Origin of the sequence: Achromobacter sp. Marseille-Q4954, from assembly GCF_943737025.1 — a bacterium.
In the GTDB taxonomy this organism is placed as follows: Bacteria; Pseudomonadota; Gammaproteobacteria; order Burkholderiales; family Burkholderiaceae_B; genus Achromobacter; species Achromobacter bronchisepticus_A.
The window spans coordinates 1-56503 of sequence record NZ_CALSFQ010000004.1 but is presented as its reverse complement, the minus strand read 5'-3'; the positions used below and the strand labels follow the sequence as shown (position 1 = coordinate 56503).

Here is a 56503-nt window from a genome sequence, read left to right as displayed (position 1 = left end):
TAGGCGCCATGCATTAATGGGGGTCGCTGCATCCTACCGTTGCGCCGTGGGGCCGGAAGTCGTGTTTTCCCGCGGTGCGGGATAAGCGCAACATGTTGCGCCGCCGCATAAGCGCCGGGCTTGCGGCGCGGCTGGTGTTGGGAAAGGTTCGCAATGGCGGGAATTTGTCGTCGATATTGCTCTGCACCATCAAACCGCGGGATGCCTGGAATTCTTTTGTAACAGTGGTCGAAATCGGGCCATCGGAGGTCGGTGGAACAAGCTCTCCGGGAAAACCCCCTAAACGGGTAAAATCACGTTTTGCTCTCCTTCTCTTTATACGGCGCCCGCATCGTGTCCCTAGTTCAGCATCTGCCTGGTTCCTCCGTCCTGTCCTCCTTCCGTCGCGATCGCCTCCTGGCGCAATTGAAGGAAGCCGGCCTGCCGGTGGCCGACATATCCGCCCGCTACGAGCACTTCGTCAGCACCGACGCGGCCCTGACGGCCGAACAGCAGCAACACCTGACCCAATTGCTGGACTACGGCACCCCCGCCACCGGCGACGCGCCGGCCAAGAGCCTGTCCCTGCTGGTGATCCCGCGCCTGGGCACGATTTCGCCCTGGGCCAGCAAGGCCACCGACATCGCCCACAACTGTGGCCTGGCGTCCGTGCACCGCATCGAGCGCGGCGTGCGCTACGTGATCACCCCCGAGCGCGGCCTGCTGGGTACCAAGTCCTTCGACGACGCCATGCTGGCGCGCGCGGCCGACTGCCTGCACGACCGCATGACCGAAACCGTGGTGGACGCCAGCTTCGACGGCCAGGCGCTGTTCCAGCCGCTGGCCGGCAAGCCCATGCGCACGGTCGACGTGCAGGCGCGCGGCGCCGAAGCCCTGGCCGAGGCCAACGTCTCGCTGGGCCTGGCGCTGTCGGACGATGAAATCGAGTACCTGGCCAAGTCCTTCAGCGACCTGGGCCGCGATCCCACCGACGTGGAACTGATGATGTTCGCCCAGGCCAACAGCGAACACTGCCGCCACAAGATCTTCAACGCCCAGTGGGTGATCGACGGCCAGGAACAGCCCAACACGCTGTTCGGCATGATCCGCGCCACCCACAAGGCGCAGCCCGAGGGCACCGTGGTCGCCTATTCGGACAACGCCGCCATCATGGAAGGCGGCCCCGCGCAGCGCTTCCAGGCCGGCGTGCCGGGCGTGACGGGCGAGGGCGTCGAAGGCGCCAAGTACATCCGCCGCAACACCACCGTGCACACGCTGATGAAGGTGGAAACCCACAACCACCCGACCGCGATCGCGCCGTTCCCCGGCGCCTCGACCGGCAACGGCGGCGAGATCCGCGACGAAGGCGCGACCGGCCGCGGCTCCAAGCCCAAGGCCGGCCTGACCGGCTTCACCGTGTCGCACCTGCGCTTTGACGATGCCTTGCAGCCCTGGGAAGCCGACCATCACGGCCTGCCGGAGCGCATCGCCTCGCCGCTGTCCATCATGATCGACGGCCCCATTGGCGGCGCGGCGTTCAATAACGAATTCGGCCGTCCCAACCTGCTGGGCTATTTCCGTTCGTTCGAACAGACCGCCGGCGGCACGCGCTGGGGCTACCACAAGCCCATCATGATCGCGGGCGGCCTGGGCAGCATCGATGCCGGCCTGACGCACAAGGACGTGATTCCTCCGGGCGCGCTGCTGATCCAGCTGGGCGGCCCGGGCTTCCGCATCGGCATGGGCGGCGGCGCCGCCTCCAGCATCAGCATGGGCAGCAACTCGGCCGAACTGGACTTCGATTCCGTCCAGCGCGGCAACCCTGAAATCGAGCGCCGCGCCCAGGAGGTCATCGACCGCTGCTGGCAGCAGGCAGAGAACAACCCCATCATCGCGATCCACGACGTGGGCGCGGGCGGCCTGTCCAATGCGTTCCCGGAACTGGTGAACGACGCCGGCCGCGGCGCCATCTTCGACCTCAAGCGCGTGCCGCTGGAAGAATCGGGCCTGTCGCCCGCCGAAATCTGGAGCAACGAATCCCAGGAACGCTACGTCCTGTCGATCCTGCCCAAGGACCTGGAACGCTTTGACGCCATCGCCCGCCGCGAACGCTGCCCGTACGCGGTGGTGGGCGTGGCCACCGAAGAGCGCCAACTGCGCGTGGTGGACGGCGAGGGCCTGCCGGGCCTGGACACCATCCGTCCGCAGGGCGAAGCCGAAGTGCGTCCGGTGGACGTGCCGATCGACGTCATCCTGGGCAAGCCGCCGCGCATGACCCGCGACGTCACGCGCCTGCCCGGCGTGTCCGCGCCGCTGGACCTGGCCGGCATCGACCTGACCGAAGCCGCCTACCGCGTGCTGCGCCACCCCACGGTGGCCAACAAGTCCTTCCTCATCACCATCGGCGACCGCACCGTGGGCGGGCTGTCCAGCCGCGACCAGATGGTCGGTCCGTGGCAGGTGCCGGTGGCTGACTGCGCCGTGACCCTGGCCGACTACGAAGGCTTCCGCGGCGAAGCCATGTCCATGGGCGAACGCACCCCGATCGCCATGCTGGACGCGCCGGCCTCCGGCCGCATGGCCGTGGCCGAGGCCCTGACCAACCTGGCCGCGGCCGACGTGGCGCGCCTGGAAGACATCAAGCTGTCGGCCAACTGGATGGCCGCCTGCGGCGTGGCCGGCCAGGACGCCGCGCTGTACGACACCGTGTCCGCCGTCAGCGAACTGTGCCAGGCCACCGGCCTGTCGATCCCGGTGGGCAAGGATTCCCTGTCCATGAAAACGTCCTGGGAACAGGACGGCGAACAGCGCCAGGTGGTGGCGCCGGTGTCGCTGATCGTCACGGCCTTCGCGCCCGTGGCCGACGTGCGCGCCAGCCTGACCCCGCAGCTGCGCACCGACGCCGGCGACAGCGTGCTGATCCTGATCGACCTGGGCCGCGGCCGCCACCGCATGGGCGGCTCGATCCTGGCGCAGGCCTACAACCAGGTCGGCGAAACCGTGCCGGACATCGACGCGCCGCAAGACCTGCGCGCGTTCTTCGTCACGATCCGCACCCTGGCCGAAGCCGGCACCATCCTGGCCTACCACGACCGTTCCGACGGCGGCCTGTTCGCGACCCTGACCGAAATGGCCTTCGCCGGCCGCACCGGCATCTCGGTCAACCTGGACATGCTGACCTTCGATCCGCAATCGGCGGATTGGGGCGATTACAAGATCCGTCCCGAGCAGGTGGCGGTGCAGCGCGAGGAACTGACGCTCAAGGCGCTGTTCTCCGAAGAAGCCGGCGCCGTCATCCAGGTGCCGGCCGCCCAGCGCGACGCCGTCATGCAGGTGCTGCGCGGCGCGGGCCTGTCGGCGCATTCGCATGTCATCGGCGGCCTGAATGGCGCCGACGAAGTCGAGTTCTACCGCGACGGCAAGAAGGTCTGGGGCCAGCCGCGCGCCGAACTCGGCCGCGCCTGGAGCGAAGTGTCCTACCGCATCATGTCGCGCCGCGATAACCCGGCCTGCGCCCAGGCCGAGCTCGACGTCTGGAACGACGTCACGGATCCGGGCATGAGCCCCAACGTGGACTTCGACCCCCAGGAAGACGTGGCCGCGCCCTTCATCAACACCGGCAAGCGTCCGCGCGTCGCGATCCTGCGCGAGCAGGGCTGCAACAGCCAGGTGGAAATGGGCTGGGCCTTCGACACCGCCGGCTTTGAAGCCATCGACGTGCACATGACCGACCTGTTGTCCGGCCGCGTGGATCTTGCGCAGGTGCAAGGCCTGGTGGCCGTGGGCGGCTTCAGCTACGGCGACGTGCTGGGCGCTGGCGAAGGCTGGGCGCGCACCATCCGCTTCAACAGCAAGCTGTCGGATCAGTTCGCCGCCTACTTCGCGCGTCCCGATACCTTCGCGCTGGGCGTGTGCAACGGCTGCCAGATGATGGCCGCGCTGGCGCCGATGATTCCGGGCGCAGAATTCTGGCCGCGCTTCACGCGCAACCTGTCGGAAAAATACGAAGCCCGCCTGGCGATGATCGAAGTGGCCAAGTCGCCGTCGATCTTCTTCGCCGGCATGGAAGGCGCGCGCATTCCGGTGGCCGTGGCGCACGGCGAAGGCTATGCGGACTTCTCGCAGCAGGGCGACGCCAGCCGCCTGCTGGCCGCCGCGCGCTACATCGACAACCGCGGCCAGGCCACGGAAGCCTATCCGTTCAACCCGAACGGCAGCCCGGGCGGCCTGACCTCGGTCACCACCGCCGACGGCCGCTTCACGGTCATGATGCCGCACCCGGAACGCGTGACGCGCAACGTCATGATGTCCTGGGCGCCCGAGAAGTGGGGCAAGGCGGATGCCGGCGGCGCGTTCAGCCCCTGGATGCGCATCTTCCGCAACGCGCGCGTCTGGCTGAAGTAAGCCAAACGCTGGCGCCGGGGCTTGCTTCCCGGCGCTTGCGCGAAACGCCCCGCTACTTGGCGGGGCGTTTTCATTGTGGCGCTCAGAACTGGTACTTCACCCGGCCGATGACGCTGCGGCGGCTGCCCGGATAGCAATCGCTCAGGTCGGAGCAGGTCGCCAGGTATTCCTTGTCGAACAGATTGGTGGCGTTGACCGACAGCGTCAGGTGCTTGTCCACCGCATAGGACACGCCCGCGTCCACCAGCGTGCGCCCGGCGATTTCCAGCGTGTTGGCGTTGTCGCCGTAGGTCGAGCCCACGTAGCGCAGGCCCGCGCCCAGGCTCAGTCCGGCCAGCGCGCTGTTGCGCACCGTGTAGTTCAGCCAGCCCGACGCGCTGTGCTCGGGCACCAGGGCAGGGCGGTTGCCTTCCGTGCCGTTGTTGGCGCGGGTGATGCGGGCGCGCACATAGGTATAGGAACCGGTGAAGTCCCAGCCGTCGCCCAGGCTGAACTTGCCTTCCAGTTCCACGCCGCGCGATTGCACCTCGCCCGAAGCGACCTGGAATCCGGGGTTTTGCAGGTCATTGGTCAGTACGTTGCTCTTCTTGATGTCGAAGACCGCCAGCGTGTAGAGCGCATTCGACCCGGGCGGCTGGAACTTGATGCCGCCTTCCCATTGGCGTCCGCGCGAGGGCGCGAACGGAGAACTGCCATTGGCCGGCGCCGAGGTTCCGGTATTGGGCAGGAAGGACTGGGCGAAGCTGACGTAGGGCGCGACGCCGTTGGGCATGACGTAGTTCAGGCCGGCGCGGCCGCTGAAGCGGCTGCCGCTTTGATCGGAGTCGTTGTTCAGGATCCGGTTTTCGGTCTTCTGGCTGTACCAGTCGTAGCGGCCGCCCAGGGTCAGCACCCAGCGCTCGTCGAAGCGGACCTGGTCCTGCAGATACAGGCCGGTCTGATGCGTGCGCTCCAGGTAGTTGGCCAGCGGTATGGTCGGCGTGGGCACGTCCACGCCATAGACTGGATCAAAGGGGTTCAGGCTGGGGGCGGGCCCCATGGTGCGCGACACGTCCGCGCTGCTGCGGTTGAAGTCCAGGCCCAGCAGCAGCGTATGGGCGAGCGGGCCGGTGCGCAGGTCGAACTGGGCTTGGTTGTCCAACGCCAGCGCGGTCATGCTTTCGTCGTAGCGGCGGGCAGTGCGGGCGATGCCGGTGGGCGTCAGGCCGGCCAGGAACATGTTGTCCAGGATCGAATCGACCCGCCCGTAGCGCAGGTTCTGCCGCACCTGCAGCGTGTCGTTGAAGCGGTGCTCGAACAGATAGCCGATGCTCTTCTGGTCCTGGTCGTAGCGATTGAAATTGGGATCGCCGTTGCGCAGATTGGTGGGTTTGCCGTTCACCGTGACCGTGCCGATGGTGCCGCCGGACCGGTCGCGCAGGTACTCCGTCAGCAGCGTGAAGCGGGTCGCGGCGGAAGGGGCCCAGGTCAGCGAAGGCGCCAGGAACAGGCGGTCGTCGGAAATGCGGTCGCCGTTGGGGTAGGTGAATTGCGTGTTGGCGTCGCGCGCCACGCCGATGAGGCGGTACATCAGCGTGCCGTCTTCGGTCGCGGGGCCGGTCAGATCGACCGCGGCCTGCTTGCGCTGGAAGCTGCCGTACTCCAGCTCGGCCTCGTAGTGCGGCGTGGCCGAGGGCAGCTTGCTCACGCGGTTGATGACCCCGCCCGCGTCGCCCTGGCCGTACAGCACGGAAGAGGGGCCGCGCAGCACTTCGATGCGATCGAGCGCGTACGGTTCGCTGCGGAACAGGGTGTAGCCGGACGTGGCCTGGCGCAGGCCGTCCTTGTAGTCGCTGGTGGCCTGGGCGTTGAAGCCGCGCAGCATGACCCAATCGAAGCCCTTGGGATCCACGCCATACGTTTCCACCGTCACGCCGGGCACGTAGCGCAGCACTTCGGTCACGCTTTGCGCGTTCTGCGCTTCCATCTGCGCCCGCGTCACCACCGAGATCGACTGCGGGACTTCCAGGATGGGCGTGTCGGTCTTGGTGCCGGCCCGGGTTTCATCGGCCACGTAGCTGTCGGGCGCCACGCTCGAGGCTCGCACGGTCACCGGCTCCAGCGTGGAAACGCCTGCCGCGCCGGGCGGCAGCGGACGCAGCACGTAGCCGCCGCCTTCCAGCCGCGCGGCCAGGCCGCTGCCGGCGAGGATCGCGGCATAGCCCGCGTTCAGGCCATAGGCGCCGTGCAGGCCGGGGCTGCGGCGGCCCGCGGTCAGGGCGCCGTCGATGGTGATGGTCACGCCCGCCTGCTGGGAGTAGGCGTTCAGCACCTGGTCCAATGGGCCGGCGGGAATGTCGTAGCTCCTGGCGGCCCGCTCCTGGGGCGAGGGGGAGCCTGGTCCCGCGGCCATGGCGGCGGGGGGCGCGGCCAGCGCCAGGGCGGTCAGGGCCAGCGCCAGCGTGCTGCGGGCGGGCTTGGGAGTGGAGCGGGCTTGCATGGAGTGGGTTCCTCGTTGCGGACGTGAATGCTGCGGATATGCAGGTATCCCGAACGAGAAATAAAAAGTGCTACGGTTTTCGCGAATTTTTTTGTAGAGGGCTATCTGGGTTCCACCACCACCCAATAAGCCGTGTAGCGCGACACGCGCAGCGGCAGGGCTCTTGCAAGCGAGGCCAGGATCCGGTCCGTGTCGTCCAGGGCGTACACGCCCGACACGATCAGGTCGGCCACGCGCGGGTCGCAGCGGATCACGCCGCGCCGGTGGCGCCCGACCTGGTCCAGGAAGTCCGCCAGGCGCAGCCGTTCGGCCACCAGCTGGCCGCGCAGCCAGGCCGGCGCCTGCTGCAGGGCGTCCGGCATCGGCTCGGCCGCCAGCGGCGTGAACGCGGCGGACTGGCCCGCGTCCAGGCGCAGGGGGCGGCCGCGGGAGGGCTGGACCTCCACCGCGCCTTCGTAGACGCCGACCCGTATCCGGTCGCGCTGCTGCTCCACGGTGAACCGCGTGCCCAGCGCCTGCACATCGCCATAGGCGGTGACGACGAAGAAGGGGCGGCCCGCGGCAGCCGGGCCGTGGCCGGTTTGCACGTAGATCTCGCCGCGCCGCAGGACCAGCCGGCGCGCCTCGGCGGTGTATTCCATGTCCACGGCGCTAGCGCCGTTGAGTATGAGCCGGGTGCCGTCGGCCAGCATGATTTCGCGCCGTTCGCCTGCCGCGCTGCGATAGTCCGCGGCGTAGGGCTGCCAAGGCAGGCGTTGGGCCGCCAGGCCCGCGGCGCCGGCGCCCAGCACCGCCCAGCCCATCAGGCGCAGGGCTTTGCGGCGTCCCGCCTGCCGGCCGGAGCGGGCCAGCGCCTGGGCAGAGGCCTCGGGCGAAACGTCCATCAGCCGCGTGTCGATCCGCTGCACCTGCTGCCAGGCGCGTTCATGGTCCGGATGGGCCGCGCGCCAGCGTTGCCAGGCGGCGCGTTCGTCGGCGCTGGCTTCGCCGGACCACAGGATGACCAGCCATTCCAGTCCTTGCGCCAGTATCGGTTCGGGGATGTCCCCGTGCCGGGCGCTCACAGCGCGGCCAGGCAGGCTTGGGCGGCGCGCAGCATGTGCTTGCGCACCAGCGCCACCGACACGCCCAGGCTTTGCGCGATGTCGGAATAGGTCCGGCCCTCGAAGCGGGACAGGATGAAGACCTGGCGGGCGCGGGCGGGCAGGGCGTCCAGCGCGGCGTCCACCGCCATCAGCGTTTCCAGCGCCAGCGCGCGCGCTTCGGCCGAAGGCATGTGCGCTTCGGGCAGGCTGGCCAAGGCGTCCAGATAGGCGCTTTCCAGGGCGCGGCGGCGGTACAGGTCCACCACCAGACCTTTGGCGATCTGGGTGAGGAAGGCGCGCGCCTGGCCGGCTTCGGGCAGGCGGCCCGAGTTCAGCAGCCGCTCGTACGTGTCGTGCGACAGGTCGGCCGCGTCATGGGCGCAACCCAGCCGCCGCCGCAGCCAGCCCGCCAGCCATCCATGATGGTCGCGGTAGAGCAGGTTCAAGGCATGTTGCGCCGTGGGCTGGGTGGCCGCCGTCACGATGGGTTTCCGTCAGGTCCAAAGATTGCAAATGATAATCGTTGTTAATTGTGTTGGACAAGGGCGACGCCGAGGGAAATGCGTCATGCAATCAAATGAGATGTTTAACTTTTCATTGCAACCTGTCGTAAAGCATAGGTAGCCGCTATACGCAACCCGGAGTGACCCCAATGTTCCAGAATCTCAGTATTCGCGCGGTCTTGACGACCGCTTTAGCCGTTTTCTTCGCGCTTTTCCTGCTAACCGGCATCGCCGTCCACCAGCAGCTGACGTCCAACCGCAATTCCATCGAAGTGCTGCTGGACACCAACCTGGTCCGCGCCAATGCCGTGAACGGCGCCGGCACCGAACTGCTGCGCGCCCGCCTGGTGCTGCTGGCCGCGCAGACCGCGCTGATGGAAGGCAAGAGCCTGGACAACCTGGCCAGCATGCAGCGCCTGGACGGCTATACCAAAAAGGCCGGCGAGCTGATCGACCTGGTGCGCAAGACCCCCGAAACCTCGGCCCAGGGCAAGCCCCTGCTGGACGCGGCCCTGGCGGCCTACGACGTCTATCACCGCGACGCCATCGTGCCCATGATTGCGGCCATCCGCGCCGGCAACGCCCAGGATTCCAATCGCCTCAACCTGGAAAAAGTCACGCCGCTGGGCCTGACCTTTACCGCCGCCATCCAGAAATACGTGGACTATGCCGACGAGGTCGGCCAGCGCGTGGCGCGTGACGCCTCCACCCGCATCAACGGCGCGATCGCCGTCCTGGTCGGCCTGCTGGTCGTGGTGGCCGCGCTGGTGGTGGGCCTGTACGCGGTGTTCGGCCGCGCGGTGTTCCGTCCGCTGCATGAAGCCGGGCGCCTGTTCGACCGCATTGCCGGCGGCGACCTGACCAACCGCATCGAGCAACGCGGCAACAACGAAATCGGCGTGCTCTACGCCGCCGTCAAGCGCATGCAGGACAGCCTGGCGCGCACCGTGTCGGCCGTGCGCCTGGGCGTGGAAGAGATCCACACCGGCGCGCGCGAAATCGCCGCGGGCAACATCGACCTGTCTTCGCGCACCGAACAGCAGGCCGCCTCGCTGGAGGAAACCGCCGCCAGCATGGATGAGCTGTCGTCCACCGTGCGCAACAACGCGGAAAGCTCGCGCAGTGCCTCGGAACTGGCCGTGGCGGCATCCGAAGTGGCCACGCGCGGCGGCCAGGCCGTGGGCGACGTGGTCGGCACCATGCGCGGCATCGCCGACAGCTCCAACCGCATCGCCGACATTGTCGGCGTGATCGACGGCATCGCCTTCCAGACCAACATCCTGGCGCTGAACGCCGCGGTGGAAGCGGCGCGCGCCGGCGAGCAGGGCAAGGGCTTCGCGGTCGTGGCCAGCGAAGTGCGCGCCCTGGCGCAGCGCAGCGCTGCCGCCGCCAAGGAAATCAAGGGCCTGATCGACGACTCCGTGCAGAAGGTATCGATCGGTTCCGACCAGGTTGAAGCCGCCGGCGCCACCATGCAGGAAATTGTGACCTCGGTGCGCCGCGTGACGGACATCATCAACGAGATCTCCAGCGCGTCCGAGGAGCAGTCGCAAGGCATCCAGCAGGTCAACCAGGCCGTGTCGCAGATGGACAGCGTGACGCAGCAGAACGCGGCGCTGGTCGAGCAGGCCGCGGCGTCCGCGGCATCCCTGGAAACCCAGTCGCAGCGCCTGCGCGAAGCGGTGGCCGTGTTCAAGCTGCAGACCGGCCGAGTGATCGACGCCGATGCGCCGGCCGTGGGCCGCAACGGCGAACCGGCTTTGCTCGGCGCCTGAACGCGCCAGCACATGGCGGCCGGCCCGGATGGCTGGCCGTGAACGGGAACAAAGCCCCCAGCGCGTGTGCGACTGGGGGCTTTGTCCATGGGCCGGAGGTGCGGTCCGTGTGGCGGCACCATTTCCCGGCGCCTATGACAATCAGGGACAAAAGATGCCAGCCGCGCCGCACAGGCATAAAATAGCGGATTGCCTACCCCCTCCCGCACACAGGATCCCGCGCCATGAACGCACGCATCCCCGAAGACGCTCTTCCTCCCACCCTGGACCCGAAGGCCTTGCAGGCTTTCGTCGACGAAAAATGGGACAACGAGATCATCCCGGCGCTGACCGACTACATCGCCATCCCGGCCAAGAGCCCGGCTTTCGACGCGGACTGGGAAAAGAACGCTTTCATCGAGCGCGTGGTGCGCGACGCCGCGCAGTGGGTCGAGGCACAGAAGGTCTCGGGCCTGAAGCTGGAAGTGGTGCGCCTGCCGGGCCGCACGCCCGTCATCTTCTTTGACGCGCCCGCCACCCGCAGCGACAACGGCGACACCGTGCTGCTGTACGGCCACCTGGACAAGCAGCCCGAATTCTCAGGCTGGCGCGCCGGCCTCGGCCCCTGGACCCCCAAGCTCGAAGACGGCAAGCTCTACGGCCGCGGCGGCGCCGATGACGGCTATGCCGTGTACGCCTCGCTGACCGCCATCATGGCGCTGGACAAGCAGGGCATTCCGCGCCCGCGCTGCGTGGGCATCGTCGAAACCTGTGAGGAATCCGGCAGCTACGACCTGCTGCCCTACGTCGACGCGCTGCGCGACCGCCTGGGCAACGTGGCCCTGGTGGTGTGCCTGGACTCGGGCGCCGGCAACTACGACCAGCTCTGGATGACGACTTCGCTGCGCGGCATGGTGTCGGGCACGCTGGAAGTGCAGGTGCTGGACGAAGGCGTGCACTCGGGCGACTCCAGCGGCGTGGTGCCGTCCTCGTTCCGCATCCTGCGCCATCTGCTGGACCGCCTGGAAGACAGCGGCACCGGCCGCCTGCTGCCGCAGAGCCTGCATTGCGAGATCCCCGCCGAACGCGTGGAACAAGTGCACGCCACCGCGCGCATCCTGGGCGACGAAGTCTGGCGCCGTTTCCCCTGGAGCTGCGGCGCCGACGGCGGCTTCGTGCTGCCCATGACGACCGAACCCGAACAGGCGCTGCTGAACCGCACCTGGCGTCCGACGCTGTCGGTGACCGGCGCCGAAGGCCTGCCGCCGCTGTCCAGCGCCGGCAACGTGCTGCGTCCGCGCACGGCCTTCAAGCTGTCGCTGCGCCTGCCGCCGTTGATCGACGCCGTGGCCGCCTCGCAAGAAATCAAGGCGCTGCTGGAAGCCGACGCGCCCTATAACGCCAAGGTGATCTTCAAGGCCAACGAAGGCGCCGCCACCGGCTGGAACGCCCCGGCCTCCGCGCCCTGGCTGACCCAGGCGCTGGACGCGGCCTCGCAGCAGTACTACGGCGCGTCCTGCGGCTATATCGGCCAGGGCGGCACCATTCCGCTGATGAGCATCCTGCAGAAGGGCTTCCCCAAGGCCCAGTTCATGGTCTGCGGCGTGTTGGGCCCCAAGTCCAACGCCCACGGCCCCAATGAATTCCTGCACGTGCCCTACGGCAAGAAACTGACCGCAGCCGTGGCCCAGACCATGGCCGCCATGCCGGCCGCGTAAGCGGCGGCGACGCTCTTCAAAGCGCGGGCCGCAACGCCCGCGCTTTTCTTTTTTCCAGGACGGACACCCATGATTTCCACTTCCGACGCCTATGCCAACGTGGTCGCTGAGACCAAGCACTGGCTGAACCAGGCCGTGATCGGCCTGAACCTCTGTCCCTTCGCCAAGGCGGTGCAGGTCAAGGACCAGATCCGCTTTGCCGTCAGCGACGCCACCGACGCCGAAGGCGTACTCACCGACCTGCAGGACGAACTGGCGCTGCTGGCCGAGACCGATCCGGAAAAGATCGACACCACGCTGCTGATCATCCCCGACGCGCTGGACGACTTCATGGACTTCAATGACTTCGAAGACCTGTCCGACCGTCTGCTCAAGCGCATGCGCCTGGTGGGCGAGCTGCAGGTGGCGACCTTCCATCCGCAGTTCCAGTTCGCCGACACGCAGCCGGACGACATCGAGAACTACACCAACCGGTCGCCGTACCCGATCCTGCACCTGTTGCGCGAAGACAGCATCGACCGCGCGGTGGAGTCCTTCCCGGATGCCGCCGAAATCTACGAGAAGAACATCGATACGATGAAGCGGCTGGGGCTGGAAGGCTGGAAGAAGCTGATGACCAAGGCCTGACGCCATCGGATCGCATACCAAATACCGCTGATCGGAATAAAGCGTTCACCGTCTCCTGGTAAGCCTCGGGATATCCCTAGATAGCCCGTCCGCGGTATTGCATACAACATACTGACGCCGTGACAGCTCGCCGTAAGGTGAGCGGCCCGTGCGTCCTTTCCCTACGATTGCTTTGCCCCGCGGCCTCTCCCGGGCGCGGGGGCGTTGTCCTTGCCTGGAGAGTTGTATGCGATTTACCCGCCGCCATGCCCTGGGCGCGCTCGCCGCGCTGCCTCTGATCTCGCGCCCCGCCTGGGCCCAGAACACTTTTCCGACCCGCCCCGTGCGCCTGCTGGTGGGCTTTGCCCCTGGCGGGCTGACCGATATCGCGGCGCGCGCCCTGGCCGAGCGCATGGGCAAGACCTTGAAGCAGAGCGTGGTGGTGGAAAACCGTCCCGGCGGCCAGGCCATCATCGCCACGGTGGCGGTGGCGCGCGCCGAGCCCGATGGCTACACGCTGGGCTTTGCCGGCACCAATGGCATGATCCTGAACCCCTTGCTCTACAACAACCTGCCTTACCAGCCATCGGACTTCAAGCAGCTGGGCTCCATGGGCAAGTCGCCGATGCTGCTGATCGTGCATCCCGAGCTGGGAGTGAAGAACGTGCAGGAATTCATCGCGCTGGCCAAGAAGAAGCCGGGCGACATCACCTGCGCGCACGCCGGCCGCGGCGTGATCAACCACCTGGCGCTGCTGCACTTCCAGTCCAAGACCGGCACCCAGTTCCAGGACGTGCCCTACAAGGGCAGCGGTCCCGCGCTGCTGGACCTGATGGCAGGCACGGTGCAGAGCACTTTCGACTTCCCGACCTCGGCGCTGCCCAACATCAAGTCGGGCAAGTTGCAGGTGTTGGCGGTGACCTCCGACAAGCGTCTCTCCAGCCTGCCGGACGTCCCGACCATGAAGGAGGCTGGCCTGGACGGCTTCGAACTCTATACCCGCATGATGATCTCGGGCCCGGCCGCCATGCCGGCGCCGGTGGTCGCGGCGCTGGAGAACGCCGTGCGCGAAGGCACGCGCGATCCCAGCCTGGTGCAGCAGTTCGCGGACCAGGGCGTGACCGTGGAGTTCACTTCGTCGGCCGACCTGGACAAGGTCATCGCCGACGAGTCCGCCATGTGGGCCAAGGTCATCAAGGCCAACGGCGTGCCCAAGACCGACCTGAAGAGCTAAGGAGCCACCGTGGCAGAACAACCCAGCATCACCGTCAGCCCGGAACGCGCCCTGATCGACGTGGCGCGCGAGATCCGCGTGAGCGGCTTTCCGGCCTATGCCTTCATCACCGTCACGGCCAGCATGACGATGTGCGGCGCGCCATGGCGCTCGCAAGCCGTATTCGTGGCCGGCCACGACGGCAGCCTGGACCTGGCCCGCGATTGCCCCGTGTCCGGCAGCTATGCCGAGCCCGCGGCCATGGGCATCGTCTGGTCCATGGCTTGCGAGGACGTGGCCAGCGTGGTGTTCCCGCCGGACCGGACCGAGCCGCTCGTCATCCGCATCGAAGCCAGCGACGGCCGCCAGTCCGCCGCGGCGACCCTGGTGCAGGAATTCCAGGCCGAAGGCGTCACGCACCGCAGCGTGCGCGAGCAGGTTGGTGGCATGACGCTGTCGGGTGAACTCTATACGCCCGCCGGCCCCGGCCCGCACCCGCTGGTGATCTACATGAACGGCTCGTCCGGCGGCGTCAACGCGCCGCGCGCGGCGCTGTTCGCGTCGCGTGGCTACCAGTGCCTGGCGCTGGCCATCTTCAACTACGAGGGCCGCCCCAAGTACCTGAACGACATGCCGCTGGAGTACTTCGAGCATGTGTTGCGCTGGGCCCGCACGGAGCTTACGCCGCGCGACGGCTTCGTGGCCTTGTCCGGCATCAGCCGCGGGGGCGAGACCTCGCTGCTGGTGGCCTCGCATTACCCGGACTTGGTCAGCGCGGTGGTCGCCTACGTGCCGTCGCCGGTCATGCATGGCGTGGTCAGCGCCGGCGCGCCCGGCACCGGCCGCGACGCGCAGGTCTGGACCAAGGGCGGCGAACCGCTGCCGCATCTGTGGCAGGACAACACCAGCGCCAACTGGGACGCCGCCTACGCGTCCCAGCCGCCGTACCGCCAGACGCACGCCTTCCTCAGCGCCACGCGCGACAGCGCGGCGTTCGAGCGCGCCCGCATTCCGGTCGAGAACTATCCCGGCCCGGTGCTGCTGGTCAGCGCGTCGGACGACGGCTTCTGGCCCAGCACCGCCTACTCGGAAATCGTCATGCGGCGGCGCCAGGAACATGGCTTGCCCACGTTCCACCACGTCTGCATGGGCGCGGGCCATCACGTGCACTATCCCTGCCTGCCCGCGACCCTGATCAGCAAGCCGCACGCCATGTCCGGCCTGCTGCTGGACGCGGGCGGCACGCCCAGCGCCAACGCGGCGGGCAACGAAGGCTCCTATCTGGCGGTGCTGGAGTTCCTGGGCAGGGTGGGGGGCGTGGCGAAGTAGGCGGCCAGGCGGGCGGCCGGGCTAGTCTGCCCGGCCGTCATCCGTTGCGCAGCTTCTGTTCCGACACGAACGCCGACCAGCGCTGCAGCTCGCCGCGTATCAGCCCGGCGAACTCGGCCGGGGTGTTGGCCTGGGCGGCTTCCATGCCCAGGCCGGCAAGCTTTTCGCGCACCTCGGCGTCGGCCAGGATGGTCTGCATGGCGCCGTTCCACTTGGCGATCAGGTCAGGCGGCGTGCCCGCGGGCGCGACGATTCCCTCCCATTCCTTCAGATTGAATGCAGGCACTCCGGCCTCGGCCAGCGTGGGCACGCCGGGCAGGGCGGCCATGCCGCCATCGCGCGTGACGGCGAGGGCGCGCAGCTTGCCGGACTGCGCCAGCGGCACCGCGACGGATGCGGTGGCGAACATGGTCTGCACGTAGCCGCCCATCAGCGCCTGCGCCGCTTCCGCCGGCCCCTTGAACGGTACGTGCAGCATGTCTATGCCGGCCGCCTGGCAGAAGGCAGCGCCCAGCAGATGGGCAGGCGAGCCATTGCCGCCGGAACCGTAGCTGAGCTTGCCGGGCTGGCGCTTCGCCTGTTCGACCAGGCCGCGGACGTCGGCGTATTCGCTGCCCGGCGCCACCAGCAGGGCGTTGTACAGCCAGACCAGATTTGCGATCGGCGCGAAGTCGCCATCCGTGCGGTACGACACCTTGCCGAACAGCGCCGGCAGCACGGTATGCGTCAGGAACATGATGCCCACGGTATAGCCGTCGGGCGCGCTGCGCGCGACCGCGTCCAGCCCTATCATGCCGGTCGCGCCGGGCCGGTTCTCGACCACCACCGGCTGGCCCCACAGGCGCTGCAGCCTTTCGCCGATCACGCGCGCCAGCACGTCGGGCGGGCTGGCCGCGGGCAGCGGCACGATGATGCGTACGGGCTTGTCCGGGTACGCGGCGCGGGCGGCCCAGGGCAGGGTACAGGCCAGGGCGCCGGACAGGCCCTTCAGTAGCGTGCGGCGGCGCATGGTTCAGGCCGCGGACGAGACAGGCGGCATGAAGATCACGTCATACTCCGGCGCCACCGCAACGACCTCCGCCGGACTCGACATGTTGTGGATGCGCCGGTAGAGCTCCAGCAGCTTGCCCGCGGGCGCGGCCCAGAACAGCGCGGTGGCGGCGACGCCGGAATTGTTGAAGAAGGCATGCGGCACGCCACGGGGCATGCGCACCAGGTCGCCGGGGCCGGCCGAGGTCTTCTTGCCATCGAGCAGCAGGTCGATGCGGCCGTCCAGCACGAAGATGTACTCGTCCTGATTGGGATGCACGTGCGGCGGCACGAAGCTCTCTTCCGGAAACGTGGCGTGCCAGGAAATGCTGTCCAGGCTGACCTGCTTGGGCACGTACACCTGGCCCAGGATGTTCCAGGAGACGCCGTCCAGGCCGGCCTGGGCGCGGGTGATGTCGGGGGTTTCGAGAATCATGCTGCACTCCTCAGGATTGCGACAGCCGATCCAGCGTCGGCTTCACGAGCGGGTTGGATGATGCGAAACGGGGCTTGAACGTCTGCCTGGCGCGGGCCAGGTCGGCTTCGTCCCAGTAGCCGATCAGGATGCCGCCTTCGGAAATGCGCGGCTGGACTTCAATCGACTCGATGGTGCCGTCGGCCACCGTGGCGCGCTGGCGCGGCTGGCGGGCCCAGCGGAACAGCAGGTCCTCCATGCGCTTGCGCACCGCCTCGTGCGCGGGCGAGGCGCCCAGGTCGACGAATTCGTTCGGGTCTTCCTGCAGGTCGTACAGCATCGGCCGGTAGCCTTCGGCCAGCACGTACTTCCAGCGTTCATCGCGCACCATGCGCAGCCAGGCCTGGCGCGCGGGCGTACCCAGCGCGATGCGCGAATCCTGGAAGGCGTAGTCGTACTCGCAGATGACGTGATCGCGCCAATCCGGCGGCGTCTGGCCGAACAGCAGGGGCCGCAGCGAACGGCCGTCCATGATGTGCGGCACCGGCACGCCGCCGCAGGCCTCAAGGAAGGTGGGCGCCAGGTCTATCGCCTCGACCAGGGCGGCGCAGCGCGTGCCGCGGGCGGCGTCGGCGCGCGGATCCGGGTCATAGACGATCAGCGGCGCGCGGATGACGGGTTCATGGAACAGGTCCTTTTCGCCCATCCAGTGGTCGCCCAGATAGTCGCCGTGATCGGACGTGAACACGATCATGGTGTTGTCGAACAGGCCGCGCGCCTCCATGAAGCGGAACAGCGCGCCGAGCTGGTCGTCGATCTGCTTGATCAGCCCCATGTAGCCGGGCATGACCGCCTCGCGCACGCCAGGCTCGGAGAAGGTCGCCGACACGCGATGCTGCATCATCGCCGCATACACCGGATGCGGGTCGGCGCGTTCGGCCTCCGATCGCACCACCGGCAGCGCGTCCTGCGCGCTGTACATGCCGGCGTAGGGCGCCGGCGCCAGATACGGCCAGTGCGGCTTGATGTAGGACAGGTGCAGGCACCAGGGTTGCTCGCCCGCCTCGGTGATGAAGTCCATCGCGCGGCGCGTGATGTAGGGCGTTTCCGAATGCTCGTCGGGCACGCGCGCGGGCAGGTTGGAATACTTCAGGAACCAGCCCGAGCGCACCCTGCCGTCCGTGTCGACCGCGGAATTGGCCCAGCTTTCCCAGGGGTTGTCGCCGCCATAACCCTGTGCGCGCAGATAGTCGTTGTAGCGCGGGTCCGGATCGTGGCCCGAATAGGGATGGATGCCGTCGTCGCGTTCGTAGGCGTCGAAGCCGCATTCGGCAATGCGGCGGCCAATGACGGAGGCAGGGTCTATGCCCAGCCGCGACATGCCGGCCGTGTCGGCGCGCATGTGGGTCTTGCCCACCAGCACCGAGCGCACGCCCAAGGGCCGCAGATGGTCGCCTATGGTCATCTCGCCGGCCTTCAGCGGCACGAAGTTCCAGCTGGCCCCGTGCGCATGCACGTAGCGCCCGGTGTAGTAGCTCATGCGCGACGGGCCGCAAACGGGCGACTGCACGAACGCCCGGTCGAAGATCACGCCGCGCGCGGCCAGCGCGTCCAGATTCGGGGTCTTCAGCCTGGGATGGCCAAAACAGGAAAGATGGTCGTAGCGCAGCTGGTCGCACATGATGAAGAGAATGTTCTTCACGCCTCGGGTCATGCTAGGCTCCTGTCTCCGATGGGCATGCAGGAATTCTATCGACGGCCTGCGCGCGCATCCCTTGAATTGTTTTGATGTCGATTACCCCAGGTAATCGGCCGGAGAGGCGGTTTGCGACTCCAGCATCTGAACCTGTTGCTCACCCTGGCCCGGACCGGCAGCATGCGCGCCGCCGCGCAGGTGCTGAACGTGTCGCAGCCGGCGTTGACCAAGTCGCTGCGCCAGCTGGAAGAAGAGGTCGGCGCCGAGCTCGTGGTGCGCACGCCCAAGGGCGTGCGGCTGGCGCAGGCAGGCGAGATCCTCGCGGCACGCGCCGCGGTCGTCATGCGCGAAATCGAAAAGGCTCGCGAAGACCTGGCCTGGCACCTGCGCGGCGCCGAAGCCCAGGTGACCTTGGGCGTATCGCCCGCGGCCGCGATCCTGCTGGCGCCGGGCGCGGTGGCGCGCTATGGCGCGCGCTGGCCGCAGGTGCGGCTGCGCGTGCGCGACACGCTGTATCCGCAGGCGCTGGAGCGCATCCGTTCCGGCGAACTGGACATGGCGCTGGGGCCGCTGCCCGAGACGGGCGGCGGCGGCGACCTGGCCGTGCAGCCGCTGTTCGAAAGCCAGTCGGTCATCGTCGCGCGGGCATCGCATCCGCTGGCAGGCGCGCGGCGTCTGGGCGAGCTGGCCGAGGCGGCCTGGGTGCTGACGGGGCCGGCGCAGGGGCCGGGCGATCCCAGGGCGCTGTATGCCGACGAAACGCAGGCGCGCGCGTTGCACCTGCAGCTCGAATGCGAGTCTTTTTCCACGCTGCTGGCGTTGATGCCGCAGCTGGACCTGATCGGCATCATGCCCCAGGGGTTCCTGGACCGCTACGGGCCGACGTTGGGCCTGGTCCGGCTGGCCATCGCCGATCCCTTGCCCAAGACCGTCATCTATGTGACGCACCGCGCCGATGCGCCGCTGACCGTGCCGGCGCGCCGCCTGCTGGACGCGCTGCTGGGCGAGGCCGCGCAGCTGGCTGCCCACCCCTGAGCCGTAACGGATCGGTCCAAAAGGTTGAGGCGCGCCGCAGACGCCATGCCAGCGGCGTAAGCCTCAATATCTTTGACGGTTGGCCATGCGCGGCCTTATTTTTTTGGATTCCTGCCGAGGCGCAATCCACGCCGCCTCGACATTCTCCAAGGCGACATCATGGTGATTGCAACGACAGTCCTGGTGGTGGGCGCCGGTCCGGCGGGCCTGCTCACCGCCGCCGAGCTGCAACGGCGCGGCGTCCAATGCCTGTTGATCGATGCGCACGAGCGGCCGCTGGAATGGGACCGTGCAACCGTGGTCCACCCCCGCTCGCTGGAGATCTTCGACTCGCTGGGCATCGTCGAGCCGCTGCTGGCCGCGGGCGTGAAGCAGCGCGGCGCGCGCATCCATGCCGACGGCAAGGTGCTGGGCGAGATCGACCTGGACCTTTGCGGCAGCCGCTACCCCTACAACATCGGGATTTCGGAAGAGGTCACCGAGTCCATCCTCGCCGACTATCTGGCCAGCCACGGCGGCAGCGTGCAGCGGGCCAGCAAGCTGGTGGACCTGCAGGAACGGCCGGACGGCATGCTGGCCAGGATCGAACGGCCGGACGGCGATATCGAAGTGCTGGCCGAGTGGGTGATAGGCTGCGACGGCCACCACAGCACGGTGCGCGAGCTGGCCGGCATCGAACAGGACGGCCACGACATCAGCCAGCCTTGGGCGGTGTTCGATGCCGCAATCAGCGGCTGGCCCGAGATTTTCGAGGCCAACTACGCCTACCTGGACCGGATCCCGGTGATCCTGACGGCGCTGCCGGGCCAGCGCTGGCGCGTGTACCTGCGGCCCAGCGCCGAAGATTCCGATCTGGTGGCCGATGCCTTGTCCACGTTGCGGCGCTATCTGCCCCAGGCCAATTTCGAAGACGTGGCCCACCCGGCGCGCTTCCGTTGCTACACCAAAGTCGCGCGGCAATTCCGGGCCGGCCGCATCCTGCTGGCTGGGGACGCCGCGCATACCTGCAGCCCGGCCCAGGGCCATGGCATGAATAGCGGCCTGCACGACGCCGTCAACCTGGCCTGGAAGCTTGCGCTGGTCTGTGGCGGGCAGTGTTCGGATTGGCTGCTCGACAGCTACCAGGCCGAGCGCCGGCCGGCCGCGCAGCGCGTGCTGGCATCGGGCGACGAGGCCGAGAGCGCCCAATTGGCCACGAACCCCGACGTGCTGCGCGAGCGCAATGCCGCCATCCGCAAAGCCTTCGAGGACGGCGCCTCGCAGCATCACGAGGCGGTGGCCGAGGCGGAACTGGACATCGACTACCGCGATTCGCCCATCGTCATGGGAGACCGGCACGACCCGGTTTCGCCCGGCCAGCGGCTGCCGGACCAGATCCCGATCCGCCTTGCGGCGGGCGGCGCGGGGATGCTGCACGAACGCACCCACCGCAAGGGCCATACGGTCTTCATCCTGGGCGGCCCGCGGACGTCCGCGGACGCGCTCGCCCAGGTCCGCGCCGCAATCGAGCCGCTATCCGACGGCGCCATCATCGAGGCCGTGGTCGCCTTGACGGCGAACGGGGATATCGGCGGCGTGGACGGTTATCTGGATCTCTCGATGGCCGGCAGGCTGGGCGTGCGGCATATCCTGGTGCTGGCGGTCAGGGCGGACGGCCATGTCGGGCTGCGCTCGGAAGAGCGCCACGCGGAGACCCTGGGGGCTTACGTAGCGCGGCTGCGCATGCCTGCGCCGGCCTCCTGATCGGGGGCGGGCGCCTGCGCCACGCCCGGCACGCCGCGCCGGATGTTGCGCGAGAATTCGGCCGCATCCACGGTGGCGCGGGCGCGTTGCGTGTAATGGCCCGCCTGCCGGTAGGCCTGCGGACTGTCCGCGCCTGCGAGGGCGTCCAGGCGGTACAGGTACTCGGGCAGATAACCGGAGAACAGCACGCGGTAGTCGAGCGGCAGCCCCGGCACGATTTGGTCGGCCAACCGGTACACGATGGTGGTGCAGTTGCCCGTCAGCGTGTTGTAGAAGCGCGGCTTGTCCGCCAACCGGGTGGCGGTGTCCACATAGGACAGGAACAGCTTGCGGGCCGCGCCCTCTGGCATGTGCACGCGGTACAGATAGCCTTCCTCGCCGCGCACATTGGTGCGCACGCGCAGGCTGTCTTCCTCGGTCGAGGCCAGCACGGACAGCTCGTACTGGCGGAAGAAGCCGCCGATTTCCGAGAACTCGTCGTGCAGCTTGCGGCGGATCTCCACCGAGAACACCACGTATTGGCCGTCGCTGAAGCCGAACGACACCAGGGCGTGGGCGATGGCGGGCCGGCCCCAATAGGACAGCGCCAGGTCCACCGAGGCGAGGCGCGACAGATCGTAGCGGCGGGTCTCCCAACGCACGTCGTAGTCCGTGCGCGTGCGCCAGTCGAAATTGCGCACGTTGCGCAAGGTGACGATGTCGCCCTCGATGGTGCCTTGCGTCTGGCGCTCCACTTCCGGCATCCACTGACGGTCGTTGGACGGACGCACGCCCAGCCGCCACCAGGCCAACAGCGCCAGCAGCAGAACGCTGAACAGCCAGGCAGGCCGGGACTCTCCGATGGACAGTCCGACCAGCGCGGCGGCCGCGAGCGCGAGCCATGCCGCCGGCAGGACGGCGCGCGCGCGGCCGGGGAACGGAGACTGGAACCAGAGCGCCGCCGCGCCCCAGGCCGCGCCGGCCACGATGGCCACTCCGCCTACGATCTGCGCAATCATGGCGTCTTCATGCGCGTTGCGGGGCCGTCATTGCGCCCCTTGCGAGGATTCGGCCTGCTCCGCGTTGCGGGCCTGCGCCTTGCGGTCCTGCTTGCGCCAGCCCGCGCGCATGCGGGCGATCTGGCGCAGCGCGTCCTGCGACATCTTCCACCAGCCGAACGGGCGCGGGTCGGCCAGCATGCTGAGCGCGCGCGCATAGTCCAGGGTGAGGCCCGGGGTCCAGGCCATGGTCAGCGCGCGCTTGCGGATCTGCGCGGCCACCCACAGTTCAGGCGTCAGCAAGAGGCGCAGCAGCACGCGCCATCCTGCCTTCGGGCCATGCAGGCGTCCCACCACGCCGTCCAGCGCCGCTTCCAGCGCGCTGGACACCGAACTGGAGCAGTTGCGGTGCGTCAGGTTGTAGATCTCGGTCTTGCGGTACTCGTTCCAGAAGGCCTGCAGCTTGGCCGCGTCGTAGTTGCGGATGCGCACTCGCATCGTGGACGGCGTCCAGGCCTTGGATTCGGTGGCGTAGTCGGGCTGGTACACGCCTGGCACGTTGTTCTCGGCCGTGGCGCGCAGCAGAGTGCCGAACTGTTCCGGAGAGTGGTCGATCTCCCGGGCCGGATACAGGCTGATGTACACGCCTTCCGGCGATTCCAGCGCGGCGTGGCCGGTCGACACCACGCCGTTGATGTCGACGGCGGCGATGTAGCGATTGACCACGGGGTAGTTGCGCGTCTCGGTCTTGGCCGAGCCCGACGGCGTCCAGACGTGGACGGTCAGCGCGCGCTCGGATTCCAGCGGGGGACCGTCGAACACCGTCTGTGCGGGCGCGTCGGCGCGCGTCGGCATGAAGTCTGGATGCGGATTGACGTCCAGCGCCGGGTTGGAGTCCAGGTGGCGGACGCGGCGCGCCAGCGACAGCAGCCGCAGCCCTGTAAACGCCAGGAACAGGCCCAGGCAGTATGGCACCGTGCCGACGTAATGGGTCGGGTAGGGCTGGAAAAAGAAAATGGCCAGCAGGATTTCCGCCACGCCCGAGGCGAAGACATAGCGCCAGCGCTCGTAGCGCACCACGTAGGCGGCGGTGCACTGGATCAGGCCGTCCACCAGGAACATGAGGCCGAACAGCATGGATAGCGCGAAATGCCCGTGATGGTGGCCGATCAGGACCAGGCTGCCGGCCGTCAGCACGATGGCGCCCTTGGCATAGCGCAGCACCCGCTGCCCGCCCACCCCGGACTTGGCGATCATCAGCGTGGCCAGGCCTTCGATGACCAGCAGCGCCGCGAAGAAATTCAGCGGGAAATAGACGGCGTTGTCGAGCGCGTCGATGAACAGCGTGACGCCTGTAATGCAAAGCAGGCCGCCGATGATATACAGCCCGCGGGCGCGCTTGCGCAGATAGTCCACGCCCAGCAGCAGCAAAACCAGATTGGCCATTGCGCTTGATCCTCCTCTTCCGTGACCCCGTTACAGTGCTAGATATTTGGTTTGCTAACCAAGTTAACAAATTTCCTGGCAGCTATGCAGGTATTCTTCCTGACGCATCCGTCTGCGATCTTTCCCGGGACATGGCATGAACACCAAGACCAGCCGCGCAACAAAAGAGGCAACGCAAGAGACACCCTCCAGCCTGATAGACGCCAGGATCCGCGAACTGGACGACTGGCGCGGCCAGACGCTCGCGCGGGTCAGGGCCATCATCAGGCAGGCCGATCCGGGCGTGGTAGAGGAATGGAAGTGGCGGGTGCCGGTGTGGTCGCGCGACGGCATCATCTGCACTGGCGAAACCTATAAAGGCGCCGTGAAACTGACCTTCGCCAAGGGCGCGGCGCTGGAGGACCCCACCGGGCTGTTCAACGCCAGCCTGGACGGCAACACGCGGCGCGCCATCGATATCCGCCAGGGTGAAACCCTGGACGAAACGGCCCTGGCTGCGCTGATCCGCGCCGCGGTGCGCCTGAATGCGGCGGGGAAATCGGCAGGCGCGAAAAAATAGCTCGCGCCTGAGGTTCAGGGCAACAGCCCGGCCTCCCGCAACAGCGGCTCCTCATACTCGGAGCCTTCCGCCGGATATCGCAGGTCCGCAAGCTTGCCGGCCTTGGCCAGCGCCCAGACGATGCTCTCGCCGGCGGGCAGCGTGTCGGGCGCCTGGGCGTACAGCGGATCTTCAAATGCGGCGCTCGCCGGGGCGATCGTCCAGCCCTGGGCGTTCAGCGCCGCAATCACGTCCGGCAGGGCTGCCGCATTGAGCTGGTTGGTGTGCAGCAGCATGACATGCTTGGGGCTGCGGCCCAGCACCTCGCGGGCCAGCCCGTCGTAATAGGCCGCCCGGTCCAGCAAATGGCGGACGTACCGCTGTTTCACGCGCTGGGCCCGGGTGGTGTCGCCCGCCTTCATGTGATCGGCATAGACGCGGCTGTAGTACCAGTCGCTGGCATCTATGGAGACCAGCCCGTTCCTGTAGCGGTTCTGCGCCATCCAGTCCCGCATGCCGTCCCGCTTGGCTTGCGTATCGCCTTCTTTCAGGTACGGGAACCGCAGCATCGGCACGAAGGTAGGCAGGCTCCGCAGGGCGGCATCGGCGCGTTTTACATCGGCAATGAACGCTTCCAGCGACACCTTGGGGTCGGCAAGGCTGCGGTGGCTGGCCGTATGGTTGCCAACCCAATGTCCCGCCCTCGACCATTGCGCCACCAGCGCGAGCCCGTCGGCGCCACCTATGCTGCGCAACGCGGGAAACAGCGCGGATTGGATCCCGTGCTTCTGCAAGGCCTCCAGCAGTTGGGAATTCCATAGCGCGGCCTGGGGCTGCTTATCGGGATCGAGTCCGTCGTCAAAGGTCAGGGCCACGGTCTGGGCGGAGCACCACGACGCCCATAGAGAGAAGCCGACGGCAAAAATGCGGCGTAGGGAAAAGCGGGAAGCCATGCAGGGAAGCAAACCTCGGATGTCGTTGCCACGCACGCCAGGAATTCCACCCTGGCGTCCCGTGCCCCGGCGGATGCCGGGGCATCAGGATAGCAGCCAGGGCAAACGGGCGCGCCGATCATGTCAGGCCCCCGCCGGCCTGATGTTCTGGTTGTGCCGGAACAGGTTGTGCGGGTCGTAGCGGGTCTTGGCCTGGACCAGCCGGTCGAAGTTCGGGCCGTAGGCCGCGCCCAGCCGCTCCGGTTCGTCCTGCGTCAGGAAGTTCACGTACACGCCTCCTTGCGCATAAGGCTCGGTGGTGCGGAACAGCGTCCGGGCCCAGGCGATGCAGCGCTCGTCTTCTTCCGGAAAGTCCCAGCGTCCGTGCACGTTCATGGCGAATTGCGCCGCACGGTGCGGATAGGCCATGGCGGACACCGGCACCTGCGCGGCCACGCCGCCGATGTAGCCCAGGAAGATCTCGCATTGCGGCGACGGCAGGTTTTCCACCGCGGCGACGATGGCGTCGATCAGCCCGTCTTCCAGGCCGCCCAGATTGTGCGACTTCCAGTAGTTGCGGGCGCCGGGCGTAAGCAGCGGGTCGAAGGCCTTTTGCCAGGCGGTGTAGGGCATGGGGCCCAGATGCTCGCCATAAGGCGTGCCGAAGCCGCGCACCACTTCGACCGCGGCCGGACCTAGTGCCGGATCGCCCGTATAGCACATGGCGAAGGCGACCATGGGCTTGCCATGCACATCTTGAGGCAGGAAGGGCAGCGGCGGCGCCAGGCGCAGCACGGCCCAGACCGTCAGTTCCTGGGGCAGCGTCGCCAGCGCATCGCGGTACTTCGACAGCGCTTGCTTGCCTTGTTCCAGCGGCAGCACCACCAGGCCGCCATACACCTCGGGGCCGACCGGATGCAGCTGGAATTCGAACATCGTGACCACGCCGAAATTGCCGCCGCCGCCCCGGATCGCCCAGAACAGGTCCGGGTTGTCCTGCTCGCTGGCGTGCAGCAGCTTGCCGTCCGCGGTGATGACGTCGGCCGAGAGCAGGTTGTCGATGGTCATGCCGAACCTGCGGGTCAGCCAGCCGAAGCCGCCGCCCAGCGTCAACCCGGCCACGCCGGTGGTGGAATTCACGCCCAGCGGCGTGGCCAGGCCATAGGCCTGGGCTTCGTGGTCGAAATCGGCCAGCGTCGCGCCGGGCTCCACATAGGCCCGGGCGCGCAAGGGATCGACGCGCACCGACTTCATCGGCGACAGGTCGATCATCATGCCGTCGTCGCAGACCGCGGTGCCAGCGATGTTGTGGCCCGCGCCGCGCACGGACAGGACCAGGCCGTTGTTGCGCGCGAAATCCACGGCGCGGCGCACGTCGGCCGCGCCCGCGCATCGGAAGATCACCGCCGGCCGGCGGTCTACCATCGCGTTCCAGATCTTGCGGGCGTCGTCGTAGCCGGGGTCGCCCGGGCAGAGGACCTGGCCTCGGGCCGAGGCTTTCAGATCATCCAGGGCGCTATCGGAAAGTTTGCTCATCACACACCTCCTTGAAGGTGCTGCTTCGTGAACAACCTCTGAAACTGGGGCCTGCGTAGCAGGCCCTGGCCGCCTATGGGTTCGGGCGCGGCATGGGAGACGCCTCCTGGGTAGAGGGCCATGACCCGGAAAGGGCGGCGCGCCGCGCCGGGAGCCGGTCGGCCCGCTCCCGTTTTGCGCGCCGTGGCGTGCGTATCTGGAAAGCTTACTCCTCGCTGGTCCATTCCACCTGCACGCCGAGGCTGCGCAGGTTCTCGACGAAGCGCGGATGGGCGCGGCGGATCGGCGTGGCGTTGCGGATTTCCGAACGGCCGTCGATGCTGCTGGCGATCATGAAGAGGGCGATGGCGACGCGGATGATGTAGGGGCTTTCGACCACTGCAGGCGTCAGCGGCCGGCCGCCGAACGTGATCAGGCGGTGCGGATCGGACGAAAACACGTGCGCGCCGAACTTGGACAGTTCGCCGGCCCAGCCCAGCGCGCCGTCGTAGACCTTGTTCCAGAACATGGCGTTGCCCTCGGCGCACACGCCCAGCGCGATGAAGATGGGCAGCAGGTCCACCGGGAAATAGGGCCACGGCGCCGCCTCGACCTTGGTCAGCACATTGCTGGTGAAGGGCGTCTGCACCTTCAGCGGACCCGAGCGCAGCGCGCGCGACCAGCCGTTCTCGTGCACGATCTGCACGCCGAACTTGGCGAAGGTGCGGTCGATCAGCGGGAAGTTCGCGGGCGTGCTATTGCGCACCACCACGTCGCCGCCCGTGATCGCGCCCAGCGCGAGAAAGGTGGTGATCTCGTGGAAGTCTTCCTCGAAGGTGAACTCGCCGCCGCCCAGGCGGGCGCCGCCGCGCACCGTCAGCCGCGAGGTGCCGATGCCGTCGATGTCCGCGCCCATCATCGCCATGAAACGGCAGAACTCCTGCACGTGCGGCTCGGAGGCGGCGTTGGTCAGGGTCGACTCGCCCTGCGCGGCGGCGGCGCACAGCACGAAGTTCTCGGTGGTCGTCACCGAGGCGTAGTCCAGCCAGTGGTGGGTCGGCTTCAACGGGCCGCTGCTGCGGACCAGCAGCGAGCCGCTGGCGCGCTCCACTTCGCCGCCGAAGGAGCGGAAGATGTCCACGTGCGGGTCGATCTCGCGCACGCCCAGGGTGCAGCCCTTGACGTTGTCTTCCAGCCGCGCCACGCCGAAGCGGGCCAGCAGCGGCGGCACCAGCATGATGGACGAGCGCATTTCCTCGGGCAGCCGGTGGCGCGCGGCGTCGAAGGCGGTGTCGCGGTGGTGCAGGTCCAGGGTGCGGGTGGACTCGTCCAGCCGCACCTCGCTGCCCAGGGTGCGGAAGATGTCCAGGATCTTGCGCACGTCGGTGATGTCGGGCACGCCGTGCAGCCGCAGCGGCTGGTCCGTCAGCAGGGTGGCGCACAGCACCGGCAGGACCGCGTTCTTGTTGGCCGAAGGGATGACGCGGCCGCGCAATGGGGTGCCGCCGTGGACGATGAGGTTGGACATGGAGCGAGTAGGACGAAAAGAAAGAGGGAGGGGAGCCGCCAAGGCTCCCGGTAAATTCACACTGTAAGGGGGCGTGGCACCCGTGTCATGCCGGCTTGGCGGCGCCGGGGCCGGGATTCTTGCGGATCAGCACCCAGCCGCCTATGGTCAGCGCCAGGCCGGCCCCCAAATAAGGCAAGCCGAAAATCAGCGCCCAGAAAAACAGCGCCGTATAGGCGTCGTTGGCCGCCTGCTTGCCGCCGGTGGCCGGATTGAATATGCCGGGTTCCATTGCAAGCAGGGCGCCGAGCAGGTTCAGCAGGACGGCCAGGCCGAGCATGGCGCAGCCCCAGCCGATCAGGCGGCGGAAATTGGGAATGCGGACCAGCGCCGCGACGAGCGCCAAGCCTATCAGCAGCGACACGATGCCCGTCGTGATCAGCATTTTGTCCAGCGCTGCCATGTAGGCAAGCCCAGTCAAGTCCGCCAGCCCGAACGCGTGCTGCATGACCGGATTGACGACGCCGCCGCTGGCCCAGGCGACGAGCAGGCCGAACGCGATGCTGGTGAGCCACTTGGTCAGGGCAGAGGGCATGCGGGAGTCCTGTTCATAATGCGGTGCAGCGAGAATACTGCGGATTGCTGCTGACGATTGAGACCGGCGGTAACCGCGATCCGGGCAAGGCGCCGCCGCCTAGGGCCGGCGCCGCATTCTTTCCTGGTGCAGCAGCCTGACCTGTTCGGCGAACTCCGGCACCGGTCCTTCGACGGGAATGCCGTCCACGACCTCGGCGATGGCCAGCGGCCGCACCTTGGACGTGGGGGCGACACCCCATTCCCGCAGCCATTCACGGTATTGCGCGGAGGAGCTGGCATAGACGATGCGGCCCAATCCGACCCAGCCATGCGCCGACGCGCACATGGAGCAGTGTTCGCCCGAGGTATAGACGGTGCAGGCGGCGCGCTCGGCCGCCGGCACATTGCTGGCGGCCCAACGCGCGATCTCGAATTCCGGATGCCGCGTGCGGTCGCCGCCGGAGACGTGGTTGTGGTCTTCGAACAGGACCTCGCCGTCGGGCGAGACCAAGACCGAGCCGAAGGGCTCGTCGCCAGCTTCCAGCGCCTGTCTGGCGAGTTCGATACAGCGCGCCAGGTGCTTCTTGTCCGTTTCTGTAATCATGCGAGCCTCCTTGTGTATGCCGCGCGGCGCGTGGGGACCGGCGGCTGTGGGTGGGGAGGCCGCCGGCATGCATCCGCAAGCATAGCCTTGTTGCAGGCTGGCTCAGTAATACACGTCCACGTAGTCCGTCAGCCCGCCGCAGGCTTCCATCTGCTGCAGGCGCCAGTACTTGCGCTTGCCGGTCGCGCGGAACTCGAATTCGCCGTTGCGCTCGCAGCGCCGGCCCTTGTCCGGCGCGTCCAGGATCAGGATCGTGCCGCGGAAGATGAAGCGGTCGCTGGCGATGGAGACGATATCGCCCTTGATCTTCAGCGTGCCTTCGTGGTTGGCCTGAGTGCCCTCGATGCGGACCACGTCGTTTTCATCCGTCGCGGTCAGGTGGCCGCGCTGCGCGGACCAGAGCCATTGCAGCGTGATGCCGCTGTTGTTCATCAGGCGTTCGTAGGCGGCCTGGTTCTGGATGTCGGTCTTCTGCACCGAACCCGAGGGCGCGGCCGCGGCCGGGGCCGCAGCCGCAGCGGTCGGGGCAGAAGCGCCTTGATGCGCCCTCACTTGGGCCGCAGCCATGGTCGGCACAGCCGCGGCCATGGCCAGGCTTGCCGCCAGCAGCAGGCTGGACATCCGCTTTTTTCCCAGGGCGATGGGGGTGTCGCGCTCGAGGTTCTTGTGCATGGTTCTCGTCAAGTAAGGGTAGGAGGGCGCGGCCGCCCGGTCCGGGCAACCTGACGGGGACGCCGCCAGGGATGCGCCTGGGCCGAGGGTCGGCGGGCGCATAACTTAGCATGGTCATCGGACCCCGATAATTGCTGTTGTTTGAGCTTGTGTATCCATTGGTTATTTGCATTACCAATGAATACCGCCAGACGCCGCGCCAGTCCATGCCCCCCGCCCACTCACTGTTTGGCGGCTGCGCTCTGCGCCCGGAAGGCGGCTTCGCCCGCATCGGAAATCTCGACCCATTTCCTGTCGGGCGCGGCGTCCGGCACATAGCTGTCGTGCCAGTTCCACCACTTGTAGGTCGGCGTCTGCGGATAGCCCTCGGGCGAATCCTCCCAGACTTCCTGGCGCCCCAGCGGCGTGATGTCCAGGTAGTTCCAGGTGCCGCCCATCTGCTCGTCGCCGCGGTTGTTGAGGAAGTAGGTGCGGAAAATGCGGCTGCCGTCGCGGTAGAACACGTTGGTGCCATGCCACTCGTCCACGCCGAAGTCGGCATCGAAGCCATCGGTCAGCGTGTACCAGGGCATTTTCCAGTCCATCTGCGCTTTCAAGCGCGCGATGTCCGCCTGCGGCGCGCGGGAAACAAAGACCAGCGTGGTGTCGCGGGCGTTCAGGTGCGCCAGATGAGCGACCTGGTCCGCCACCATGGAGCAGCCGCGGCAGGCATGTTCCGGCCAGCCGTACACGCCCGGTTCGAAAAAGGCGCGGTAGACGATCAGTTGGCGGCGGCCGTCGAACAGATCGGGCAGGGCGAGCGTGCCCGAGGGGCCCTCGAACACATAGGTCTTGGCCACTTCCGTCCAAGGCATGCGCCGGCGTTCGGCGGCCAGCGCGTCGCGGGCGCGGGTGTGGGCTTTTTCCTTGACCAGCAACTGCTGGCGGGCGGTTTCCCAGTCCTGGGGCGAGACGACCGGGGGCGTGCGCATGGGGGTGCCATTGCTTGATGCAGTCATGATTTCCTACCTCCTTATCGCGGGCCGGCGTCCTGGCGCAAGGGTTTGCGCGCAGACTGGCTGCTCGGCGGCCTGGAAACAGTCTGGCATCGCCGGGCAGAGAGGGGGGAGTAACAAATCCGGCGCAATTCCGCCGGCGGCCGGCTCAGAAACTTACCGCCAGGCCCACCGAGAAGCCCGACACGTTGTTGCCGAACACATAGCGGCCCACCAGCCGGGTGCGGGTGATGATCATGTTGTAGGCGCTGGAGTCCAGCTCAAGGCCGGCGCCCACCGAGGTCAGCCGGTCGAAGCCCAGGATGCCGCGCTGGTCGCCAAGGAACTCCGAGTGCGTCAGTTCCAGCACGTAGCGCAGCGGCCGTTGCAGCATGACGAATCCCGTGGGGGCGCGGTAGCGCGCCCACAGATTGGCCGATTGCGCCGTGGCATGGCCTTGCACGGCCGCGGAGCTGTCGAAGCTCTGCAGGCGCAGGTCCGAATAGCGCAGCTCCACGTCGACCTCATAGCCGGGTCGGTAGTGCTCGTAATCCAACATGAGCGAGCCGCCCAGGCCGTAGGCGTTGAGCGAACCCTTGTCCAGGAAATCGATGTCCTTGCCAGTCTGGCGTCCCACATACCAGCTGGCCGCGCGCAGGTCGCTGGTGACATTGCCCAGCGCGAAATTGAAGATGGGGCGCAGTTTCAGTTCGTCCGTGAGCTTGAAGTCCCAGCCGATGCCGCCCGTGGCGGATACGCTGTTCCACTTGGTGGGGACGGTGCGAGACTCCGCCCCTTGCGTGGCGACGAAAGTCGGATCGTAGCGGCTCCAGGCCAGCACGCCTTCAAGGTAGATGGGCACGGATTTGGAAATGGTGTCGCCGCCGCCCAGCTGCGACATGGAGAATTCGCTGGACCCGGAGACCGATCCAGTGCCGGCGCCGATGTTCAGGGCGCTGGTCGTGATGTCGGGCACGATGGAGAACGACATGATGGCCAGCACGCCGTTGGCGCGCTTCTGCAGGTCGTCCTTGCTCAGGCGCAAGCCTTGCTGCGCCAGGGCGGGAGCAGCCGCTGCGCAGGCCAGCAGGGCAAGCAGCCAGCCCATATGTCGTTTCGCCATGCTCAGGGGCAGGGGCATGTCATCTCCGGAACGAATGCGTGTCCAATGGCGGCAGCCAGCCTTGGGGCGTCAGGCAATCTAGGGGGCGGCGGCAGGCGGGTCAACCATGGATTGGCGCTGGGCTGCCAGCAGAGCGTCGCTCTGGTCGATGCGGATGGTTCCTATCCGCGGAAATTCGAAATCCACGATGATGTAGATCGCCGCCGTCATGACCACCGCATAGACCAGCTGGTGCAGCATGCTGTCGCGCTGGGCGACCGCCAGTTTGGATCCGATGAGGCAGGCGCACACCAGCGCCAGAAACACCAGGAACGCGTAGGTGGCGACGGGGGGATGGACCTTTTGCGCCACGGTCTGGGCGGTGGACACGTCGAACATGTCATTGACCGCGCCTATGTACGACGCCGCGAAGGGCGGCACGGTATTGCGGGCGGCGCTCATCGACGTGGTCCAGATTTCTTTCTGCAGCGCGCCGACCCGGCCTGCGATCGCTTCGCGCTGGCCCAGGTCGGAAACGTGCCTGTAGTATTCGATGCGCCCGTCCACGTAGCGCCGGAACTGCTCGCGCAGCTTGGGCTGGTCCGCGGCATTGAGCATGTCGATCCGCAGCCAGGCCGTGCCGATGGCGTTGACCTCGAGCACCAGGAGGTTGCGGCGCTCGGCCATGCGCTGCGCCGCGCCCGAGAACGTGAAAGCCACCAGCAGGCCCAGCAGCGCGAACACGGACGCCTCGATGGCGGCGGCGCCGGCGCCGCTCTTGTCGTCGGCGCGATGGCCCAGGCGCTTGCCGATGCGCATCGCAAGCAGCAGCAGCGCGAAGAACAGGACCGCCAGAGCCGCCAGCAGAAGGGAATAGTTCATCAGGTCACCACGCGTTCAATTGCGGTTGGTCGGGTACGGCGGCACAGCCTGGGCCTGGTCGCGCCACAGCGTGACGCGGTTGCGCCCCGCCTGCTTGGACGCGTACAGGGCCTCGTCAGCCCGCCGTATGACTTCGGAAGCGGACTCGCCGTCCTGCGGCCAGAGCGCGACGCCGATGGATATCGTCACGCGGCCCACGCTGTCCGGCATGAGACGGCGGGCCACGGCCGTGCGCAGGCGTTCGGCAACCTCGCAAGCCTTTTCAGCCGAACCGGTGGGCAACAGGGCGATGAATTCTTCTCCCCCCACCCTGAAGGCGCGGTCCTGGTCGCGCAGGCCGGCGCGGATCACCTCGGTCAGCGCGATCAGCACTTTGTCGCCCGTCATGTGGCCGAAGCTGTCGTTGATGCGCTTGAAGTGGTCCAGATCCATGGCGATGACCGCCACGGATGCGCCGTCTGCCGCGTAGGCGTTCAGCACCTCGGTCATGGCCCGGCGGTTCAGCAGACCGGTCATCGGATCCGTCAGCGCCTGGGTGTTCAGGCGTCCCACTTCGTCCTGATGCTGGTCCAGCGTCGATCGGACGGCCTCGCGCAACGTGTCGGCCTCGGCGTACCACGCGTTGAGCCGCGCGAGGTCCACGCCGCCCGACTTGCCTGCGGTCATGGCGCGCGTCAGGCGCGACAGCGGCGATGCGATGGCATAGGCCAGGCCGCACACCAGCAATAGCGTGAGCGCGATGGCCGGGATGGCGGAGCGCAGCGCATCCCCCAGCAATTCGCGCAGCGGCGACAGTACCTGATCCAGCGTACGCTGCGCCACCACCGCCCAATTGCCCTTGGGCAAGGGCGCGTAGCCGGTCAATACGGCGCCGCCGTCCGCCTTCGGATGCAGGGCGGCGCCGACGTTCCGGGCCGATTCGATGCTGGCCAGATCGAGCGTGTCGGGCGCGGCGTGCCGGCGGTACAGCACGTCGCCGTTGCTGCCGACCAGGAACACCGACATGCCGGCGATTTCGTCCCGGTCGCCGATGATCCGGTCCATGCCGCTGCCAGCATCCAGCGTGATGGCAATGGCCAGATAGGCCTGGGGCGCGCCGGCCGCGTCTTCCACGGGTTCGGCCACGGTAAGCACCGCGGCCTGCGCGCCGGGTATCTCCGTCACCCAGGCGCCCGAGCCTGGGGCGCTCACGCCCAGATCGGCAAGACGGAGGATCTTTGCATCCGCAAGCTGGCCCGTAGGCGAGCGGGCAACGATACGGCCTTCGGCGTCGGCCAGCATGACCGCGTGCAGCGAGTCGACCTGGCCGGCTAGGCGCTGCAATTCGTTCTGCAGCGCTTGCGGTTTTCCCATGGAGGCAGCGAGTTGGCCGGCGGCATTGCGGGCCTGGCGATGCAAGGCGGCAATGTAGACGTCGATGACCTCGGCCAGCTTCTCGGCGCGCGCGTGGTTGGCGGCCAGCGCATTCTTGATGATCTGCGCCTTCTGTACCTGGTAGCTGGAGTACATGGCGTTGGAAAAACCGACGGCGACGCTCAGCACGGCCAGGACGACCAGCACTGCAAGCAGGCCGATTTTGCGCTTGCGCAGGCCTGCGTGGCTAGACCGAGGGCTCATCGAGACTCCGTGCAATATTCCATGCGTGTTGGTGTATCGACTGCGTTTAGTCTGCAAAGATAAATGGGCTGGGGGCGGGCCGCAAGAGCTGACGCCGGGAATGGCGATCCGCCGTTGATTTACCGGAGAAAAATGTGAGTTGCCGCCAACACGGACGGCCTGATGCCATCAGGCCTGGGAATTCCCGTTACGTCGGTGCCGGCGCGCCCTTATGCCTATTTCACCTTGATGATGTCGTCCGGCTTCCAGGTCTGGTCGTAGAACGCATCTTCCGCGCCGTACAGCCGCAGCGCGACCAGGAAGTCGCGCCCCGGGATGGTCTGAATGAAGGCGGCGCCCGCCGTGCCTTCGGGCTTGTCCGGCCCGAACCAGATTTCCACGGAACCGTCCGCCTGCTTGGGGATGTCGTAATAGCCGTTGGTGGAGGGCATCAGCTGCCTGGTTTCCGGCATGGTGCCGTCAGTCACGTTATAGGCCGTGACCGCCCAGAACAAGGCCGCCGGCGCGTTGGGCGGCAGCCGCAGCTTGTAGGTGTTGGATCCATGCAGGAAATTCCCGGCGGCATCCCGGGCGGTGTAGGGGTATTTCGAACCCGCGCCCGTGGTGCGCATGACCATCGCGGGGGCGGACGAATAGGCATACTGGAAGAAGCCGGCGCGCTGGTTCACGTCCAGATAGCTTTCCTGCATCCATTCGGCCGTGCCGCCCGCCCAGGCCCGTTCCCATTGACGGTCCTTATAGTAGAGGTTGCGTCCATCCTCCCGCCCCAACTGGCGCAGCGCCAATATCATCCTGGGCGCGGTCTCCACGGCTTTCTGCAGCATGTCCTGCTGCCGTTGGGTCGGCTCGAAGGGTTGACCCTTGACGATGCCGATGGACGCCAGCACACCCCGCAGTTCGGGATCGATGGCGGACACGGGCTCGTAGTCGACGAAGTCCTTGAGCTTCTGCCAGAACTGGCGGTCCACCGGATACATCATGTCCACGCGCTTGCCGCTGGCATCCGGAAACTCCATGGGCTTGATGTTTTTTTCCTCTGCCCAGAGCGGATAGACGCGAGTGGTTTCCGCCGCCTTGACGGCGGGGGCGGGGTCGGGTTTGCCGTCGCCCTTCGCCATGACCGTGCGGAAGAACAGGAACACGTTGTAGGTCGGCGATTTGAAGGCGAAGTAGCTGCTGGGAATGTGGCCGTCATAGTCCGGCGGCAACAGCAGATACAGGCCACCGCGTGCGCGGTCAGGGCCGATGGCGCCCACGTCGGTAATGGTGCGTTGGAAGAAGTCGGTGAACATGCCGATGACGTTGGGGGGCGCCTTGACCACCAGCGGGCCGGTCTTCTTCAGGTCCAGGTAGCTCATGGAATAGATGACGTCGGCGTTGGGCGTGGGCACCATGGTCTTGGCGTCCATGCGCTCCTTCCAGATCGGCAGCACGTTGTAGCCGGCTCCGAACGCCTTCTCGGAGCCATCGCGCATGCCGATGACGTTGAGCGCCGGCAGCATCGTCATGTAGGCGTGAATGGCGCGTTGGTAGTAGAGCTCGTCGCGCAGGCCTTCGGCCTCCTTTTGGTCGAGCCAGTTGCCATTGTTGATTTGCCTGACGAGCGGCGAGATGGCTGCTTGTTCCTGGGCTGCGCTGGTTCCAGCGCAAAAGGCGGCAAGCAACGCGGCCGCCAACAGCTTGAATCGGGGTTGGGCGCGCATGAATGAACTCCTGGTGAGGGTGCGGGAACGCTCCCGCGCAAGACATGACGAGGTGGAAGAGGGGCGGACCGGCGCTGCGCCGTTCCGGGCCGTCAATCCATCTTCTTGATTTGCGGCGGCTTCCAGCTGCCGTCGAGTATGGCCTGCTGGCCCCAGTACGCGCGTATGTAGAGCGAGATGGGCTCTTTGGGCGAGGGCAGCCAGTTGGCCTCCTTGTCCTTGCCAGGAGAGGTCGGCCCCACATAGAGAGTCAAGGAACCGTCCGCATTGCGGGCGAGGTCCTTGTTCTTGGTACCGAGCGAATAGCGCTTGAGTTCGTTCGGGCTGAAGAGATGCAGCTTGTTGTAGAGCGTCAGGGACCAGAAGCCCTTGACGGGCGGCAGCTGGCCCTTGGGGAAAGTGATTTCGTAGCGTTGGCTGCCATCGAGCTGCGCGCCGGCCGCGTCGAAGTCCGTATAGAAATACTGGGTTTCGCTAGGCCGGTTGTCGAACATGTTCGACTTGGAGGTGCCGGTCCGGTTGAAATAGTCCAGGCCCGTCTGGGCATTGTTGACGGACCGGTTCCAGTTGTTGCCGGCAGGGCGCCCATTGTGCTTCCACTGGAAGAAGGGCGCTATGACTTGCTCTTCGGTTTCCTTGGCGGTCTGGAGCAGCGCCTCCTTGATTGCCGGATCGCGCGCCGCCGCGGCCAGCACGGAACGGAACTGGGCATACATGGCCTCCTCGCCTGGCAGCGGCGGGACTGTGTCCAGCACCTTGCCTAACTGGTCGAAGAATGTCTCGGGGATTACCCAGCGCGTTTCTCCTGAGCTGGCGCTCTCGGCCTGAGGGTTCGGGATATCGGGTGTGTTCTTCCAGTCTATGGTCTTCATCTTCCCGTCGAAATCCTTCAGCGGATAGAACACGACCTGGTTTATCTTGTCCTGTATGGCTTTGCGATCCTGTTCCGTGTCATCCATGAAAATACGCGGGATGGCATTGGCCAGCGCGGTTGGACTGCGGATGACACCCTGTACGCCTGCGGGCCGTTTGCCCTTCCAGTTGGGGCCGACCAGCAGATAGAAGCCCGGCTTGCTCTTGTAAGGCTTGCCCAGTTCGCCGAACTGGTTGGTGCGCTGGTCGTAGAGCGCGTAAACCCAGAAGCGATCGCCGAAGTCGGGAACCTGGGCGATCACGGGTTCCTCGTCCAGCGAGAAGAAGCCCAGGCCGTACACCACGTCCTGATTGGGGCAGGTGACGAAAGTCTCTTGCGGGGCGATGTAATCGTGCAACATGCCGGCCTGGCCGCGTGGTGCCACAGGAAGAATGCCGCCCAGCAGGCCGGGGCGGGGCGCCTTGGTGATCCGATCGCTGCGGTTTTGCATGTTCACCATGGGCCAGCCCCAGATGTAGGCATAGCGGCCTATGGCCTTCGCGTACTCCGGGTGCATGGCGATGTCAGGCGCCGGCAGGGCCAGCGCGGCTTTGCCGGCTGGCGCCTGTGGCGCACCGACGGCGGGCGGGGCGCCCGTCGCAAGATTCAGGCAAAGAAACGAGAGAATTGCGACACCATGCTTCATTCTGCGCTCCTGTCGGGGACTGCCAGACTGCTTGCGGGAGACGCCATTTTCACTAGTGACTCGATTACAAGTCCATGCTAATTTCGGCAATAACTCGTCAGAAAGTTGCGAGGGTCTCGATGGAGCTGTTCCAGTTCGGATCGTTCGGAGAGTACGAAGCCGCGGTGGTTGACGTAGACCTGAAAGTGCGTCTGCTCGGGCCACAAGACGGAGGCTGGCGATTGGGGCACGCAGACGTTGGCGGGATCACTGTCCAACGCGGAATTGAAGCCGTGCCGAATCTGTGTGAAGCCGCGGTGGCGGCCACGCATTTCATGTTTCTGATATCCGATGCCGGATCGGCTTCGGCCTGGCTGAACGGCGTCGCATTGGGGCCGGACAAACTTGCCGTTCTTGCGCCTGGCCGAGGCTTCGTCTTTCGCGCCGACGGCCCGAATAGCTGGGTGACCATCGCGATTCCTCTGTCTTCGCCCTTGTTGCAGGCCGATGACGAAGTCGGCGGGATCTTGCGCTACTGGTCTCGGGCCACCAACGTATTGACCGCCAGTCCTGCGCACATCGCGGCCTTGCAGCAGGCCGCTCTTTTTGCGGCGGACTCGAGAATGCCTGGCGAAGCCGGCCGCGTGCTGATCGAAAATGCGATCGCAACCATGGTCTTTTCCCGCCGTCCGCGGCCGGCGCCTGGTGGAAGACCAGGGGTTTCCTTGCACGAATTGTGCAACGCGACCTTGACGCTTTTCCGGGCGATGGACGGCGATGGACGGAAGAGCGCCGGCTACGATGGACTGAGCGTGGGCGATCGATCATTGAGGACGTTCTTTCGTCATTGCTTTGGCTTGAGTCCGACGCAGTATCTGCACTTGCGGCAGTTGCATGCGGTTCATGCCGCCTTGGCCAGCGCTGTGGCGGGCGAATGGTCCATTGCGGAAATTTTCGAACGTCAAGGCTATCCCTATTCCAACTACGCGCTGACTCGCTATCGAGCGCTTTTCGGAGAAACGCCGTCGGCGACGCGCCGACGTTTCTTCAATGCGGCTAGCCAGCTTGGCGTTTTATAGCGCCAGCGCATCGGGCCGGCACGTCGGCGCGCCTGTCACTGAAGAGGAGTACGAGCATGCCCAGCAAAAACACGATTTGCCTCTGGTACGACCGCGACGCCCTGGAAGCCGCGCAGTTCTATGCCCGGACCTTTCCCGACAGCGCCGTCAGCAAGGTGCTGCGCGCGCCGGGGGATTATCCTTCCGGCAAGCAGGGCGACGTGCTGACGGTGGAGTTCACCGTGGCAGGCATCCCCTGCGTGGGCCTGAACGGCGGCCCGGCCTTCAAGCACAGCGAGGCCTTTTCCTTCCAGATATCCACCGAGGACCAGGCCGAGACCGACCGCCTGTGGAATGCCATCGTCGGCAATGGCGGCCAGGAAAGCGAATGCGGCTGGTGCCGGGACAAGTGGGGCCTGTCCTGGCAGATCACGCCGCGCGTGCTGATCGAAGCGATCTCGGACCCCGACCCTGCCATCGCCAAGCGCGCGTTCGACGCGATGATGACCATGGGCAAGATCGACATCGCGGCCATCGAGGCCGCGCGGCGGGGGTAGGGGGAGGATTCCTCCTTTTGGCTGATTCCGGCGGGAACCGCGCGATCTATCATGGAAGCGCCGCGCCGGGGCAGCCATCCGCATGGTTCGTCCCGAGGGTGGCAAGTGCTTGCGCTATCTTGCTCGGGGAGCTTTTGCCATGGCCACGCTCGCGGTTCGCCTGATGGCGTTTGTCGTGCTTGCGGGCTGCGGCGCCGCGGCTCATGCGGGGCCCGGACAGGCCATGGAGGCCACCGGCACGTCGCGCTCCTCATCGTCCTCGCGCAGCAACAACACCGGCGCCGCCATCGACGCGGCGCAAAAGGCGCTGAGCGATTATCTGCGCAGTTCCGACCAGCAGGACGGCGCGCTGCTCGATCAGGACGCGCAGGACCGCCTGCGTCAGCAGTACGAGGAGGCGCAGCGCGCGGCGGCCCAGGCCCGCGCGAAGCAGCAAGAGGCCGACTATCAGCGGAATCGCGACCGGATCAAGGAGCGCTATGGCGCCGATCCCGCGCTGAATCCGTGGGGTAGCGGTTCCGCCAGCCGCGACAAGCCCCGCAATGCGCCCGCCGACGCGCCGAACCCTCCGGCTTCAGCCAAGGCCGGGGCCAAGGACCCGGGGCTCGATTACGCCGGCCAGGCCTGCGAGTACTTCACGCGGCCCTCGGATGCCGCGCATCTGAACTATTACAGCGAAGGGTCGACCGTCGTGTACGGCGGACGCGTCTACCAATGCAAGGACGGCCGCTGGGCCTACCGCTATCCCGATACCGTGCTGAGCGCGCGCGACCGCAGCCGGCTTTCGGCCACCCAGCTGGAGAAGTGACATGTCATTGTTCGCGTCGGTCATGGCGGCCGTGCTGGCGTCTTCGACCCTGGGCGCTCCGCAGGGCTCGGGAATGGGAAACAGCGAAGCCTTGTACAAGGCTTATTCCAGCGCCTTGGACCAGGGCTTTCAGGCGATGGGGCCTGGCATGCAGCGCGCGCTGGCAACCTACTGCCAGGACGGGCTGTCCATCGACGGCTACTGCAGCATGGTGGAGCACGGCGCCATCATAGGCAGTCATCTCAGCGGCAATTACGAGGCTGTGCTGCGCTACAGCGACCGGTACGCAACGGCCATGCTTGCCTACCTGGGCGCCAACCGCGTTCCGGCCGGCGCCTGTATGCCCTTGAACGCAGCAGTGGTGAATCCACGCACGAGCAGGATTACGGCCTCCTGGGACGCTCTTTTGCCGTCCTTGGTCTACTTCGCTCAGACCAAGCTCAGGCTGCCCGCGAGCGGCTCCTATTACCAGGCGTTCTACTGCGCGCGCCGTGGGCCCAACAATCTGTTCGAGGACTATGACCCTGAACATTCCAGCGTGCCGGCCAGCGAGGCGGAAGTGCGTGTTGCGCGCAAGTTCGAGGCGGAGATCCTGCGGCCGTTCCGCGTCGCGAATGAACAATTGCACGCGGAACTCCTCCAGACCGCCGATCAAGACCGCGCGGCGGGCCGCCGTCACCTGCTCAAACGCTCCGTCCTGTTCGGAAACGCGTATGCGGCATGCAGCCGGGCGCGTTTCCCGGCCAACCTCTGCGGCTACCTGAGCACCGACCGCATCGAGGTCGATTATTACGAGCGCCAGTAAGCCGGCTTTCACGCACCCAACAGGAGAAGTGATATGTCATTGTTCGCGTCGGTCATGGCGGCCGTGCTGGCGTCTTCGACCTTGGGCGCGCCGCTGGGTTTGGGAACGGAACGGAGCGAAGCCTTGTACAAGGCCTATTCCAGCGCCTTGGACCAGGGCTTTCAGGCGATGGGGCCTGGCATGCAGCGCGCATTGGCAACGTATTGCCAGGACGGGCGGTCCATCGATGGCTACTGCAATTGGGCGGTGCAAGGCGCCATCATAGGCAGCTTTCTCAGCGGCAACTACGAGGACGTGCTGCGCTACAGCGACCGCTATGCCGCTGCGAAGCTGGCTTATCTGCAATCCAGGCGCGAGCCTCTGGGCGCCTGCATGGCGGTGTACGTGAGCACGGTGAAGCCTGGCACGACCAGCACTTTGATTTCCTGGAGTTCGCACGTGCCGTCGTTGAACTACCTGGCGCAGGCGCGGCTGAAACGGCCCGCGACGGGGTCGTACTACCAGGCGTTCTATTGCGCGCGACGGGCGCCGAATGACTTGCTGGACGCCTATGACCCCGAGCATTCCAGCGCCCCGGCGAGCGATGCGGAGTTGCGCGTGGCGCGCAGGTTCGAGGCGGAAATCCTGCGGCCGATGCGCACGGCGAGCGAGCAGATGCAAGCCGAACTCGTCCGTACCATCCAGACCGACAGCACGGCGCTCAGCCGCAATTTCCTCCAGACCGCGGTGCTGTACGGAAACGCCTATTCCGCATGCAGCCGGGCGCGCTTCCCGGCCAATCTCTGCGGCTATCTCAGCGCGGACCGCATCGAGGTGGAGTACTACGAACGCCAGTGAGCCCGCGCCGCTGTGCGGGTGCCGCGAGCTGGCATAACATGCACTGATTGCGATACGCCACGGAGCGCAGACAGTGCGATTGTCCGCCAGTCCGGATCACCGGGCGTTTTCCCGGCTGTGCCGCGCGCGGGACCTGCTCGCGGAGCTGCGGTCCGCGCAGGTTTCGGTCGCGGATGCCGCGCGCGAAGCGAGCATGTCCCCATTTCACTTCATCCGCCGCTTCGAGGCCGCGTTCGGCGAAACGCCGCACCAGTTCCGCACGCGGGAAAGACTGGCGGCCGCGCAGCGGCTGCTTGCGCATGGCCACGCCGTGACCGACGTGTGCCTGGAACTGGGCTACAGCAGCCTGGGCTCGTTCAGCGCGCTGTTCGCGCGCAGGATCGGGGTCTCGCCCGCGCAATACCAGCGCAGTCTGCGCCAAGTCGTCCATGTCCCCGACTGGACGCCGTATCCCCCGGCATGCCTGTTGCTGATGGGCGGACCAGCCGCTATCGCAATTTTCGAGAAGACGCGGCGCCGGCCTTGAGCCATGCTGGGGCTTTTGCGGCCCGGCCATGGTCATGCCGGATTTTGCGCCCAGGCATAAGGAGAGACGATGAGGATCAAGCTGAACAGCATATTTGTCGACGATCAGGACAAGGCGCTGCGCTTCTACACCGAGGTGCTCGGCTTTATCAAGAAGCAGGATTTTCCCGCGGGCGGCGCGCGCTGGATCACGGTGGTTTCGCCCGAGGGACCGGACGATCTGGAGCTGGTGCTGGAGCCCAACGGCCATCCGGCGGCCAGCGCCTACCAGACCGCGCTCAGGAATGACGGCATCCCCGTCACCGCCTTTGAAAGCGCCGACATCCAGGCCGAAGCGCAACGCCTGAAGCAGAAGGGCGTGGTCTTCACGGTAGATCCGACCGCCGCGGGTCCGGTGACGATCGCGATCTTCTCGGACACCTGCGGCAACCTGATACAGATCTACCAGTTGAATGGCTGAGGCTGCCGGCGCGCGCTTCAGCCTCCGGCCGGCAGCACGTGCAGTCCGGTGCGCTTGACGAATTCCTCGTAACTGATGGGCGGCCCGGCCTTGGTGCTGGCGGCGTTGGCCTGCCAATGGACCCAGGAGCGTCCCGTGGTCGCGTCGTACACGACCTTGTAGATGTAGGTGGGCACGGCCACGCCCGCGCCTATGGTCTTGGGCTTGTCGGCATAGACGGGGCCGGTGAAGACGTACACGTCGCCCGCGGCGCGCATCACGTACTTGCGCGTGTCCTGTTCGATGCTGCTCCAGGCGCCGCCGTTGTGAATCTGGTCCTGCGGCACCATGTTGGCCAGCGAGAAGCTCTGCGCCATCGCCTCCGGCGTGGACATATCGCCTGCCGGCGCCATGTGGCCGCGCGAATAGCCGGAGCCGCGGTAGTCGTCCAGCTCGGCCCGCTCGGCGCGCGGCAGCCGCGCTTCGGCGTAGAACTTGTCGGTGCGGCGCATGCCCTGGGCCTGGGTCAGCATCTGGCGATTCAGGCGTTCCGCCACGAATACCGGCGTCTTGGTCTGCCCGTCGTGCAGGATGGCGAAGGCCGAGAAGCACACCTCCCGCAGCTTCTGGCCGCCCGGGACTTCCGGCGGGCGCGAATGCGGAAAGAACTGCCGGCATTCGGCAAACATCGTTTGAACAGGCGCCCCTGTCCGCGCTGCGGTCGGCACCGCCGCGGGCGCCGCGGGCTGGCGTTGCTGCGGCCAGCCCAGGCGCGTGATGACTTCCTGCACCGGCGCCGGAATCCGCCACTGCGGATTCAGCATATAGGTGGCCGCGCCGAAACTCGCCAGCGACGAGAACAGCAAGGCCTTCAGGAATCGGGGGAAACGGCCGCTGGATCGGGATCCGGCCCGGGCCTTGGATCTGCTTGGGGGACTTCTCTTCTTGGAAGCGGGTGTCTTCGCGCGCGTCATTACTACCTGTGAGCTACTGCCCGATTGCAGTTGGCAATCGGCACCGCCCCGGATTGTAGATGAGTGGCAAATTTGCCACTTGCACGGATTCTTTCGTTTCCCGAGATGACTGCGAGGTCCGGTGTTGCATGATGCGCAACACGGCTTGTGACAGTAGTTACGCTATGTTTCCATGAGGCATTTCCCACGTAGAATTCTTGCTGGCCGCGGCGATTGCTGCGGCGCGATACCCACGCGTTCAAGATGTACGTCGATCTCCTCACCCTTTACTTCATCATCATCGGAACGCTGCTCGCCAGTGCAGGCCTGACGTTCTGGGAGCATCGGACCCATCCCAGCCGCAGCGGATCATTGCGCATCCTGGCGGCGGGTTTCGCCACGCTGGCCGTGGGCTGCACTGTCGCGCTGTTTCGCGCGAGGCTTCCCAGCCCGCTGGGCTCGGCCGTCGCCAATCTCATCGTCCTCAGCGGCTATCTCCTCCTCATGAACGGCGCGGCCTCGTTGAGCGGCAGGCGCCACCGCGGCGCTTCCATTGGCCTGCTGGTCGTCATGGCGCTGATCTGGCTGGCGGCCGGCACCCAGCGGGAGGACCTGGTCTGGAAGTACATCAGTGCATTCCCGATCGCGTTGGTCAGCGGCGTGACCGCTTGGGAACTGCTGCGCTGCCAGTCGCTCAGGTCGTTGACGCCGCTGCGCATCGCAACGGCGGCGGTAACCATCCACGCACTGGTCTACGCCGCGCGCGCCTTCATCCTGCCGTGGTGGGTGGCGGAGCACGGGCCGGCCATACACCTGACCGCCAGCACCCTCACCATGTACGAAGGCGTGCTGTATTCGATCGTGCTGCCGATGACGCTGCTCAAACTGATCCGCGAGGAGACCCATGGCCAGCTGCTGCGAGAGTCGCAGACGGACTATCTGACCCGCCTGGGCAATCGCCGCTGGTTCTTCGAACAGGGCGCACGCATCATCGAGGGCGGGGCAGGGCGCGGACCGGTTGCGGTGCTGGCCTTCGATCTGGACCAGTTCAAGGCCATCAACGACAGGTACGGCCACCAGACGGGCGATCAGGTGTTGAAATTCTTCGCGGATAGCGCGCGTTGCGTGTTGGGCGACGATGTGTTGCTTGCCCGCATCGGCGGCGAAGAGTTCGCCGCGCTGCTGTCCGGCCCCGACGCGCGCCGCGCCACGGTGCTGGGCGCGGCCGTGGCGCAACGCTTCGCCGTGACGGTGTCCGGGCGGGACGACAGCCTGGGCATACCGGCCACCGTCAGCGTCGGGCTGGCGCAGTTCGAGGACAAGGTTCCGCCTTTGGCCGACGCGCTGGCCGCGGCCGACCGGGCGTTGTATCAGGCCAAGGCGCTGGGCGGCAACCGGGTGGAACTGGCGGGTGCCGCCGCAAGCGCGGTGAACTGCTGACCGCAGCCGGCGCGGATCAGGTCCGGCGCCGCGACCTGGGCCTGGGCGCCACCCCCATCCGCGGATCCCGCGCCAGCGCAAGCCGCGCCATCAGCGCTGCGGTCGTCTCGAAGTCCTCGTCGGTCTGGGGCAGGTACAGCCATTTCCCCAGCACCGGATGCACGCGCAGGGCTGGGAACTCCGCCAACAGCGCCTCATGGCGCTCCTGCGAGGTGCAGACCAGCAGGCCGCTCCAGGGATCCTCGCGATCGGCCGCGACCAGATACAGCAGGCCGTCCAGATACGCCGCATCGCAGCCGAACATCTTGCGGCGCAGGTAGCCGGCATCGCGCTCCAGCGGTTCCAGGATCCAGAGCAGCGAATTGAGGCGGACGGTCCGTTGTTTCGGGGGCGGGGCGAATGGGTCTGATCGGTTGCGCATGAGGTGACTGCTGGCGGGACGGGTTGCGGCGGGAACCCAAGAATAATGGTAATAATGGTGCCGGATTAAAGTTTCGACTGCGAGGGGATAGCGTGCATTGCTCTAGATGCGGAGCCGCCCACAAGGGCAAGAACAGCGTATGCGACGAATGCGCAAGAGTGCTGGGCAACATGCCCAGCAAGAACATCTTCGCATCGGACACCGGCAGTTTTTCGACGGACCAGACGCCGCCGGCGGTGACGGGTCCGCAGCCGGCCATGAATCCGCAGCCCGCCGCCAGTCCGCCAGCTGCCGCGGCCTCTCGCGGCAGCTGGGCTGAAGCATTCCAGCGCTACCACATTGTGCCCCTGCGGCTGCGTGGCAAGCCCGTCAAGACGGTCTGGCTGTTGGCTGCCGGCGCGGCAGGCTTGGCGATCACCGCCCTGGGCGTCTACGCCTGGGGGATGTCGACGTGGTGGTTCATCCTGATTTTCCTGAGCCTCATCAGCCTGGACACGGGGCGTGACCTGAATCGCATGCGCTACTCGCGGTTTTTAATGATGTGCAGCCTGGAGGCCAATCGCGCCGGCGAGGTTTTCTACACGGAGATTGGCGGCCAGTGCCCGGTGTGCGATGGGGAATTGAAGCTCAGGGAGATCGGTCCGAAGCGCTATAAGGAGACGATGGCGGTGTGCTGCGTGAATGGCAGCCACCGCTGGCGATTCGATCCCCGCGTGCTCGGCGATCTTTGAGTTCTGTGTCCGGCGCAACCCGTCGGGCATAGTCCGGCCGGCGGGGCCGGTCCCGCCGCGCTGCCTATAATGGCCCCGATCCCCGCTTCGACGGCAATCTTGCCGTGTTTCATGTCCTCTTTGCCTCTACGCGTGCTGTCGGTCATTCCGCCGATGACGCAGCTCAATACTCCGTATCCGTCCACCGCCTACCTGACCGGCTTTCTGCGGTCGCGCGACGTGACCTCGTTCCAGGAAGACCTGGCGCTGGCCCTGGTGCTGCGCCTGCTGTCGGCCGACGGCCTGCGCGCCGTGGCGGAACGCGTCGCCGCCTTGCCGGCGAACAAGCACAGTCCCGCGGTCCAGTCCTTCGTGGCGCAGCAGGCGCGCTACCTGGCGACCATCGGGCCGGTGATCGCCTTCCTGCAGGGCCGCGATTCGACGCTGGCGCACCGCATCGTCGGCCGCCATTTCCTGCCCGAGGGGCCGCGCTTCAGCTCGCTGGACGCGTATCTGGACGAAGACGGCGGCGATCCGCTGGGCTGGGCCTTCGGCGCCCTGGGCCTGCATGACCGCGCCAAGCACCTGGCGACGCTGTATCTGAACGACCTGGCCGACGTGCTGCGGGACGCGGTGGATCCGCGCTTCGAGTTCGTGCGCTATGCCGAGTCGCTGGCGGGCAGCCAGCCCACGTTCGACCCGCTGGCCCAGGCGCTGGCGGCGCCGCCCACGCTGGTGGACGACATGCTGCGCAGCCTGACCGCGGAAGCGCTGGCCCGCCACACGCCCACCGTGGTGCTGCTTTCCGTACCGTTTCCGGGCGCGGTCTATGCCGCTTTCCGCATCGCCCAGACCATCAAGGCGCACGATCCCGGCATCGTCACCGTGTTGGGCGGCGGCTTCGTCAACACCGAACTGCGCGAACTGAAGGACCCGCGGGTCTTCGATTACTTCGACTACGTGACCCTGGACGCGGGCGAGCGCCCCTTGCTGTCGCTCCTGGAACACCTGCAGGGCAAACGCTCGCGCCAGCGTCTGGTGCGCACCTTCCTGCGCGACGCGGACAGCGGCGCGGTGCGCTATGTGAACATGGTCGAACCCGATATCGCCTTTGCCGAAGTGGGTACGCCCACCTGGGACGGGCTGCCGCTGGACCGCTACCTGTCGCTGCTGGACATGCTGAATCCCATGAACCGGCTGTGGAGCGACGGGCGCTGGAACAAGCTGACCGTGGCGCATGGCTGTTATTGGAAGAAATGCAGTTTCTGCGACGTCAGCCTGGACTACATCGGCCGCTACGAAGGCGCATCCGCCGCGGTGCTGGCCGACCGCATCGAGGCCATCGTGCGCGAAACCGGGCAGACCGGCTTCCATTTCGTCGACGAGGCCGCGCCGCCCAAGTCGCTCAAGGCGCTGGCGACCGAGCTGATTGCGCGCAATACCGATATTTCATGGTGGGGCAACATCCGCTTCGAAAAGACCTTCAGCCCCGAACTCTGCGAACTGCTGGCCGACAGCGGCTGTATCGCAGTATCGGGCGGCCTGGAGGTCGCCTCGGACCGCCTGCTGAACCTGATGAAGAAGGGGGTCTCGGTGGATCAGGTGGCGCGGGTCACGCGCGCCTTCACCGACGCCGGCATCCTGGTGCATGCCTACCTGATGTACGGCTTTCCCACGCAGACCGTGCAAGATACCGTGGATGCGCTGGAGTACGTGCGGCAACTGTTCGACAATGGCTGCATCCAGAGCGGCTTTTTCCACCGATTCGCCTGTACAGTGCATTCGCCCGTGGGGCAGAACCCCGAGGAATACGGCGTTACCCTCAAGCCCTTGCCGCCGATCACCTTCGCCAAGAACGACGTCGGCTTCCATGACCCTACCGGCGTGGATCACGACGCGCTGGGCCGCGCGCTGAAGAAGGCCATCTACAACTACATGCATGGCATCGGGCTGGACGAGGACGTGCGTAGCTGGTTCCCGTTCCATGTGCCGAAGACCACAGTATCGAAGCACCGGATCGGCCGGGCATTGAGCCAGCGCGGTTAGGGCGGCGCGCCACCCCTATAATCCGCAGCACGGAAATGACCGTCGGAGCGGCGATGGCAGTGCTGGTGGTCGGAGCAAGCGGAGCAACGGGGCGGCTGCTCGTGAGGCAGCTGCTCGATCGCGGGCAGCAAGTCCGGGCCATCTTGCGGTCTCCCGGCGCGCTTGCGGACCTCGCCGGCGATGCCAGGCTGTCGCTCATACAGGCCAGCGTCCTGGACCTTGGCGACGCCGAGATGGCCCGGTGCGCCAGCGGCTGCACAGCAGTGCTGTCTTGCCTGGGCCACAACATGACCCTGAAGGGCATGTACGGCGCGCCTCGCAGGTTGGTGGCGGATGCGGCCCGACGCTTGTGTACGGCGATCCGGGCGAACCGGCCGGACGCGCCGGTCAGATTCGTGCTCATGAACACGGCGGGCAACAGCAACCGCGATCTGACGGAGCCTGTTTCGTTCGGCCAGAAATGCGTGGTCGGGTTCGTGCGTCTGCTAGTGCCGCCACACGCCGACAACGAACAGGCTTCGGATTATCTGCGCACGCAAGTGGGCCAGGCCGACGGCATGGTCGAGTGGGCCGTGGTCCGGCCCGATAGCCTGCGCGATGGCGCCGCAGCCACCGGCTATGAGGTGCATCCTTCGCCCACCCGCAGCGCCATCTTCAACGCAGGGGCGACAAGCCGCATCCATGTGGCGCACTTCATGGCCGAGCTGGCCACCGACGCGGCCACATGGAACCGGTGGAAGGGGCGGATGCCGGTGATCTACGACCAGGGCATGGCCTAGCCGGACTGGATCGGGACGCCGCCCTAGCGCAGCAGCACATCTTCGTAGAACGCGCCGATCGGCCGCTGCGCATCGCGCACCTGGATCTCCAGCACCCAGATGCCGTCGGCGGGCACGAAGTCCGCCTGCGCCAGCAAATGTTTGCCGTACAGCGCATGCGGGAAATCCGACACCCGGTGTCCGGGAATCTCGCGCACCAGTTCGCAGCCATGCTCGCGTGCATATTCCGAGGCGCGGTCGTATAGCGCGGCTCCCGTCAGGCCTTCCAGCCATGCCAGGCGTGCGCGCCGGAAGACCTCGCGAGCGGCCTCGGCGCAGCGCAGGCGGTCCGCATCCGCGCCCAGCACGAAGGTGTCGCCGTAGTCGCCCTCGTGGCCGTCCCACACCGGGCCGATGTCCAGTACGAAGATGTCGTGCGCCTGCAGCTTGCGGTCGTAGTCGGTGCGCTGGACGGGCGGCGATTGCGTGTCCGGGCCGAAGCGCACATAGGTCGGGTGCCAGTTGTTGGATGCTCCCATTTGACGCAGGTGCTCGTCCGCCGTGGCGATGGCCTCGCGCGTGGTCATGCCGGGGCGCATCAGCGCGGCGATTTCCGCCACCGCCTGCATGGATCGCCGGCGCGCGTCCAGGATGCCTGCCAGCGTATAGCGCGGACTGAGGCGTTCCCAGGGGTGCGCCTCGCGCTGCGGCGCGACGCTGGCCGCGTCCCCGGCTGCGGGGTGGAAGGCTTCGGAACGGTAGCGGTCGGCGGGCAGGCCGGCCGCCAGCAGGCGGTCGCGGGCAGCCTGCACCATTGCGGGATTGCCGCAGGCGTAGACCAGGCTGCGGGACCAGTCATGGTCCGCGGCGATGGCGGCGTCCTGCACGTGGCGGCGGGGCCGGCCATCTGCGCTGTCGGCCTGGGACAGCACCGCATGCCACTGGAACCCCTCGCCCTTGCCCTGCAAGGCATCCAGCATCTGCCGGGCGTAGCAATCGTCCGGCGTGCGTCCGCCCCAGTACAAAGTCACCGTCTTCAGCGCGCGGCTTTGCAACGCTGCCATAAGGATGGGAGCCACGCCCGCATAGCCCGTGCCGGTGGCCAGCAGCACCAGGTGATCGATGCCGGCAGGCATCTCTGCGGGCCACGTGCAGCCGCCTTGCGCGCCGTCCAGGGTCAGCATGTCGCCGGGCTGGAGACCGGGAAGAATGCCATCGGTGAAGGCGCCGCCGGGCATGCGGCGGATGTGGAACTCCAGCCGGGCAGGCCCCGCCGCGCCGGGCGCATTCGCTATCGAAAAGTTGCGGCGGGCGCCGCCGTCCAGGATCAGCCGGGCATGCTGGCCGGGCAAGTAACCGTAGTCGTCCCCGTCCTGCAACTCGACGATGAGCTGGGTGACGTCCGGCGCCAGCGGCAGGCGCGACGCCACGCGGGCGCGGCGCGGCGGGCTGGGTTCTTCGGGGGCGCGCCAATGCGGGAAGCGCAGCGTCAGGTCACTGGCGGCGCGGCACTGGCACATCAGCAATTCGTCGCTGGCGGTCTGGTAGCTGCCGTCCGCGGGCGGGGCGATACGCTCATAGCTGCCCGCCACGACCACGGCGCGGCACGAGCCGCAGGCCCCGCGCTGACAGGAGAAGGGCACGGGTATCCCCTGGGCCAGCGCTGCCTCCAGGATCGAGGTCGTGCCGTCCGTGACGAAGGGGCCGGTCTCCAGGGTGATGGTGTGGCAGGGCGCAGTGACGGTCATGGCGGGTTCCAGGAAATTTGCCCCGCTAGGGGCTCAGGCAGTCAATCTACCGATAGAATGGCTACATGGAATAGAGCCATTTCTGCCAATATGAACAAGCCACTTTCCGTAGCGCAGCCAGGCGCGAAACGCCAGGAAGCCAGCCTGGATCTGCCGATGGACGCCGCGCGGCCCGGGGAATCCAAGCAGGCCTGGGTCTACCGCGAGATCCGAGAACGCATACTGAAGGGCGCGCTGCCGTCCGGTGCGCGCCTGCCGTCCACGCGCAGCCTGGCCGGGCGCTGGCACATTGCGCGCTCCACGGTCGAGGCTGCCTACGATCAATTGCGCAGCGAAGGCTATACCGCGGGCACGGTCGGTTCGGGCACTCATGTGGCGGCGGTGATTCCGGACAACTTTTTCCGGGCGGGGTTGCCGGGCCAGGGCGCCGCAACGTCCCAGACCCCGGGGCCGCGCCCGGCAACGCAAGCAGGCGGGCCAACGGTCGGCGCACCCGGGGCCGGCCCGCACATGGCCGCGATCTTCGCGCCGACGCAGCCCAACTCCCAGTTCTATTCCCGCAGCGCCGACGCCGCGCTCTTTCCCATGGAACGCTGGCGCAAGGGGCTGATGACCAGCGCGCGGCGCGTCACGCCGGCCCAGCTTGCCAACGATGAACCACAAGGCTGGCGCCCCTTGCGCGAGCAGATCGCCCGCTACCTGGGCGCGGCCCGCGGCATCAGCTGCGATCCGGACCAGGTCATCGTCCTGGGCGGCATCCGCGACGGCCTGGACCTCTGCGGCCATCTCCTGCTGCAGCCGCAGGACAAGGTGCTGATCGAGGATCCGGGCTACCTGAACGCCGAACCCATCTTCGGCCAGTACACGCGGCACATCGTTCCCTTGGCCATCGACGCCGAAGGTTTTCCGGTGGCGCAGGCGCGGCGCCAGCGCGGCGTGAAGCTGGTGCACGTCACGCCCGCGCACCAGGCGCCCACTGGCGCCACCATGCCCGTGTCCCGCCGTCTGGAGCTGCTGGACTGGGCCGCGCAGGCCGGCTGCTGGATCGTCGAGGACGACTACGACAGCGAATTCAGCTACGACGGCGCGCCGCTGGCGGCCCTGAAAAGCCTGGACACGGCCGACCGCGTCATCCATTGCGGCAGTTTCAACAAGACCCTGTTCAACGCGCTGCGCATCGGCTATGCGGTGGTTCCCAAGGAATTGGCGGCCGCTTTCGTGCAGGCGCGCCGCCGCGCGGGGCGCTCGCCCAGCATCATCGAGCAAATGACGCTGGCGGCGTTCCTGCAGGACGGCAGTTTCGCGCGCCACGTGCGCAAGGCGCGCGGCGTGTACGCGCGACGGCGCGACGTCGTGCTGCGCGCCTTGCGCCAGGCCGTCGGCAACGATGCGTTACGCGTCGGTGGCGAGCACGCGGGCTTTCACCTGCTGTGGTGGCTGCCTCCGGGCTGGGATGTGGCGCAGACCGTGGCGGCGGCGCGGGCCGCGGGCGTGGGCATGCAGCCGGTGGCGGACTTCTGCCGCAAGGTGGATCTGGCGCCGGGCGTGGTGGTGGGCTATAGCACGGTGCAGGAAGACGCCCTGCTGAAGCTGGGAACGCTGCTGGCGCAAACCGCGCCAGGCGCGGGCGCGCAGCAGGATCCGGGCTTGCTGCGCCGCCTGCTGCGCGTCAAGGACCGCATGGACGCGGCCTCGCACGAGGCCTGGCCGGTGGAGCGCCTGGCCGAGGTCAGCGGCATCTCCAAGGCCCATTTTGCGCATTCCTTCAAGCGCGCCTTCGGCCTGCCGCCGCACCGCTATCTGCTGACGCGGCGTATCGAGCAAAGCGTGGCCATGCTGCGGGACACGGAGCGGAGCGTCACGGAAATCGCCTACGCCACCGGCTGGGAAAGCCTGGGCACCTATAGCCGCATCTTCCGCGACATTACCGGTCTCAGCCCCAGCGCCATGCGGGCGCAGGCGCGGGAGGGAACGCCGCCGTTGGACCGCATGCCCGGTTGCGTTGCGAAGGCCGCGCAACGCCCCGATCTCAACATCGCTGTTTTGGAGAAGCGTCGCCGCGAGGCCGACGGTAAATTGCCGCCATCAACCAAGGAGGTCTCATGAACTCAGGCATCAATGTGGCGGGCATATACGTGGATGATCAGGACGCGGCGCTGGCGTTCTACGTGGACAAGCTCGGATTCCGTGTCCACACGGACGTGCGCAACGGACCGTACCGGTGGCTGACGGTCCAGCATCCGGAGCAGCCCTCGTTCCAGCTCGGCCTGTTCGCGCCCGGCCCGCCCATCCACGACGAGGCCACGGCGCAGACCTTGCGCGCCATGGTGGCGAAGGGGGCCATGCCGCCCCTGGTCCTGCATGTGGCCGACTGCCGCGCAGACTATGCCCGGTTGCAGGCCCTGGGCGTCGAGTTCACGCAGGAACCCATCGAACGCTACGGCAGCGTGGACGCGGGCTTCCGCGATCCGGCGGGCAATGGCTGGAAGATGATCCAGGCGCCGCGGGGCGCGACATGACCGCCGGCCTCGGGCGCTGGCGGCGCGTTCAGTAAGTGATCCGCACCGAAGCCGCACTGCGCTGTGCCCCCGCGCGGGTGACGGCTTCGATGTTGTTGCCGTCCGGGTCCAGCACAAACGCGGCGTAGTAGCCGGGATGGTAGGCGGCGCGCTCGCCCGGTTGGCCGTTATCCCGGCCGCCGTGCGCCATCGCCGCCTTGTAGAAGGCATCCACCATGGCCTGGTCTTCCGCCTGGAAGGCCAGGTGGATGCGGCCGGTGAGTTCGCCCTGCACCTCGGCGCTGCCGCGCGACGAAATGAACAGCTCGTCCGTCCAGAAGTCTGCGCCGTCGGAGCCGCCGATGGGAATCTTCAACGCATCGAAGACCGCCGTGTAGAACGCCTTGCTGGCGGGCAGGTCGCGCACGACCAGCCCGATGTGATCGATCAAGCGGCCCTTGTGTCGTTCTTTTTGCGCCATGAATCGCTCCTGGCTTTGGCAGTGGGAGAAGAATCAGCGATGTGAGACTACGCTTGGCGGCGCCATGTTTCAAGGCGCCGCACAGCCATTCGGGCGCGTGGCGATGCCCGCTCAGTCCTGGCCGGCCATGGCCCGCATGGGCTGGCAGGTCAGTTCCTTTTCTTCCTCTCCGAAATCCGCCATGTCCTTGCGCGCCTTGGTGTAGGCGCGCAGATACTCCGCATCGAATGCCAGCGACGACACGCCGGACTCGCGCGTTGCCGACTGCTGCCGCTTCTTCAGGATCTCCAGCAGTTCAGGGGTGAGCACCTTGCAATACTCCATGATGGCGTGGATCTGGGCCAGGGAGGTGGCCCGCTCCAGGTTCTGTTGCGCCAAGGCGGTTGCCGCGGGCAGCGACAGCACGGCGGCGGCGATCCAGGCGGCCGGTTTTAGCAGGGGATGGGGCATTGCGGGCCAAGTCCGTTCAAGAAGCAAGAGCCCGCATTTAACACGATCTTTGGTGGCGCCCGCTTCGACGCGCCGGGAAATGCGGCCGTCGGTCTACAATTCGTCCCGCTCCATCCGGGGGCTCAGGCTGTCTGTACGTGTAGTGTCGATAAAGGTCCACCCATGCGTCTGAACCAGTGCCAGAACTTCCACGACTTTCGCCGCATGGCCCGCCAGCGGCTGCCAGGCCCCATCTTCAATTACATCGACGGCGCCGCCGACGATGAAACCACCTACCGCCGCAACACCGCGGCCTTCGAATCCTGCGACCTGCTGCCCGACGTGCTGCGCGGCGTGGCGGAGGTGGACATGTCGGTGACGGTCATGGGCCAGAAGCTGGCGCTGCCGGTCTATTGCTCGCCCACCGCCTTGCAGCGCCTGTTCCATCATGACGGCGAACGCGCCGTGGCCGCCGCCGCGGGCAAGTTCGGCACCATGTTCGGCGTGTCCTCGCTGGGCACCGTCAGCCTGGAAGAAGCCCGCAAGATCAGCGGCGGCCCCCAGGTCTACCAGTTCTACTTCCACAAGGATCGCGGCCTGAACCGCGAGATGATGGCCCGCGCCAAAGAGGCCGGCGTGCAGGTCATGATGCTGACCGTGGACAGCATCACAGGCGGCAACCGCGAGCGCGACAAGCGCACCGGCTTCGCCATTCCGTTCAGGCTCAACCTGGCCGGCATCGCGCAGTTCGCCATCAAGCCCGCCTGGGCGCTCAACTACCTCACCCACGAACGCTTCCGGCTGCCGCAGCTGGACACCCACGTCGACATGGGCGGCGGCGCCATGTCCATCAGCCGCTACTTCACCGACATGCTGGACCCGGCCATGACCTGGGACGACGTCGCCGCGATGGTGCAGGAATGGGGCGGGCAATTCTGCCTGAAGGGCGTGATGTCGGTGGAAGACGCCAGGCGCGCGGCCGACATCGGCTGCACCGGCATCGTGCTGTCCAACCACGGCGGCCGCCAATTGGACGGATCGCGCAGCGCCTTCGACCAGCTCGCGGAAATCGTCGACGCGGTCGGTGACCGCATCGACGTGATGATGGACGGCGGCGTGCAGCGCGGCACCCACGTGCTCAAGGCCCTGGCGCTGGGCGCCAAGGCAGTGGGCCTGGGCCGCTACTATTTATTCCCGCTGGCGGCCGCGGGCCGGCCGGGCGTGGAGCGCGCGCTGGAACTGATGCGGGTCGAGATCGAGCGGGCCATGAAGCTGATGGGCTGCAGGACCGTCGCCGAACTGCAGCGGCGGCACCTGCGGTTCCGCTGATCGGGCATCGCGGTTCGCGGATCGGGCAGGATAGGCCGCGATCCGCGGGCTTGCGCTTCAGAACGCGATCTTCACGCCGAGCTTGCCGTTGAAGTTCTGGCCATCGCCTCTCAGGCTGATCTCCGAGCCCACGCTGCCGTACATGGAGACATTGCGTTTGACGCCCACGTCCGCGCCCAGGTTCAGTTGCACCGATGCGCCCTTCATGTCGGCCCGGAACGGTACATAGCCGTTCTGTGATGAGAACTCGGTGGTCGGATTGGTCAGGAATTCGTTGACGAGGCTGGCGCGCAGCCAGGTCGTCGCGACCCGCTTGCCGTCTGGCCCGGGATCCAGTTCCACCGTGCGCGCCAGGCGCACTCCCAGGCGGCCCCTAAGGCTGTCTACGTCGTTGAAGCGGATCTTGGCGGCGCCGTCGTTGGCATCGTTGAGGTTGACATTCTGGAACACCAGTTGCGCCTGCGGCTCGATCACCCATTCGTCGTTCAGGCGGAACGGATAGCCGCCTTCCAGCGAGGTCGCGAAGCCGAAGCCGCGCGTGTCCAGGTTGTAGCCCGCGGGCGAGCGGCCGTTGTCCACGTCGTAGCGCGTGCCTTGGATCACCGCGTCGACATACCAGCCTTCCTTGCCGATATGCGTCCAGTAGCCGCCCAGCGTCACGCCGTTCATGGCCGCCTGGCCGGCCGAGCGGCCATCCAGGTGGTCGACGTCGGCTGTGGCGCGGCCGAAGGCGACATAAGCGCCGGCATGGTCCATGCTGCCGTTGGCGTTGGCGCGGCGATAAAGGTCCACGCCGGATTGCAGGCCATAGATCTTGTAGTCGTAGTCCGGGCCTCGGGATCCCAGGATGCCCGAGTTGCTGCCGTTGCGCTCGCCTGTCACGCCGATGACGCGGCCCCATGCCAGGGAATTGCTGCCGGTCGGTGTGGAGGGCAGGGCGTAGCGCGCCTCGCCGATGCGTTCATGCAGCGAGTCGAGGAAGGTCGAACCGTAGCGCAAGGCCAGCTCCGGCGTCGCCACGGCCGTGGTGACTTCGGGCCGGTAGTTGGGCGGTGCGGGCGGCACGGGCGTGGCGACGCCGGAGCTGGCC

Annotated in this window: 49 protein-coding genes; 23 read left to right on the top strand and 26 right to left on the bottom strand. The window is 67.0% G+C overall.

Going from position 1 to position 56503, the window contains the following annotated elements; translation table 11 throughout:
- The first annotated feature begins 333 nt into the window (after positions 1-333).
- Positions 334-4383: a phosphoribosylformylglycinamidine synthase gene (gene purL / locus NGK62_RS28500; RefSeq protein WP_059373666.1), complete on the top strand. Its 4050-nt coding sequence runs from the start codon at positions 334-336 to the stop codon at positions 4381-4383.
- Between the two features lie 82 nt (positions 4384-4465).
- Here the strand turns inward: purL and NGK62_RS28495 are convergent, their stop codons facing one another.
- The 3 genes from NGK62_RS28495 to NGK62_RS28485 form a co-directional block, all read right to left on the bottom strand.
- Positions 4466-6862, bottom strand: coding sequence for a TonB-dependent siderophore receptor (locus NGK62_RS28495; protein ID WP_251881499.1), 2397 nt, complete (start codon positions 6860-6862; stop codon positions 4466-4468).
- 101 nt (positions 6863-6963) lie between these two features.
- Positions 6964-7926 (bottom strand): FecR domain-containing protein, encoded by a 963-nt coding sequence (locus tag NGK62_RS28490; protein ID WP_251881497.1) that lies wholly within the window; start codon positions 7924-7926, stop codon positions 6964-6966.
- Complete coding sequence (locus tag NGK62_RS28485; protein ID WP_118932102.1) at positions 7923-8429, bottom strand: sigma-70 family RNA polymerase sigma factor; 507 nt, start codon at positions 8427-8429, stop codon at positions 7923-7925. Before NGK62_RS28485 ends, NGK62_RS28490 begins: the two co-directional genes overlap by 4 nt.
- A 170-nt stretch (positions 8430-8599) precedes the next feature.
- On the opposite strand from NGK62_RS28485, the gene NGK62_RS28480 reads away from it, so the two are divergent.
- The 5 genes from NGK62_RS28480 to NGK62_RS28460 all read left to right on the top strand — a co-directional run bounded on the left by NGK62_RS28480 (position 8600) and on the right by NGK62_RS28460 (position 15070).
- Positions 8600-10225 (top strand): methyl-accepting chemotaxis protein, encoded by a 1626-nt coding sequence (locus tag NGK62_RS28480; protein WP_118932103.1) that lies wholly within the window; start codon positions 8600-8602, stop codon positions 10223-10225.
- Positions 10226-10449: 224 nt separating this feature from the next.
- Entirely contained in the window at positions 10450-11922 is a 1473-nt protein-coding gene (locus NGK62_RS28475) for a M20 family metallopeptidase (RefSeq protein WP_118932104.1), read from the top strand.
- A gap of 69 nt (positions 11923-11991) precedes the next feature.
- Entirely contained in the window at positions 11992-12549 is a 558-nt protein-coding gene (locus tag NGK62_RS28470; protein ID WP_059373378.1) for a DUF1415 domain-containing protein, read from the top strand.
- Between the two features lie 226 nt (positions 12550-12775).
- Positions 12776-13762 carry a Bug family tripartite tricarboxylate transporter substrate binding protein gene (locus tag NGK62_RS28465; protein WP_251881495.1) on the top strand — a complete coding sequence of 329 codons (987 nt, stop codon included), beginning with the start codon at positions 12776-12778 and terminating at the stop codon, positions 13760-13762.
- A 9-nt stretch (positions 13763-13771) separates the two neighbouring features.
- A complete protein-coding gene (locus NGK62_RS28460; protein ID WP_251881493.1) occupies positions 13772-15070 on the top strand; it encodes an alpha/beta fold hydrolase in 1299 nt (432 codons plus the stop codon).
- Between the two features lie 37 nt (positions 15071-15107).
- Here NGK62_RS28460 and NGK62_RS28455 read toward each other — a convergent pair whose 3' ends face one another.
- The 3 genes from NGK62_RS28455 to NGK62_RS28445 are packed head-to-tail and all read right to left on the bottom strand — an operon-like array spanning position 15108 to position 18228.
- Positions 15108-16079 carry a Bug family tripartite tricarboxylate transporter substrate binding protein gene (locus NGK62_RS28455; protein WP_251881490.1) on the bottom strand — a complete coding sequence of 324 codons (972 nt, stop codon included), beginning with the start codon at positions 16077-16079 and terminating at the stop codon, positions 15108-15110.
- A 3-nt stretch (positions 16080-16082) separates the two neighbouring features.
- Entirely contained in the window at positions 16083-16535 is a 453-nt protein-coding gene (locus NGK62_RS28450; RefSeq protein ID WP_054456254.1) for a cupin domain-containing protein, read from the bottom strand.
- A gap of 10 nt (positions 16536-16545) precedes the next feature.
- A complete protein-coding gene (locus tag NGK62_RS28445; protein WP_251881488.1) occupies positions 16546-18228 on the bottom strand; it encodes an alkaline phosphatase family protein in 1683 nt (560 codons plus the stop codon).
- A gap of 111 nt (positions 18229-18339) precedes the next feature.
- Between NGK62_RS28445 and NGK62_RS28440 the strand changes: the two genes are divergently transcribed.
- Positions 18340-19245 carry a LysR substrate-binding domain-containing protein gene (locus NGK62_RS28440; RefSeq protein ID WP_251881486.1) on the top strand — a complete coding sequence of 302 codons (906 nt, stop codon included), beginning with the start codon at positions 18340-18342 and terminating at the stop codon, positions 19243-19245.
- Between the two features lie 159 nt (positions 19246-19404).
- Positions 19405-20988, top strand: coding sequence for an FAD-dependent monooxygenase (locus tag NGK62_RS28435; protein WP_251881484.1), 1584 nt, complete (start codon positions 19405-19407; stop codon positions 20986-20988).
- Here the strand turns inward: NGK62_RS28435 and NGK62_RS28430 are convergent.
- On the bottom strand, positions 20949-21986 hold the full coding sequence (locus NGK62_RS28430) for an Lnb N-terminal periplasmic domain-containing protein (protein ID WP_251881482.1): 1038 nt from the start codon (positions 21984-21986) through the stop codon (positions 20949-20951). The two genes, NGK62_RS28435 and NGK62_RS28430, sit on opposite strands and share 40 nt — an antisense overlap.
- Positions 21987-22013: 27 nt before the next feature.
- On the bottom strand, positions 22014-23411 hold the full coding sequence (locus NGK62_RS28425; protein ID WP_059373356.1) for an HdeD family acid-resistance protein: 1398 nt from the start codon (positions 23409-23411) through the stop codon (positions 22014-22016).
- A gap of 136 nt (positions 23412-23547) precedes the next feature.
- On the opposite strand from NGK62_RS28425, the gene NGK62_RS28420 reads away from it, so the two are divergent.
- On the top strand, positions 23548-23970 hold the full coding sequence (locus tag NGK62_RS28420) for a DUF1801 domain-containing protein (protein WP_059373355.1): 423 nt from the start codon (positions 23548-23550) through the stop codon (positions 23968-23970).
- 14 nt (positions 23971-23984) lie between these two features.
- Here NGK62_RS28420 and NGK62_RS28415 read toward each other — a convergent pair whose 3' ends face one another.
- The 12 genes from NGK62_RS28415 to NGK62_RS28360 all read right to left on the bottom strand — a co-directional run bounded on the left by NGK62_RS28415 (position 23985) and on the right by NGK62_RS28360 (position 37592).
- The gene (locus NGK62_RS28415) at positions 23985-24902 is read right to left on the bottom strand and encodes a polysaccharide deacetylase family protein (protein ID WP_251881480.1); all 918 of its coding nucleotides are present in this window, start codon (positions 24900-24902) and stop codon (positions 23985-23987) included.
- Between the two features lie 123 nt (positions 24903-25025).
- Positions 25026-26417, bottom strand: coding sequence for an FAD-binding oxidoreductase (locus tag NGK62_RS28410; RefSeq protein ID WP_251881478.1), 1392 nt, complete (start codon positions 26415-26417; stop codon positions 25026-25028).
- 205 nt (positions 26418-26622) lie between these two features.
- On the bottom strand, positions 26623-27924 hold the full coding sequence (locus tag NGK62_RS28405; protein ID WP_059373348.1) for a UDP-N-acetylglucosamine 1-carboxyvinyltransferase: 1302 nt from the start codon (positions 27922-27924) through the stop codon (positions 26623-26625).
- 85 nt (positions 27925-28009) lie between these two features.
- Positions 28010-28498 carry a hypothetical protein gene (locus NGK62_RS28400; RefSeq protein ID WP_118932115.1) on the bottom strand — a complete coding sequence of 163 codons (489 nt, stop codon included), beginning with the start codon at positions 28496-28498 and terminating at the stop codon, positions 28010-28012.
- Positions 28499-28597: 99 nt separating this feature from the next.
- Positions 28598-29083, bottom strand: coding sequence for a nucleoside deaminase (locus NGK62_RS28395; protein WP_251881477.1), 486 nt, complete (start codon positions 29081-29083; stop codon positions 28598-28600).
- Between the two features lie 102 nt (positions 29084-29185).
- On the bottom strand, positions 29186-29755 hold the full coding sequence (locus tag NGK62_RS28390; RefSeq protein WP_059373342.1) for a hypothetical protein: 570 nt from the start codon (positions 29753-29755) through the stop codon (positions 29186-29188).
- A gap of 221 nt (positions 29756-29976) precedes the next feature.
- The gene (locus NGK62_RS28385; protein WP_251881475.1) at positions 29977-30753 is read right to left on the bottom strand and encodes a DUF899 domain-containing protein; all 777 of its coding nucleotides are present in this window, start codon (positions 30751-30753) and stop codon (positions 29977-29979) included.
- 145 nt (positions 30754-30898) lie between these two features.
- Positions 30899-31870, bottom strand: coding sequence for a hypothetical protein (locus NGK62_RS28380; protein ID WP_165867804.1), 972 nt, complete (start codon positions 31868-31870; stop codon positions 30899-30901).
- A 60-nt stretch (positions 31871-31930) separates the two neighbouring features.
- Positions 31931-32713 carry a bestrophin-like domain gene (locus NGK62_RS28375; RefSeq protein ID WP_251881473.1) on the bottom strand — a complete coding sequence of 261 codons (783 nt, stop codon included), beginning with the start codon at positions 32711-32713 and terminating at the stop codon, positions 31931-31933.
- A gap of 15 nt (positions 32714-32728) precedes the next feature.
- Positions 32729-34330 (bottom strand): GGDEF domain-containing protein, encoded by a 1602-nt coding sequence (locus NGK62_RS28370; RefSeq protein WP_251881471.1) that lies wholly within the window; start codon positions 34328-34330, stop codon positions 32729-32731.
- 215 nt (positions 34331-34545) lie between these two features.
- Positions 34546-36033, bottom strand: a complete 1488-nt coding sequence (locus NGK62_RS28365) for a DUF1254 domain-containing protein (RefSeq protein ID WP_251881469.1) — start codon at positions 36031-36033, stop codon at positions 34546-34548.
- A 92-nt stretch (positions 36034-36125) separates the two neighbouring features.
- Positions 36126-37592: a DUF1254 domain-containing protein gene (locus tag NGK62_RS28360; protein WP_251881467.1), complete on the bottom strand. Its 1467-nt coding sequence runs from the start codon at positions 37590-37592 to the stop codon at positions 36126-36128.
- Positions 37593-37711: 119 nt separating this feature from the next.
- Here NGK62_RS28360 and NGK62_RS28355 point away from each other — a divergent pair, with 119 nt between their 5' ends.
- The 7 genes from NGK62_RS28355 to NGK62_RS28325 all read left to right on the top strand — a co-directional run bounded on the left by NGK62_RS28355 (position 37712) and on the right by NGK62_RS28325 (position 42621).
- On the top strand, positions 37712-38650 hold the full coding sequence (locus NGK62_RS28355) for an AraC family transcriptional regulator (RefSeq protein WP_251881465.1): 939 nt from the start codon (positions 37712-37714) through the stop codon (positions 38648-38650).
- Positions 38651-38706: 56 nt separating this feature from the next.
- Positions 38707-39186, top strand: a complete 480-nt coding sequence (locus NGK62_RS28350) for a VOC family protein (RefSeq protein ID WP_059373333.1) — start codon at positions 38707-38709, stop codon at positions 39184-39186.
- A gap of 139 nt (positions 39187-39325) precedes the next feature.
- Positions 39326-39994: a hypothetical protein gene (locus NGK62_RS28345; RefSeq protein ID WP_059373331.1), complete on the top strand. Its 669-nt coding sequence runs from the start codon at positions 39326-39328 to the stop codon at positions 39992-39994.
- Between the two features lies 1 nt (position 39995).
- Complete coding sequence (locus tag NGK62_RS28340) at positions 39996-40799, top strand: hypothetical protein (protein WP_059373329.1); 804 nt, start codon at positions 39996-39998, stop codon at positions 40797-40799.
- Between the two features lie 33 nt (positions 40800-40832).
- A complete protein-coding gene (locus NGK62_RS28335; protein ID WP_251881464.1) occupies positions 40833-41636 on the top strand; it encodes a hypothetical protein in 804 nt (267 codons plus the stop codon).
- Between the two features lie 73 nt (positions 41637-41709).
- Entirely contained in the window at positions 41710-42162 is a 453-nt protein-coding gene (locus tag NGK62_RS28330) for a helix-turn-helix transcriptional regulator (RefSeq protein WP_286012543.1), read from the top strand.
- A gap of 69 nt (positions 42163-42231) precedes the next feature.
- Positions 42232-42621, top strand: a complete 390-nt coding sequence (locus tag NGK62_RS28325; RefSeq protein WP_118932125.1) for a VOC family protein — start codon at positions 42232-42234, stop codon at positions 42619-42621.
- Between the two features lie 17 nt (positions 42622-42638).
- Here the strand turns inward: NGK62_RS28325 and NGK62_RS28320 are convergent, their stop codons facing one another.
- Positions 42639-43574, bottom strand: coding sequence for a DNA/RNA non-specific endonuclease (locus NGK62_RS28320; protein WP_251881460.1), 936 nt, complete (start codon positions 43572-43574; stop codon positions 42639-42641).
- Between the two features lie 243 nt (positions 43575-43817).
- On the opposite strand from NGK62_RS28320, the gene NGK62_RS28315 reads away from it, so the two are divergent.
- Positions 43818-44993: a GGDEF domain-containing protein gene (locus tag NGK62_RS28315; RefSeq protein WP_251881459.1), complete on the top strand. Its 1176-nt coding sequence runs from the start codon at positions 43818-43820 to the stop codon at positions 44991-44993.
- 16 nt (positions 44994-45009) lie between these two features.
- Here NGK62_RS28315 and NGK62_RS28310 read toward each other — a convergent pair whose 3' ends face one another.
- Positions 45010-45414, bottom strand: a complete 405-nt coding sequence (locus tag NGK62_RS28310) for a hypothetical protein (RefSeq protein ID WP_251881457.1) — start codon at positions 45412-45414, stop codon at positions 45010-45012.
- 170 nt (positions 45415-45584) lie between these two features.
- On the opposite strand from NGK62_RS28310, the gene NGK62_RS28305 reads away from it, so the two are divergent.
- The 3 genes from NGK62_RS28305 to NGK62_RS28295 all read left to right on the top strand — a co-directional run bounded on the left by NGK62_RS28305 (position 45585) and on the right by NGK62_RS28295 (position 48949).
- Positions 45585-46145 (top strand): hypothetical protein, encoded by a 561-nt coding sequence (locus NGK62_RS28305; RefSeq protein WP_251881455.1) that lies wholly within the window; start codon positions 45585-45587, stop codon positions 46143-46145.
- A 111-nt stretch (positions 46146-46256) separates the two neighbouring features.
- On the top strand, positions 46257-48170 hold the full coding sequence (locus NGK62_RS28300; protein WP_187523946.1) for a B12-binding domain-containing radical SAM protein: 1914 nt from the start codon (positions 46257-46259) through the stop codon (positions 48168-48170).
- Positions 48171-48205: 35 nt separating this feature from the next.
- Positions 48206-48949, top strand: coding sequence for an NAD(P)-dependent oxidoreductase (locus tag NGK62_RS28295; RefSeq protein WP_353506931.1), 744 nt, complete (start codon positions 48206-48208; stop codon positions 48947-48949).
- Between the two features lie 23 nt (positions 48950-48972).
- Here the strand turns inward: NGK62_RS28295 and NGK62_RS28290 are convergent, their stop codons facing one another.
- Complete coding sequence (locus NGK62_RS28290) at positions 48973-50676, bottom strand: NAD(P)H dependent flavin oxidoreductase family protein (RefSeq protein ID WP_286012541.1); 1704 nt, start codon at positions 50674-50676, stop codon at positions 48973-48975.
- Between the two features lie 90 nt (positions 50677-50766).
- Here NGK62_RS28290 and pdxR point away from each other — a divergent pair, with 90 nt between their 5' ends.
- Together pdxR and NGK62_RS28275 are read left to right on the top strand one after the other, a co-directional pair.
- Complete coding sequence (gene pdxR, locus NGK62_RS28280) at positions 50767-52782, top strand: MocR-like pyridoxine biosynthesis transcription factor PdxR (protein ID WP_251881451.1); 2016 nt, start codon at positions 50767-50769, stop codon at positions 52780-52782.
- Positions 52779-53195 carry a VOC family protein gene (locus NGK62_RS28275; RefSeq protein ID WP_251881446.1) on the top strand — a complete coding sequence of 139 codons (417 nt, stop codon included), beginning with the start codon at positions 52779-52781 and terminating at the stop codon, positions 53193-53195. Before pdxR ends, NGK62_RS28275 begins: the two co-directional genes overlap by 4 nt.
- Positions 53196-53223: 28 nt before the next feature.
- Here NGK62_RS28275 and NGK62_RS28270 read toward each other — a convergent pair whose 3' ends face one another.
- A complete protein-coding gene (locus tag NGK62_RS28270; RefSeq protein WP_059373312.1) occupies positions 53224-53655 on the bottom strand; it encodes a VOC family protein in 432 nt (143 codons plus the stop codon).
- A gap of 111 nt (positions 53656-53766) precedes the next feature.
- The gene (locus NGK62_RS28265; RefSeq protein WP_059373310.1) at positions 53767-54105 is read right to left on the bottom strand and encodes a hypothetical protein; all 339 of its coding nucleotides are present in this window, start codon (positions 54103-54105) and stop codon (positions 53767-53769) included.
- Positions 54106-54267: 162 nt separating this feature from the next.
- On the opposite strand from NGK62_RS28265, the gene NGK62_RS28260 reads away from it, so the two are divergent.
- Entirely contained in the window at positions 54268-55413 is a 1146-nt protein-coding gene (locus NGK62_RS28260) for an alpha-hydroxy acid oxidase (protein WP_059373308.1), read from the top strand.
- 57 nt (positions 55414-55470) lie between these two features.
- Here NGK62_RS28260 and NGK62_RS28255 read toward each other — a convergent pair.
- The coding region (locus NGK62_RS28255; protein ID WP_251881444.1) for an autotransporter family protein at positions 55471-56503 on the bottom strand (1033 nt) is incomplete at its 5' end.

Excerpts from the sequence above, each read along its gene's own strand:
- NGK62_RS28495 (WP_251881499.1), bottom strand. The coding sequence starts at position 6,862 with ATGCAAGCCCGCTCCACTCCCAAGCCCGCCCGCAGCACGCTGGCGCTG.
- NGK62_RS28480 (WP_118932103.1), top strand. The coding sequence starts at position 8,600 with ATGTTCCAGAATCTCAGTATTCGCGCGGTCTTGACGACCGCTTTAGCC.
- NGK62_RS28475 (WP_118932104.1), top strand. The coding sequence starts at position 10,450 with ATGAACGCACGCATCCCCGAAGACGCTCTTCCTCCCACCCTGGACCCG.
- NGK62_RS28470 (WP_059373378.1), top strand. The coding sequence starts at position 11,992 with ATGATTTCCACTTCCGACGCCTATGCCAACGTGGTCGCTGAGACCAAG.
- NGK62_RS28465 (WP_251881495.1), top strand. The coding sequence starts at position 12,776 with ATGCGATTTACCCGCCGCCATGCCCTGGGCGCGCTCGCCGCGCTGCCT.
- NGK62_RS28455 (WP_251881490.1), bottom strand. The coding sequence starts at position 16,079 with ATGCGCCGCCGCACGCTACTGAAGGGCCTGTCCGGCGCCCTGGCCTGT.
- NGK62_RS28450 (WP_054456254.1), bottom strand. The coding sequence starts at position 16,535 with ATGATTCTCGAAACCCCCGACATCACCCGCGCCCAGGCCGGCCTGGAC.
- NGK62_RS28445 (WP_251881488.1), bottom strand. The coding sequence starts at position 18,228 with ATGACCCGAGGCGTGAAGAACATTCTCTTCATCATGTGCGACCAGCTG.
- NGK62_RS28435 (WP_251881484.1), top strand. The coding sequence starts at position 19,405 with ATGGTGATTGCAACGACAGTCCTGGTGGTGGGCGCCGGTCCGGCGGGC.
- NGK62_RS28430 (WP_251881482.1), bottom strand. The coding sequence starts at position 21,986 with ATGATTGCGCAGATCGTAGGCGGAGTGGCCATCGTGGCCGGCGCGGCC.
- NGK62_RS28425 (WP_059373356.1), bottom strand. The coding sequence starts at position 23,411 with ATGGCCAATCTGGTTTTGCTGCTGCTGGGCGTGGACTATCTGCGCAAG.
- NGK62_RS28420 (WP_059373355.1), top strand. The coding sequence starts at position 23,548 with ATGAACACCAAGACCAGCCGCGCAACAAAAGAGGCAACGCAAGAGACA.
- NGK62_RS28415 (WP_251881480.1), bottom strand. The coding sequence starts at position 24,902 with ATGGCTTCCCGCTTTTCCCTACGCCGCATTTTTGCCGTCGGCTTCTCT.
- NGK62_RS28410 (WP_251881478.1), bottom strand. The coding sequence starts at position 26,417 with ATGAGCAAACTTTCCGATAGCGCCCTGGATGATCTGAAAGCCTCGGCC.
- NGK62_RS28405 (WP_059373348.1), bottom strand. The coding sequence starts at position 27,924 with ATGTCCAACCTCATCGTCCACGGCGGCACCCCATTGCGCGGCCGCGTC.
- NGK62_RS28400 (WP_118932115.1), bottom strand. The coding sequence starts at position 28,498 with ATGCCCTCTGCCCTGACCAAGTGGCTCACCAGCATCGCGTTCGGCCTG.
- NGK62_RS28395 (WP_251881477.1), bottom strand. The coding sequence starts at position 29,083 with ATGATTACAGAAACGGACAAGAAGCACCTGGCGCGCTGTATCGAACTC.
- NGK62_RS28390 (WP_059373342.1), bottom strand. The coding sequence starts at position 29,755 with ATGCACAAGAACCTCGAGCGCGACACCCCCATCGCCCTGGGAAAAAAG.
- NGK62_RS28385 (WP_251881475.1), bottom strand. The coding sequence starts at position 30,753 with ATGACTGCATCAAGCAATGGCACCCCCATGCGCACGCCCCCGGTCGTC.
- NGK62_RS28380 (WP_165867804.1), bottom strand. The coding sequence starts at position 31,870 with ATGCCCCTGCCCCTGAGCATGGCGAAACGACATATGGGCTGGCTGCTT.
- NGK62_RS28375 (WP_251881473.1), bottom strand. The coding sequence starts at position 32,713 with ATGAACTATTCCCTTCTGCTGGCGGCTCTGGCGGTCCTGTTCTTCGCG.
- NGK62_RS28370 (WP_251881471.1), bottom strand. The coding sequence starts at position 34,330 with ATGAGCCCTCGGTCTAGCCACGCAGGCCTGCGCAAGCGCAAAATCGGC.
- NGK62_RS28365 (WP_251881469.1), bottom strand. The coding sequence starts at position 36,033 with ATGCGCGCCCAACCCCGATTCAAGCTGTTGGCGGCCGCGTTGCTTGCC.
- NGK62_RS28360 (WP_251881467.1), bottom strand. The coding sequence starts at position 37,592 with ATGAAGCATGGTGTCGCAATTCTCTCGTTTCTTTGCCTGAATCTTGCG.
- NGK62_RS28355 (WP_251881465.1), top strand. The coding sequence starts at position 37,712 with ATGGAGCTGTTCCAGTTCGGATCGTTCGGAGAGTACGAAGCCGCGGTG.
- NGK62_RS28350 (WP_059373333.1), top strand. The coding sequence starts at position 38,707 with ATGCCCAGCAAAAACACGATTTGCCTCTGGTACGACCGCGACGCCCTG.
- NGK62_RS28345 (WP_059373331.1), top strand. The coding sequence starts at position 39,326 with ATGGCCACGCTCGCGGTTCGCCTGATGGCGTTTGTCGTGCTTGCGGGC.
- NGK62_RS28340 (WP_059373329.1), top strand. The coding sequence starts at position 39,996 with ATGTCATTGTTCGCGTCGGTCATGGCGGCCGTGCTGGCGTCTTCGACC.
- NGK62_RS28335 (WP_251881464.1), top strand. The coding sequence starts at position 40,833 with ATGTCATTGTTCGCGTCGGTCATGGCGGCCGTGCTGGCGTCTTCGACC.
- NGK62_RS28325 (WP_118932125.1), top strand. The coding sequence starts at position 42,232 with ATGAGGATCAAGCTGAACAGCATATTTGTCGACGATCAGGACAAGGCG.
- NGK62_RS28320 (WP_251881460.1), bottom strand. The coding sequence starts at position 43,574 with ATGACGCGCGCGAAGACACCCGCTTCCAAGAAGAGAAGTCCCCCAAGC.
- NGK62_RS28315 (WP_251881459.1), top strand. The coding sequence starts at position 43,818 with ATGTACGTCGATCTCCTCACCCTTTACTTCATCATCATCGGAACGCTG.
- NGK62_RS28310 (WP_251881457.1), bottom strand. The coding sequence starts at position 45,414 with ATGCGCAACCGATCAGACCCATTCGCCCCGCCCCCGAAACAACGGACC.
- NGK62_RS28305 (WP_251881455.1), top strand. The coding sequence starts at position 45,585 with ATGCCCAGCAAGAACATCTTCGCATCGGACACCGGCAGTTTTTCGACG.
- NGK62_RS28300 (WP_187523946.1), top strand. The coding sequence starts at position 46,257 with ATGTCCTCTTTGCCTCTACGCGTGCTGTCGGTCATTCCGCCGATGACG.
- NGK62_RS28295 (WP_353506931.1), top strand. The coding sequence starts at position 48,206 with ATGACCGTCGGAGCGGCGATGGCAGTGCTGGTGGTCGGAGCAAGCGGA.
- NGK62_RS28290 (WP_286012541.1), bottom strand. The coding sequence starts at position 50,676 with ATGACCGTCACTGCGCCCTGCCACACCATCACCCTGGAGACCGGCCCC.
- pdxR (WP_251881451.1), top strand. The coding sequence starts at position 50,767 with ATGAACAAGCCACTTTCCGTAGCGCAGCCAGGCGCGAAACGCCAGGAA.
- NGK62_RS28275 (WP_251881446.1), top strand. The coding sequence starts at position 52,779 with ATGAACTCAGGCATCAATGTGGCGGGCATATACGTGGATGATCAGGAC.
- NGK62_RS28270 (WP_059373312.1), bottom strand. The coding sequence starts at position 53,655 with ATGGCGCAAAAAGAACGACACAAGGGCCGCTTGATCGATCACATCGGG.
- NGK62_RS28265 (WP_059373310.1), bottom strand. The coding sequence starts at position 54,105 with ATGCCCCATCCCCTGCTAAAACCGGCCGCCTGGATCGCCGCCGCCGTG.
- NGK62_RS28260 (WP_059373308.1), top strand. The coding sequence starts at position 54,268 with ATGCGTCTGAACCAGTGCCAGAACTTCCACGACTTTCGCCGCATGGCC.